A 55124-nucleotide genomic window follows, 5' to 3' on the forward strand; every position below is an offset into this window, starting at 1 on the left:
GGCCAGTTGACCTTGAAAGACGGCTACCTGGTCGTGCACGGCGGCCGTGATGGCAACGCCACTGCGACCAACCTCGAAGGTATCTTCGCCGCCGGTGACGTGGCTGACCACGTCTACCGCCAGGCGATCACCTCCGCTGGCGCCGGTTGCATGGCGGCACTGGATGCCGAGCGTTACCTGGACAATCTGCAGAACGCTTGATTCTGCGTCCAAAAAAAACCGGCTTCGGCCGGTTTTTTTGTACCTTCGCAAAATGCACACTCCTGTGTAGGAGCGGTGGATCAGGTTAATTTCTGCAGGCACGCTTCAAGGATGTCGAGACCTTCCTCCAGCACCGTCGTCTGGGTCGTCAACGGCGCCAACAGCCGAATGATGTGGCGCGATTTGCCGCTGGGCATCAGCAACAACCCGGCGTCCCGGGCCAGGGCCAGCAGTTGCGTCAACTGCGCCGAAGCCGGTGTGCCGTCGGCCTTGATCAACTCGATACCGCGCATCGCACCCACGCCCGTCAAGCGACCCAGGTACGGCGACAGGCTGTTCGCGCGCCAGGTTTCGTAGCGACTGACAATCGCTTCCTCCTGTTGCGAACCCCAGGCTTGCAGATTGGCGTCGGTCATTTCGTCCAGGGTCGCGAGCGCGGCGGCGCAGGCGATCGGGTTGCCGGAGTAAGTGCCGCCGAGCCCACCCTTGGGCAAGTTGTCCAACAACGACTTGCGCCCGACCACCGCGCCCAGTGGAACGCCGCCAGCGATGCTTTTGCCCAGCAGGATCAGGTCCGGTTCGATGCCCAGTCGCGAGAACGCAAACCGCTGGCCAGTGCGGCCGAAGCCAGACTGGATTTCATCGGCGATCAGCACAATGCCTTTTTCGTCGCAAAACGTGCGCAGCGCCTGGGCGAACTCGACATCCATGGCCAGGAAACCCGCTTCGCCCTGCACCGGTTCGACGATAAAGCAGGCCACGTCCTCGACGTCGATCTCGACGCTGAATAGACGCTCCATGGCTTTAAGGGCCTCGACACAGGTCACGCCGTTGTCCCGGCTGGGGAACGGCAGGTGATACACCGGCCCTGGCAGTACACCGATTTTCTGTTTGTATGGCGCAACCTTGCCATTGAGGTTGAGGGTGGCCAGCGTTCGACCGTGGAAGGCGCCATCGAAGGCGATGACGGCTGTGCGGCCTGTAGCGCCACGGACGATCTTCAGCGCATTCTCCGCCGCTTCTGCGCCGCTGTTGGTGAGCATGCCGCTGACCGGGTAATCCACCGGAATGAATGCCGTCAGGCGATCCATGAGATCAAGATAGGGGGTATGGGGCGCGGCATTGAAGGCGTAGTGGGTCAGCCGGGTGGCTTGTTCGCGGATGGCGTCGACGATGCGTGGATGGCAATGGCCGAGGTTCAATACACCGATACCGCCGACAAAGTCGATGTAACGTTTGCCATCGGTGTCCCAGACCTCGGCGTTTCTGCCGTGGCTGAGGGTGACAGGGTGAACGATATTGATCGACTGACTGATGGTTTCGCTGCGCATGGCTGACCGGCTCGGAAGAAGGAAGGCTTCTTTTTATCTAAGCCGGGAGCAGCGGTGCCCGGCAAACGAAATAAAGTCGCCGGGTTAATCTTTAAAGTCGGGAAGTGGTTTCAAGCACGGTTGAATCTGTAGGAGCTGGCTTGCCAGCGAAGGCGTCCGCAAGAATGACGCAAGACTCAATGGACCTTTCGCCGGCAAGCCGGCTCCTACAGGATCTCGGTTATCGGCGGGTCAGGGGTTGCTGGGTGAACTTTACGCCCGCCAGGCCATGGGCGATCAACGCACGGATATTGCCGTGATCGCTGCCTTCAGGCGTGGCCAGCACCGAACGGTAATGCTCGCCGAATGCCAGCAGCGCTTCTTCATCGCTCAGGCCTTCCAGCAGGGCCAGGCCCAGGGTCTTGCACGAACCTTCGTTCTGCCCGGCGGCGTTTTCCACGCCGCCATTGTTGAAGGCCTGAGGCTGGTAGTCATAACCGGCGGCGATGAACGCCAGGGTATCGGCGAAGGCGTGTTCGCCGCTCTTGAGGCTGGCGCGCAGGGTGTTCAAATCACTCATTGGGTTTTCCTTTGGCGAACGCCGCTTGTTGTTCGGCGCTGGCTTCTTGCTGAAATTGGGCTTTCCACTCGGCATAGGGCATGCCGTAGACCACTTCGCGGGCTTCATCGAGGCTGACCTCGATCTGGCGTTCATCGGCTGCTGCCTTGTACCACTTGGACAGGCAGTTGCGACAGAAACCGGAGAGGTTCATCAGGTCGATGTTCTGTACATCCTTGCGGCTGTCCAGGTGGGCCACCAGCCGGCGGAAGGCGGCGGCTTCGAGCTCAAGGCGTTCTTGATCGGTCATGGGGGTCTCTGCAAGACAGCTTCAAGCGGCAAGCTTCAAGCTGCAAGATGGTTGGCGGTGCGGTGAAGTTTACAGCTTGGCGCTTGAAGCTTGTAGCTGTTACGCAGTAGCCCGACTCGCTGCAAGCGTTATCGACACCGACTCGGCGAATCGCAGGGCGTGGGGCTTGTCGACTTCGACTTCGGCGTACAGCACCGAATCGTTGGCCATGACCAGGTCCAGCAGCTCCTGGGTCAGGCGTTCGAGCAGGGCGAAGCGATTGCCTTCCACGTGCGCGATGATCGCCTTGGTGATGGTGCGGTAGTTCAGCGCGTGATCGATATCGTTGTCGCGCACCGCTTCCTGGGCGGCATAGAGGATGGTCAGGTTGATCAACACATCCTGCTTGTTGAGGATCTCGTCTTCGTTGATGCCAATGTAGGTGCGCAGGCACAGGTCCTTGACCCGGATGCGCGCCATGCCTGGTTGAAGTTGTGGCATTGCTACTTGCTCCGTCCAATCAATTGCAGGAACTCCTGGCGGGTGTTGCTCGAATCGCGGAAGGCGCCGAGCATCACCGAGGTGTTCATGGTCGAATTCTGTTTCTCGACGCCGCGCATCATCATGCACATGTGCTGCGCTTCGATGACCACGGCGACGCCTGCCGCGCCGGTCACCTCTTGCACGGCGTCGGCGATTTGCCGGGTGAGGTTTTCCTGGATCTGCAGGCGACGGGCGAACATGTCCACCAGCCGCGCAATCTTCGACAGGCCCAGCACCTTGCCCGTTGGAATATAAGCCACATGCGCCTTGCCGATGAAGGGCAGCAGGTGATGTTCGCAAAGTGAATAGAGTTCGATGTTGTCGACGATCACCATTTCATCGTTGTCGGAAGCGAACAAGGCGCCGTTGATGATTTCCTCGACACTCTGCTCGTAACCGTGACACAGGTACTGCATGGCCTTTGCCGCGCGCAGCGGCGTGTCACGCAGGCCTTCGCGGTCGGGGTTTTCACCGAGACCGATGAGGATCTCGCGATAGTTCTGTGACAGGCGGTTCTGGGGTAGGGAAAGCGTCATGGAAGATCCTCAGGGACACTTATTTGATGTGCCTTCCGCCGTTGACGGTCAGGGTCGTGCCGGTGACATAAGGGTTATCGAGCAAATAACGCAGGCTCTGGTAGATCACTTCGCTGCCGGGTTCGATGCCTAGCGCGGATTTGGCCAGTACCTTGGCGCGATAGGCGGCATCGTCGTCGGCATTGAACAGTAGCAGGGCGGGCGCGATTCCGTTGACCTTGATGCCGGGTGCGTATCGGGCGGCGAAGGACAGGGTCAGGCTGTCGAGCCCGGCTTTGCTGGCACAGTAGCCGATGTGCCGGCTGCTGCCCTTGCGGGTCACGTCATCGCTGATGTGCACGATGTCGGCGGGGCTCGAGCGTTCGAGCAGGTCGGCGCAATGCAGGTTGATCAGGTAGGGCGCCAGCATGTGCACGTTGAACATGCGGGTGAAAGCCGTGGCGTCGGTGCCTGGGGTTTCGGCCAGCCATTCGGAGGCGTTATGGATAATCGCCCGCAGGCTGTCGGTGTGTGTTTTCAGTTCACTGATGAAGGTGAGGATCCCGGCTTCGCTGGAGAAGTCCGCGAACAGCCCAATGGCCCCCAGGTCGCGCAGGGTTTGTACGCCTGGACGTTCGCTGCGGTAACTGAAAATCACGCGATGGCCGTCTTCGAGCAATCGCTGCGCGCAATGCAGGCCGACACGCTGGCCGGCACCGGTGATCAGAATGGGGGCTGCGGAAGAGGTCATGAACGGCTCGCGTCGCGGTAAGAGCAAAACTATACCAGCGACGAGCCGTGAGCCTACAGGTTTTGGGTAGTCGGTTGCGCGGGCACTGGCCGTGCGGGCGCACTGTTCAGCCAGCTTGCAAGCAGGTATGTCGACAGCGGTATGAAGAAGTAGACCATCAACGGTGTCAGGCACAGGGTGCTGATCAGCACGCGAGGCAATAACGTCATCTCGCCAAGCAATGGCCCAAGCACAAAATTGAACAGCAGGGACACCGGAAAGAACGCGAGCCAGATCGCAACGGCCTGTTTCCAGCGTGGTGGGCGCTGTCCCGCCGCGCCGAACCAGCCTTCGATGCCGCTGACCCGATGTTCCGTCGGGTGGGCGAACAAATCGCTGCCACGGGCCAGCCAGGCAGTACGCGAAGCGGAATGTTCCCAGGCGTGCAGTGTCGGCTCGTCGGCAAAGCGGAAAATGATCTGGAATTCGTTATCATCTGGCGGCGGAGCGAGCACGCCGGAGCCCAGGTAACCGGGGAAGTCGGTGGCCAGTTGTTCGCCTTCGCGCAGCCAGACCATCAGGTCCTGATAGCGCCCATCGGCGACGCGACGCGCAACCATCAGCGTGACGGGGGAGGTAGACATCATGTATCTCCGTAAACAAATGCGTCGCTCCGGGTAGGAGTTTCGCCAGGCGCAGCGCCGGGGTGGTGGGCTGCATCTTGGGACAAGCAAGTATTATTCCTGATTCTACCTGCGACGTTAGTGACCTTGGTAACAATCAATGTCTTGAATCATCGAGGTGTAGCGGAGGTACAATAGGATTTGAACACAACACATGGATGTAGGTTTATCAATGCCTGTCTTGACTGACGTGGGCCCGAGTGTCTCACCAGCGCTTTCCCTGGAACGGGAAGAGCTTTTTCCGATACGCGAAGTGGCGCGCCTGACCGGTGTGAACCCGGTCACGCTTCGCGCGTGGGAGCGACGTTATGGCTTGATCGTGCCCACTCGCACCGAAAGTGGGCATCGCCTGTATTCGTTGACCGACATCGAGCGGGTCCGCAGCATCCTCAACTGGATCGAACGCGGTGTAGCGGTCAGCAAGATCGCCAAGATCCTGGCCAAGGCAGCGCCGTTACAGGCACTGGCGCACATCATCCCCAGCGATCTGGTGCAGGCCGATTATGCACAGTGGCAGCAACAGCTTGCGGCCGCGGTCAGTGCGTTTGACGACATCCGGCTGGAGCAGATCTACGGGCAGATTTTTTCCAGCTACTCCCAGTCGGTGGTTTTCCAGGACATCCTGCTTCCGCTGTGGAGGCAATTGCTGCAGCGCCAGGATACGTTTGGCCGGGCCAGCGAATGGTTGTTCCTCGATGGTTTCCTGCGTTCGCGGGTGGTGCAGCGCCTGCTGCTGATCCGTGACCGACACCCCAGACGAGTCATCGTCAGCGCCTTGGCAGGCCAGTGTCGCGAACTTGAGTTGTTGATCGCCGCCCTGTTCCTGGCCAATGATCAAATGGGGGTGCGGGTGCTGACCACCGGGCAACCGTTCGACGAACTGACTCTGGTCTGCGAGCGGATCAAGCCCCGGGCGCTGGTGCTGTTTTCCAACCACGTCCCTGCCCCTGACTTGCCCCGGCGCCTGAATCGCTTGGCGATGAGCCTGGATTGCCCCTTGTTGCTGGCCGGTGAGGCTTGTGACTTGGCGCAGGAAAGCCTTGCCGGGTCCCCGATCGGCTGCCTGGGCAACGAGGGTGTGGTGATGCGTCAGCGCCTGAATCAGTTTCTGGCCGGCAGCCTGGATACCTGATGTTCAGGGGGTTCAGAGGTGCAGGTGGGGATGGGTCAAGCGATGCTGTTGCAGGATGAACTGACGCAGGCGCTCGGTTTCGTCCAGGTCGTTCTGGCTCAACTGATAGGCATAGAAACCCTGTTCGGTTTCTTTTTCGAGGGTCCCGCGCAAGGCGATTCGCTCATAGCCTGAGGGGCTGAACCACAAGGCGAAATGCTTGGGCGCCTTGGTCTTGTTGCGAATCTCCAACAAAACCCCTTTGAACGATACCTCGTGCACCCACAGGGTGCCGGGTTGGCCCTTGGCGTTTTCCAGCGCCACTGGCTCGTCGAGCACCAACCGCCATGGCCGTACCGATGGCCCGCCCTCATAAATGCTGGGCACGCCCAGGCGCAGGTGCATGGCATGAAACTCGTCTTCCACCAGGTGCAGGGGGAAAGTCATTTGCTGGTTTTCGAAGTTGGCTTGAAGGGTCACTTGCTCATGCGCGGCCAGGCGCGTAAGCAGGTCACGGATCTGCGATCCACCATTGACGAGCAGGCTCGACGTCGCATCCCGCACATTCAGCTGCGGGTTGTGTTGCATGGTCTGGATGAAATCCAGCTCATCCTGGGTCAGGAGCGCGTCGCGTTGCATGGTGAGCTCGAAAGATTTAGTTACAGAGGCACTGGTGATTGTAGTTAATGACAATTAATTCGCGGTTTTGTTTTTGCCGTTCGTCGCTTTGAGCGCATCGAGTTCTGCCTGGACCTCGGCCAATTGCGCTTCGAGCTGCACCACTCGCAGTTGCGCTTTGACCTGGATAGTCACGTCCTTCTGCACGCCGATGAAATAAACCTGCCCGTCACTCGGACTTTTCACCGTCGAAAGCGACAGTTCGTTCCAGAACGGTGTGCCATCCTTGCGATAATTGCGCAAGATTTCCCGGCAGGCGCCTTCACTGTTCAGTGCGTCGCGAATCTTCGACAAGGCATCCTGGTCGCGGTCGCCTGACTGCAGGAAGCGGCAGTCCTGGTAGAGAATTTCTTCGCTGGTGTAACCGGTCAGGCGTTCGAACGCGGGGTTGACGTAAATCAGGATCTTGTCTTGATCGCCTTCCTTTTCGGCAATCACGATACCGTCGTTGGAGGCATTGATCGCCAGCTGCAGCAGTTTCGCGTTGATCATCGGTGAAACCCTTCCTTGTTGGTTGTCTGTGGGATTCTAAAAGAACAATGCAGACCGTGCTGTTAATATCCTGGTCTTTTACTCAGCTTCAGGATCAGATTGATGAAAGTCGCCATCATTTCCGGCTCGGTGTACGGTACGGCTGAAGAAGTTGCCCGCCACGCCGCCAGTATTTTGAAAAACGCCGGTTTCGAAACCTTCCACAACCCCCGGGCAAGCCTTGCCGATCTTCAGGCCTTCGGTCCCGGGGCCTTGCTGGCGGTCACCTCGACCACCGGCATGGGCGAGCTACCGGACAACCTGCAACCCCTGTACTCGACGATTCGCGACCTGTTGCCCGCTGCCTGGCGAGGCTTGCCGGGGGCCGTGATCGGCCTGGGCGATGCGAGCTATGGCGATACCTTTTGCGGCGGTGGCGAACTGATGCGGGAGTTGTTCGGTGAGCTGGGTGTTCGCGAAGTCCTGCCGATGCTGCGCCTGGATGCCAGTGAAAGCGTGACCCCGGAAACGGATGCCGAGCCCTGGCTGACAGAACTGGTCGACGCTCTGCGAGGCTGATCGACAACGCTGGTGCGACTGGCAGCCAGGCCATGGATCCCGACTCTTCGAGCCGCTGACTCGCTCGGCCATCAAGCTGGCTGCCAATGCAACTACGCGAACCTCGGAGGGTGACTAGACTCGGTAGTCATTGGAAACACTCCATAATAAAAACCGAGGTTCCTTGCCGTGAGCGTAGCCCCCGTCCAGTCCTCCTCCAGTGTCAAAGACCAGGTCAGCGCTGCCGAGTGGCAGACCCGCGTCGACCTGGCTGCCTGCTACCGCCTGGTCGCCCAGCATGGCTGGGATGATCTGATATTCACCCACATCTCCGCCAAGGTGCCGGGCACCGAAGACTTTCTGATCAACCCCTACGGCTTGATGTTTGACGAAATAACCGCGTCGAGCCTGGTCAAGGTCGATCAGACGGGCAACAAGTTGATGGACAGTCCCTACGAGATCAACCCGGCGGGATACACCATCCATAGTGCGGTGCATGAGGTTCGCCACGATGTCGTGTGCGTGCTGCACACCCATACGGCTTCGGGCGTGGCGGTGTCGGCGCAGCGACAAGGCATCTTACCGATCAGCCAGCAGTCGCTGTTTGTCCTGTCGAGCCTGGCGTATCACGCCTACGAAGGTGTTGCGCTCAATCACGAGGAAAAGGCACGACTGCAAGCCGACCTCGGCGCCAACAATTTCCTGATGCTGCACAACCACGGTCTGCTGACCTGCGGTGGCAGCATCGCCGACACCTTCCTGATGATGTTTATCTTTCAACGCGCCTGCGACATCCAGGTCATGGCGCAGAACGGTGGCGCCGAACTGATTGCCATCGAACCGCAGATTCTGGCGGGGGCCAAGGCGATGATCGCCGGCGTCACCAAAAGTGCTCAAGGAATGGGCGGAGCGCTGGCCTGGCCAGCGCTGCTGCGCAAGCTCGATAAACTGGACCCGGGGTATAAACTCTAATGCAGCTCGCCGAGATTCCCCTGAGTGTCTGGCGCAAGCGCAGCCAGACTTTCATGTTCCGTGGCCAAGCCATCCGTTACTGGACGGCGGGGCAGGGTGAGCCGTTGTTGCTCATCCATGGCTTCCCGAGCGCCAGTTGGGACTGGCATTACCTTTGGCAACCGTTGGCCCAGCGCTATCGGGTGATTGCCTGCGACATGCTCGGCTTCGGCGACTCGGCCAAACCGGTGGATCACGAGTACAGCCTGCTGGAGCAGGCCGATCTGCAACAGGAGTTGTTGGCACACCTGAAGGTCGAGCAGCCATTGCACCTGCTTGCCCATGACTACGGCGACAGCGTGGCCCAGGAACTGCTGGCCCGGCATTACGAAGCGCGCATCGACCTCGCCAGTTGCGTGTTCCTCAATGGCGGGCTGTTCCCCGAAACCCATCGCGCGGTGCTGATGCAAAAACTCCTGCTCAGCCCGCTGGGGTGGATGATTGGCCGTGCTTTCAGTCGCGATGGCCTGGTGAAGAGTTTCCGCCAGATCTTCGGCCCGCAGACTCGTCCCAGCGAGAGCCAGATGGATGATTTCTGGAGCCTGGTCGAAAGCAATCACGGGCCACGGGTCATGCATAAATTGATTGCCTACATCCCCGAGCGGCGAACCCAGCGCGAGCGTTGGGTTGGCGCGATGCAGCGTGGCGAAGTGCCGCTGCGGGTGATCGATGGCGAGGTTGACCCGGTCTCCGGTGCCCACATGGTCGCGCGTTACCGTGAGCTCATACCCAACCCGGACGCGATCCTGCTCAGCGACATCGGCCATTACCCACAGATCGAAGCGCCGTGCCAGGTGCTTAAGCACTACCTGGCATTCCGCGACCGAACGACCTCACCGCCGCTCAAGGTGGCTTGTTCGTAGGAGCCGGGCATGCCGGCGAAGGCGTCCTTGAGCATGGCGCCGCCCTTCCGGGTGCTATCGCTGGCAAGCCAGCTCCCACAGGGGGATCGCTTTCACCTGAGATCAGGCCGGCCGGCAGGCCGCCTCGCTTTGGCCCCCTCGAGAGGCCGAACGCCAGGGGCAAGAGCCCTTGGTTACTTGGGGCTTTTCCAAGTGACTCGCTGTAAGAGCGAAACCATAGGTGGCCGTTACCGCAGCAATGGATATGCACGCGGTAAACAAACAACAGGCCGCCTCGTGCTCATCATCCCCCAGCCTTATCGCACACCATTCAGCCTCCCCCCTGTTCATTGTGACCCGTAGCGCTGTGCCTGAAACTCCAAGGCAATGTCCCTGGCCTGCTGGAGTTCCCCATGAATGAGTCTGTGCGTTTCGAAGATAAAGTCGTGATCATCACCGGTGCGGGTGGCGGCCTGGGACGGGCGCACGCACTGCTGTTCGCCAAGCAGGGCGCCAAGGTTCTGGTCAACGACCTCGGTGGCTCGACCCAGGGCGAAGGCGCCAATGCCTCGGCGGCAGACCGCGTGGTCAACGAAATTCGCGACGCGGGCGGCACCGCCGTGGCCAACCATGACTCGGTCACCGACGGCGACAAGATCGTCCAACACGCCCTCGACGCCTTCGGCCGCGTCGATGTGGTGGTCAATAATGCCGGCATCCTGCGCGACAAGACCTTCCACAAAATGGAAGACGCCGACTGGGACCTGGTTTACCGCGTCCACGTCGAAGGCGCCTACAAAGTCACCCGCGCCGCCTGGCCGCACCTGCGCGAGCAAAACTACGGGCGGGTGATCTTCACCGCGTCCACCTCCGGCATCTACGGCAACTTCGGCCAGTCCAACTACGGCATGGCCAAGCTCGGCCTCTACGGCCTGACCCGCACCCTGGCCATCGAAGGCCGCAAGAACAACATCCTGGTCAACGCAATCGCCCCCACCGGCGGCACCCGCATGACCGAAGGCCTGATCCCGCCGCAAGTGTTCGAACAACTCAAACCGGAACTGGTCAGCCCACTGGTGGTGTACCTGGCGAGCGAAAACTGCCAGGAAACCTCCGGGCTGTTCGAAGTGGGCGGCGGCTGGATGGGCAAGGTGCGCTGGGAACGCAGCCTCGGCGCCGGGTTCGATCCACGGGTGGGGTTCTCGCCGGAAGATGTGGCGGCGCATTGGCAGCAGATTTGTGATTTCGAGGACGCGGCGCATCCGAAGGACAACATTGAGGCGCTGAAGGAGATGATGGGGAATTTGCAGAAATATTCGTTGTAAGAAATTGAAAAAGGGAGGCAAGTTTGAGTGCTTGCTCCCTTTTTTTACGTGTGTTATCCGGCTTTGAATCCGGTTTTTCCGTTATCTAGTCGCCACTGCTTTATTGCATTTATCACACCTTTCGGGCTGTCCTCAATGCCCTCTCTAGGGTCATACAAAATTCCTGTGCCATCGGGATGCTCTGAGGTGGTAACAATATTCTCAACAATTGCATCGTGTTCTTCTTCAGAAGCGTAATTACCTTCGAACAAACGTTCGACCAGAGCCATGTATTCGGCTTCTGTGTATTCTTCCAGTTTGCTCTTAAGAGTCATTCTTTCACTCCTTTTGCCTTTGTGTGAGTTTGGATGTGCGATTTGGGTGTCATTATTTGAAGGTTGTCCATGTCGTAGACTTCGCCGCCTTCCGCGATTGGGATGATATGGTGGATTTCGTACTTGATTCTCTTACCCACTTGATCTTGAGGAGAGGCGGCTGGGGCGAGACCCTGTTTCATGTCCATTTGCCTCAGTTTTGTAAACTGGCCGTTCAATAGCTCATCGTTACTCACAGCTTTCCAAAATTCGCTGCGGAAATTGTTAAATGTCGAAAATCTCCGTCCTCGGAGCTTATCTGCAATCTGCGCGGGAATCGGCGCACCTTCGGGCATTGAGGCAGTCCCCATCCAATTTCCAGATACTAACTGTCCTGAACCGTTAGATACACCAGGCTCGCTCCGCCGATCCCTGAGCATCACAAACTGAGGCGGAATACCCGAGTCAATCGGAAATACATAGACGAAGCCACCGAAGCTATAGAGATCCAGCTCCGGGTTTTCGTCGATCCTTCCTTCGAGGGCGGTTGCGGTAGCGCCGGTGTAGGGCGCGACGTCCGGTTGTGCCGCAGGAAGAGCTGTTGATGCATCGCCCGGGCTGACAATTGGCGTCCATGTCATGCCGGGCGACTGGGCGGTCGGGCTCTCGCTCCTGTAAACATTCAGAGCCGGATCGTAGGTCGCGAAACGCACCGGTACTTTGCGCGACACCGAGGTGCCATTGGTGGCTGCGACGGAAAACTCTGTGGTGTTATCCACAGACCGGGAGCCGATCGCGACCGGCAGTTCGATCTCCCCATTGGCCTGGGCGATGGCATGCAGTGCATCGACGTCGTAGGTCGTTAGATCCGAGAGCGGCACGCTCAAGACGGAAGGCGCTTTGTTGTCGCGTAGCGCGTAATAAACAAGCGCTGCGACGCCAACGACTATCACGACGCCTGACGCTGTCCCGACGGCTGCTGCCAACGCCGTGATTGCAGTGGCTGCGGCCGAACGCAGAGCAGTCCTGATCGCGAGGTTGGTGACCGCATCGACTGCCAGGGTTCCTGCTGCAACGGTGAACACCGGACCGCTTGCCGCCGCCGCGCCCGATACTCGAAACGCACGACTGCCCTTAGCGGCGTCAAGAGCCGCCATTGCATCTCGGAGCGCTTGCTCCTCCGCTTTCCGTTGATTTTCGAGCCGCAACTGCTCGGCTTGCCGTTGAACCTCGGCCTCGGCTTCCAGACGAGCCTGTTCAGCTGCGATGTAGCGTGTGGCAGCCTCAGCGGCAATCCGCGCCTGCTCGGCGGCCACTCGCTCGGCTTCTGCCAGTGCCGCTAACCGCGCCTGCTCTTGCGCATGGGCCAGTGCTTCAGCTTGTGCCCTGATGCGTGCCTGTTCCGCCGCTACACGTTGTGCTGCCTGTTCCGCGGCAACCCGGCGTTCTTCTGCTTGCGCACCAGCAAGTAGATTCTGTACGTGTACCTGCTGACTATTCAAAAGTTGAATGTGCTCTGTCAGCAGCTTTGCGGAGTAGCCAGCTTTAAAAGATGCAACCCATTTTGAATAGGCAGGGCCATAGGGCGTTACTGCCCCATCCAAAGCTTGAGCTCTGGCAAGGTAATCACCAATGGTTGTATTGAGTGGGCTGAGCCCGTAAAAGGAGTCGGCAAGTGACGTCTGCGTGTGCAGTTCAGTCGTCTTCTGCTGGGTTAGAATGTTTCTGATGTTCAGTTCGTGCTGGTATGCCTGTGCGGTTGTCGATACTGCGGCCGGGAACTGGGCTCTCAGGTTCGCCAGGTCAGCCTCGATTGCTACTCCTGAATTTGCGGAATTAACCGTATAGGCAGCTTTAACGGCGTTTTCCGTAGCTTTAATATTGTCCCGGGTTTCGCGCCTTAGTCCTTCTGTATTTGTAATCCCAGAGCCCATTCCTCCAGCTCGTGTTGGTGGAATGCGAAAACCACCACTTTGAGGATTTTTCCCTGGCATTGGTCGTGCTTCTATATAAGTTGTTGCTTCTATAATTCTGCCATCTTCATCTACTCGGATGTCAATTGGCGGCAGGGGCAACGGTGGTCCTTGTTTCTCTGACATTGGTTGATCTTCCTTGTGCGTGATTAATAGATGCTGCCGAATAATGCTACGTCAGGAATGTTTGGGACGGGTCTGAGGTGGTTGTGAGCTGTTACATATGAAGTTGAAAGGGGTTTCGCTGTATTAGGTGCGCAAGCAGGAAATTCCCTCGCATTAAAAGAAATTTCTTATGCAGTTATAGGGAGTATTTTGTAGGACGTGTTTTCAACTATAAGTGGATTGGTCGCTACCGCAAAAACCACCGCCCATAAAAAAGGCCGCTGCAAACGCAGCGGCCAAAGAAGACGTTGGATCCAGGAGCTACAAATCAACGTCGATGTACACGGGGTGATGACTCGATACGTTCAAATCATCTGAAATCTGTCGCGAACGGCGAAGGCGCAAAGCCTTTCGTTGCCTGGCGCTTTGCGGCTGTTTTCCCCAAAGCGCAAGGCAAGAATAAGACTTTGCCGGCAAAGGAAAAATAGCGATCACTGAGATGCACCGTTACCTCTGGCGCAACAGTCCTGCCTGGCAGCAGCGTAGACCATGTTTGCAATTGATGCCGCCACATCCAGTGCATCTATGCCCCCGCGTAATCCCCCGTTCCACGCAGGCAGTCATCCTTTGGAGCGACACCACGAATACCTCCTTGGTGCGCTTATCGACCCCGGCGTGCGGCAGTAGGGTGTGGCCTTCTGTCACTCACCGGGGAAGACGCATGACAAAAACAACAATGCGCGCCATCTTCACACCGCAGGCGTTGGCCGTTGCGGTGGCCTTGGGGTGCTGTGCCCAGGCGCAGGCGCTTTCATTCAACATTGGGGAAATCGAGGGCACGTTCGACTCTTCGTTGTCGGTCGGTGCGAGCTGGGGCATGCGTGATGCCGATGATGCCTTGGTCGGCATCGTCAACGGTGGCAGCGGGCAGGCGTCGACCGGTGACGACGGGCGGCAGAATTTCGGCAAGGGTGAAACCTTCTCGAAGATCTTCAAGGGCATTCACGACCTCGAGCTGAAGTACGGCGACACCGGTATGTTCGTCCGTGGCAAGTACTGGTACGACTTCGAATTGAAGGACGAAGACCGGCCTTTCAAGCCCATCAGCGATCACAATCGTAAGGAGGGAGCGAAGTCGTCGGGTGGGCAAATCCTCGACGCCTTCGTCTATCACAACTACTCCATCGCCGACCTGCCGGGCACGGTGCGCGCCGGCAAGCAGGTGGTCAGTTGGGGTGAAAGCACTTTCATCGGCAACTCGATCAACAGCATCAACCCGGTCGACGTGTCCGCCTTCCGCCGTCCCGGTGCGGAGATCAAGGAGGGCCTGATTCCGGTCAACATGCTGTTCGCCTCCCAGGGCCTGACGGACAAGTTGACGGTGGAAGGCTTCTACCAACTGGAGTGGGACCAGACCGTCGTCGACAACTGCGGCACCTTCTTCGGCGTCGACGTGGTGGCCGATGGTTGTAACAAGGGCTACACCGTGGCCAGCCCGGCCATTGCGCCATTGCAGCCGATCGCCGCTGCCTTTGGCCAGGGCTTCGAGGTCACCCGTGAAGGCGTGGTCGTTCCTCGCGGTCAAGACCGCGATGCCCGGGATTCCGGGCAGTGGGGGACCGCGCTGCGCTGGCTGGGGGATGACACCGAGTACGGTCTGTATTTCATGAACTACCACAGTCGTACGCCCAACGTCGGCACCACGACGGCCGGCCTGTCCACGCTGGCGAGCATTCCCGCAATTGTCGCGGCCGCCAACCGGATCGCTCCCGGTAGCGGCTCAGGCCTGGCGCAAAGCGTGATGCTCGGTCGCGGCCAGTATTACCTTGAATACCCGGAAGATATTCGCCTGTATGGCGCGAGTTTCTCCACCACCTTGTCCACCGGCACGGCGTGGACCGGCGAGATCAGCTATCGCCCCAACGCGCCTGTGCAGATCAATACCAACGACCTGACCCTGGCGATGCTCAACCCGATCGCCGGTGGCGCGGCATCGCCGATTGCGACTTCGCCTGGCGCCGACAACACAGGCTACCGCCGCAAGGAAGTGACCCAGGTCCAGAGCACCCTGACGCACTTCGTCGATCAGGTCGCGGGCGCAGATCGCCTGACCCTGGTGGGTGAAGCCGCAGTGGTTCACGTCGGCGGCCTGGAGTCGCGCAGCAAGTTGCACTACGGCCGGGACTCGGTGTACGGGCAATACGGTTTCGGCGGCGATACCGATGGTTTTGTGACCTCGACTTCCTGGGGTTATCGCGCCCGCGCCATCCTCGATTACAACAACGTCATCGCCGGGATCAATTTCCGTCCCAACCTGTCGTGGTCCCACGACGTCGCCGGCTATGGCCCCAACGGGCTGTTCAACGAAGGTGCCAAGGCCGTCAGCCTCGGCGTCGATGCGGACTACCGCAACACCTATACCGCAAGCCTCAGTTACACCGACTTCTTCGGGGGTGACTACAACGTGCTCGAAGACCGCGATTTCGTGGCGTTGAGCTTTGGCGTGAACTTCTGACCTGGCTGAAAGAGGATGAATTCGATGCGCAAGATGATTCTGCAAATGGGCACCGCCCTGGCCTTGAGTCTGTTGGCCGTCAACGTGATGGCGGCGGTATCGGCCGATGAAGCGAACAAGCTCGGTACCAGCCTTACACCGCTGGGCGCCGAGAAGGCCGGCAATGCCGCGGGCTCGATTCCGCCGTGGACCGGCGGCATTGCAAAAAATGCGGGTGCGGTGGACAGCAAAGGCTTTTTGGCCGACCCGTTCGCCAATGAAAAACCCTTGTTCATCATCACCGCGGCGACGGTGGATCAGTACAAGGACAAGCTGTCCGATGGCCAGGTCGCGATGTTCAAGCGCTACCCCGAGACTTACAAGATTCCGGTCTATCCAAGCCATCGCACAGCGGCGCTGCCCCCGGACGTTTATGAAGCGGCCAAGCGCAGCGCACTGAATGTAACACCCACCAACGACGGTAACGGCCTGGCCAATTTCACCGGCAATCGCTACTACGCCTTTCCGATTCCAAAGAACGGCGTCGAGGTGATCTGGAACCACATCACCCGTTATCACGGCGGCAACCTGCGCCGCACCATTACCCAGGCCACGCCGCAGTCCAACGGTGATTTCACCGTCATCCGCTTCAAGGACGAAGTGGCGGTGCCGTCGCTGCTAGGTGACCTGAAGCCCGGCAGCGATGAAAACGTCCTCAACTATTTCAAGCAGGAAGTGACCGCGCCGGCTCGCCTGGCGGGCAATGTGCTGCTGGTTCACGAAACCCTTGACCAGGTCCAGGAACCACGCAAGGCCTGGATCTACAACGCCGGTCAGCGCCGGGTTCGACGGGCGCCTCAAGTGGCCTATGACGGCGTCGGTACTTCCTCCGACGGGCTGCGGACCACCGACAACTTCGACATGTTTTCTGGCGCGCCGGATCGCTATGACTGGAAACTGATCGGCAAGAAAGAAATGTACATCCCCTATAACAGCTACAAACTTGACTCGCCCGACCTCAAGTACACGGATGTGATCAAGGCCGGGCACATCAATCAGGACCTGACCCGTTATGAGCTGCATCGGGTTTGGGAGGTCGTTGCCACGGTCAAGCCCAATGAGCGGCATGTGTATGCCAAGCGTCATATGTACATTGACGAAGACACCTGGCAAGTAGCCCTGGCCGACCACTACGACGGTCGTGGCCAGCTCTGGCGGGTGGCCGAAGGACACGCGCAGTTCTATTACGATCATCAGGTCCCGGCCTACACCGTCGAAGCGCTGTATGACCTGATCGCCGGTCGTTACATCGCCTTGGGGATGAAGAATGAGGAGAAGCGCAGTTTCGAATTCAACATCGCTGCCAAGGCTGGGGACTACACGCCAGCGGCGCTACGGAGTACAGGTGTGAGGTAGGTTTCCTACAGCGGATACACAAAAAGGTGACCTCGCGGTCACCTTTTTTATAGGGTTCGATAAGTGTGTTGAATACTTCTTCAACAAGCGCACGACAGGGGGCTAGGGTGGCGCCACAACAATAACGAAGGCTCACCACTATGACTGCCATGACGACGTGTCTGGACCGTCCTGGACTCCTGCCCCGGTTGTCTCCCCATCACCTGTACCGCGAGCGTCTGGTCGAGCCGCTGCTGACTTCGACGGCGCGGGTGAAATTGCTCTGTGCACCGGCCGGCAGTGGCAAGAGTGCGCTGCTCGCAGAATGCATGTTGAATGCGCCGGCAAACTGTGAGGTCCGCTGGCTGCCCTTGGCGGGGGAAGCGATGAGTGTGGGTGGCTTTTGCCAGCGCCTGGCGCAAACGCTGGGACTTAAAACGTCGGATGAGTCCGAATTGTTGGAGCATCTGGCGCGTTTACCGACAGCCATCTGGTTGTTTATCGATGACTATTGCCGTGTCCCTGACCCGGAGCTGGACCTGTTGCTCGACCGGTTGCTGGCCGGCAGCAGCCCGATGGTCAGCTGGTGGCTGAGTGGGCGGCGGCGTCCGCAGTGCAACTGGCCACGGTTACTGCTCGATGATGAACTGTATGATTGCGAGTGCGCTGCGCTGGCGTTCGATCAAGGTGAAATCGAAAGGCTGTTGCATCACCTGGAACCGGCCCAGGCCGCGAAAAGTGCCGAGAGGATTTTGCGCCACAGTGGTGGCTGGTGCGCCGGGGTGCGGATTGCGCTGCTGCAAAAATGCGACTGGACACGTCAAGACACGCTCAACGGTCGACCGGATACCCTGCACGACTACCTCGAGCATGAACTCTTCGCCAACCTGACACCGGAACTCGCCGAAGCCTGGCGGGTGCTGGCGCTGTTGCCGCGATTCAATGCCCGGCTCAGCGATCACCTGTTCGGCGCCGGCGAGGGCGCGCAATACTTGAGTGCATTGCAGACGCTGGGCTGTTTCATCGAACCCTGGCAAGACTCGACAGACTGGTTGCAGATTTTCGCTCCACTGGCCCTGTTGATGCGCGATGAACAATGGCCGGCCGCACGCTCCTGGCATCGTCGTGCCTGTCAGTGGTTCGTCGCTGAACAGGACTGGAAGGCCGCGTTCGAACAGGCTTTGCTGGCGCAAGAGTTCGAGGTCGCGGTCAGCCTGTTGCAGCATTTCAGTTTCGAGCAGTTGTTCGAAGAGCAGACCGTGGTACTGCTGCTGCGTTTGCACGAACAACGCGGCGAGGAACTGCTGTTCGGCTCGCCGCAACTGGTCGGGCTGATCACCGCGGCCCTGTTATTTGCCGGGCGCTTCGAGCAGGCGGACGAATGCATCGAACAGTTGTCACGCTTCACACCCCAGCCGTCGGCAACCCTCCAACGGCAATTGATCGCACGTTGGCAGGCTCAACAAGGTTGGCTGCTGCATTTGCAGGGGCGCATGGACGCGTCACGGGCGCACTTTCTCGAGGCGCTGGGCGAACTCGACCCCGAGTGCTGGACTGCCCGGCTGATGTGCCTGTCCGGTTTGACGCAACAGGCCTTGCTGCGGGGCGAACTTGACGTCGCACAGGCGCTTAACCGCGAAGCGTTGTGCCTCGCCCGGGCGCAAGGGTCACTGGTATTCGAGGGCTTGCTGGAACTCGATCACGCCCAGTTGCTCGAGCAGCGCGGAGCCTCCTGCAGGGCCGAAGACCTGCTCGCCAACATGCACAGTCTGCTCTGCCGGCAGCATTCGAATGCCGAACCCCTGTTGGGACGGATCGCCCTGCGTCGTGGCCGATTGAACTTGAGTCTGGGGCGCGAGCAGCAGGCGGCCCTGCACTTCGAGAGCGGCCTGCAGATCTGCTTGCGCAGCCACGACAAGCGAGCGCTGTATGGTTTTCTGGGGTTGGCACAACTGGCGGCCAATCGTCTGGATTACGCCCAGGCTTTCGACCGGCTGCGTGACGCCGAACGATTGATGCAACAACGGTGGATACCCGAGACGGTCTATCGCGGTGTTTTGCTGCACACCAGTATCCATTTCTGGCTGCAACAAAGGCGACCGGAACTGGCTCACCAGGCCCTGACACGGGTGCTGCGTCACTATCACGGCCCAGCTGCACGACAGGCCCCACCGGCAACGCTGGAGATGATCGACGGCCTGGAGTATCTGCTGGTCCTGACCGAGGTTTACCTGGGGCAGGCGCAAACGCCTCTGGAGCGGCTTGAAGCCCAACTGCAACGGGCCAGTCGGCGGGGGATGGCGGCACTGCAAGCGCAATTGCATCTTGCCTTGGCTGAGGTCGCCTGGCTTAAAGGCGACCCGGACCTTGCCCGGCAATCACTGGCGCAAGGATTGACACTGGTTGAGCGGTGCAACCTGCAACAGGCCTTGCGCGATTTGCAGTTGCGCCAGCCGCAGCTGCCGCAAGCCATTGGCCTGGCCGAATCGCGCGATGATCACCAGGCGCCAGGTGCAGCCCAAAACCGCTTGAGCCAGCGTGAAATACAGGTGCTGCAGTTAGTGGCGCAGGGCAACTCCAATCAACAGATTGCCGATCTTTTGTTCATTTCCTTGCATACGGTCAAGACCCACGCGCGACGTATCAACGGGAAGTTGGGCGTGGAGCGCAGAACGCAAGCCGTGGCCAAGGCGAAAGTGTTGGGTATTGTTACTTGATGGGCGAATTGTAAGGCGTTTTGTTTGTTCATGAATGCACACAAGTTTCGGGGTGTACTTCTATGGCTGTAGTGCTTATATGTTTGGAGTCGCCCCGATAGTTTCAGTCGTTCAGTGTGGTTTTTTCTACCCATTGATATTGGGGGCTCAAAGTAAACGACCCGCATAATAATTTATGCAAAAAGGACAGTGCATGGAACTTAATGGATTAACCAATGAATCCGCGTATAAGCTTCAAGAAGAAGTTTTACGCCCCTCCAGGCAAGCACCACAACTGCCGGATTGGCTGCAACGTGCAAGTGAGGAGGATCGCCAGTACTACTTTGATACCGAGCAGTCCGTCACAGAAAGCGAACAGGCGCTGGATGAACTGCTTGGAGAAGTAAAATCCCTCAAGGCGTTCGCCAGATTTCAAGCGCGGGAAGTTGTTCGAATCCTCTGCGGTGAGGTTGTTGACCCGGACCATATTTTCGTCAGCACTCACTACACATTCTTCGTCGGCAAGCAAAAGGTTGTGCAAAGCAATCGCTTGACGCTTCCCGAGTTCATGCTCAACGATTTGCACGGCTCCACCACCCTTCCATTGGAGATCAAACTGGAAGGGCAAGCGTTGCCGTCCGGTGTGACCGCAGAGGATCTTCTGGAGGTGATGGTCGACGCGAGCATGCGCAAATTCTATGCGGAACAATTCGAAAAGAAATACACGGACGAAGCGGTGATTCAAGCGCAACAGATTCTGTTGAGTCGTCGTATACGGCTGAGTTCATTCAGCGCGAAGCTACAAAGGCATATCAGTGACGAGAGCCTGCAGATCGTCGCCATCTCCTCGCAAGGTGATGAGCGTTGTTCCATGGGAGCGCTCTCGTTCGGTGATGCGAAAGGCGCTTTCGAGGGGATGATTGTCTGTTGCGGGCCGCAGGGTGAAGAAGGCCCTTGTGTGCTTTATGCACCGCAGGCCCCGGGTGGCAGGAGCTGGTATGAGTTCGCGAGCTTCAGGCAGTTGAATTTCCATTTGTTCGATTGGACCGCTCAACCCGAAGGGCGCAGTTATCTGAGCCGCCAGGCGCTGGCCAGTGAACGCGCCAGCTTCGACGCGTACATGAGACGTCTCCAGGACCTGCCGAGTCAGTGGTGTGGTATCCAGCGCAGCCCTTGGCCAAACAGCGCAGAGGGTGCATTGCGCCAGGGGGTTATGCTGCATGTCGATTGGTTGCGGGGGGAAATGCAAGCGGTTGTTCCTGCCGGGTATCGTTCGGCCACCGCCACCCAGCGACAATGTTTTGCCCGGCTGAACACCGAGCTCAAAGGTTTGACCCGACTTGCAAGCCGCGAGGCGGCGCTGATCAGTTACGAGGATTTCGCCACTAAGCTGATCAAGAAGCGTGCAGAGGAAGTCCTGGCGCAACACGGCGAAACAGTCGACATAGATCCTGACCTGATTGTGGTGAGGCTTGATGATTCCAGCGAGATGACCTTGTCCCGGATGATCATCGATGAACATCACATTACCGAAGAGAGTGGCCCGGCCCATAACCCCGGAATTTACCCGTCCATTCGTCTATCACCCGGTCATCCACCCGTATCCAGCCTGCTGATCAAGTATTTGCCTGGTTGGTCTAGAACGTTGCGCCCAGGTGAACAGTACATCGCCATGTTGAGGGCTGATTACCTGGATCAGAACGCCCCGGGTTATGCCTTGAAGCGCGACGTCTACGCGGATCTGCGGCGCAATGAAATGCATCGTTCAGCGCTGGAAGCGCTGTTCAATGGTCATCTTGAACGCAAGCAATTTGAGCAGATCGAAGGGCTGATTGATCAGTCGCACGAAGTGGAACCTGACCCAATCTCGCATGTTGAAGATCCCGAGTCCCCTCAACGCGAGGGCCTCTACAGGTTTTATCTGCAAGGTTGCCAGGTCGAGGGCCTTTATATTTTCCGCCTCATGCACAATGGCGTCGCGGATGATCTGCTGTATACCCCCTCTGCACCGGATTGCAGATCGTTCAGGCCCTTGGCCGAGTTTGCCAGATCGGTGAAAACGGCAGGGCTTGGCAGTTATTACAGCAAGCGAGCCAAGTTGACGCAGCAGAAAGTCGTCAGTGCATACCTCGAGAAAGTGAAGCTGCGCAGCATCGAGGACATCCCGCATTTGCAACTCGATAGTCGAGTCCGGGATTTCTCCCGTTGTTACACCGATGCAATGGCTCAGATCATTGACGACGTTGATGCCAAGACGACCAGTCTCGCGGAGATTGTCGGCAAGCTGATATACGACACCGCAGTCGCGGCGGTTACCATTGTCAGTATCCCTTTTGCACCCATCGGGCTCGCGTTAAGTGCTGTCGTGATGACGAAGGCGGTGTTTGAGGGGGCGAAGGCGTTTCAGGAAGGAAGCTACGAGAAGCTGTTCTCAACTTACCTCGATTGCATGATGGAGCTGGCCACGATGCGCATTGGCAAGTTAGGTTTTTCGATGGTGCAGAAGGCCATTGCCAAACAACTCGGCAATGTTAATACCTGCATGGGCGTCATCTCTGCGTGCACCGGCAAAACGGTGGACCTGGCCGTTGTCAGCCAACTGATGAAGGAGTCGCTCGCCGAGCCTGATTCCAGCGAGCAAACGATTTTGATGTAATCCGGCTAGCCGATGACGGTGGGCGGTTCATACCCCATCCGCCAACTCACGGCCCGCGTCGCCGCCAGCAAACGCTGCGCCGCCGGGCCGTTTTCGTCGGCATGAAACAACGAGGCCGGGCCGACAATGGTGACGACTGCCACCACGTGCCCGACGGCGTTGAACACCGGTGCCGACAATGCATCGACACCAGGCATCAACAAACCATGTACATGATGCAAGCCACGGCTGCGGATCTGCCCACATAGCGATTCATAGACCTGGTCATCACCCAGGGGATGAGCGCTGGCCGACAGCAGTTCCTGTTCACGCAACTCCACGGTTTCACGCTTGGGCAGGTACGCGCCAAACACCAGGCCCGTGGAGGAACTGAGCAATGGCAGCACCGACCCCAACTGCGTCACCACCGTCACTGCCCGCACCGCCGGTTCGATATGCACCACGGTAGCGCCCTGATTGCCCCACACCGCCACAAAGCAGGTTTCGTTCAGGTCGTCGCGCAACTCAGCCAACGGCAGGGCGGCGACTTTCAGCACATCCATACTGTTGAGTGCCGCCAATCCGACGCGCAAGGCTTCGCGGCCCAGGCCGTAATGGTTGGTCGCCGCATTCTGTTCGGCAAAGCCACTGGCAATCAGCGCCTGCAAATAGCGGTGAACCTTGCTTGCCGGCATTTGCACGTGTTCGGCCAGGCGCGAGAGTGAAGTCGAGGGTGACAACTCGGCCAAGGCCTTGAGGATGTCGGTACCCACCTCGGCCGAGCGGACTTTCTGTTTACCGTTGCTGTCAGGCTTTTCCATGGAGGCGTTGTGATCCCGGGACGAATGGGCGTCTTTATAGCTTGACGGTCAACGCCAATCAAATTACGTTATGCGTAATTGGATTACGATAAAAATAACCTCGGCGTGCCACGAACTCTGCAGCAGAGCGACCGGCCACTGTCGACTCTCTGTTCAGGAGGCTCCATGAACTCCGATTCAACGACGCCAGCACTGGCTTATCAGTCAGGCTTCGGCAACGAATTCAGCAGTGAAGCATTGCCTGGCGCACTGCCCGTCGGCCAGAACTCCCCGCAAAAAGCCCCTTACGGTCTCTACACCGAACTATTCTCCGGCACCGCGTTCACCATGGCTCGCAGCGAAGCGCGGCGGACGTGGATGTACCGGATTCAGCCTTCGGCCAATCACCCGGCATTCGTCAAGCTCGATCGGCAACTGGCCGGCGGTCCATTGGGCGAAGTGACCCCCAATCGCCTGCGCTGGAACGCGCTGGACATTCCCGCCGAACCGACCGATTTCATCGACGGCCTGGTGAGCATGGCGGCCAACTCCGGCGCGGATAAACCGGCAGGGATCAGCATCTACCAGTACTGCGCTAACCGTTCCATGGAGCGCGTATTCTTCAATGCCGACGGCGAGATGCTGCTGGTGCCGCAACAGGGCCGTCTGCGCATCGCCACCGAACTGGGCGTGCTGGAAGTCGAGCCGCTGGAAATTGCCGTATTGCCTCGCGGGTTGAAATTCCGCGTTGAACTGCTCGATCCGCAAGCGCGCGGTTACATCGCCGAGAACCACGGCGCACCAATGCGCCTGCCGGACCTGGGACCGATCGGCAGCAACGGCCTGGCGAATCCACGTGATTTCCTGACCCCGGTGGCTTGCTACGAAAACCTTCAGCAGCCCACGACCCTGGTACAGAAATTCCTCGGCCAGTTGTGGGGTTGCGAGCTCGATCACTCACCGTTGAACGTGGTCGCCTGGCACGGTAACAACGTGCCGTACAAATATGACCTGCGCCGTTTCAACACCATCGGCTCGGTCAGCTTCGATCACCCGGACCCGTCGATCTTCACGGTGCTGACCTCGCCGACCAGCGTCCACGGCCTGGCCAACCTCGACTTCGTGATCTTTCCGCCACGCTGGATGGTGGCCGAGAACACCTTCCGTCCACCGTGGTTCCACCGCAACCTGATGAACGAATTCATGGGCCTGATCCAGGGCGAGTACGATGCCAAGGCCGAGGGGTTTGTGCCCGGCGGCGCGTCGCTGCACAGCTGCATGAGCGCTCACGGGCCAGACGGCGAGACCTGCACCAAGGCGATCAACGCTGACCTGAAACCTTCGAAAATCGACAACACCATGGCCTTCATGTTCGAGACCAGCCAGGTGCTGCGCCCGAGCCGGTTCGCCCTCGATTGCCCGCAACTGCAAGACAACTACGATGCTTGCTGGGCCACCTTTCCCGCCACTTTCGACCCGACCCGGAGATAACCCATGACGCAAACTTCCATAACTCGCAGCTGGGTTGCCTCGGCCAACGGTCATGCGGATTTCCCGCTGCAAAACCTGCCGCTGGGCGTGTTCAGCGTGAAGGGGGCGGCACCGCGCAGTGGCGTGGCCATCGGCGACCATATCTTCGATCTGGAAGCGGCACTCGATGCCGGCCTGTTCGATGGTGCTGCTAAAGCCGCGGTCGAAGCCACCTGTGGCGGTCAGTTGAACGCATTCTTCGAGCTGGGCCGCGAAGCTCGCGTAGCCTTGCGTGAACGTTTGATCGAGTTGCTCAAGGACGGCAGCACCCTGCACGGCAAGATCGAGGCCCAGGGCGCAAAACTGCTGCCTCTGGCAGCCGATTGCCAGATGCACGTGCCCGCGAAGATCAACGACTACACCGACTTCTACGTCGGCATCGAGCACGCACAGAACGTCGGCAAACTGTTCCGCCCGGACAACCCGTTGCTGCCTAACTACAAGTACGTACCGATCGGCTATCACGGTCGCGCCTCGACCATACGCCCGTCGGGCACCGACGTGCGCCGTCCGAAAGGCCAGACGCTGCCGGCCGGTCAGACCGAGCCGACGTTCGGGCCCTGTGCACGCCTGGACTACGAGTTGGAACTGGGCATTTGGATCGGCCAGGGCAACGACATGGGCGACTCCATAGCCATTGGTGACGCTGCTGACCACATCGCCGGTTTCTGCTTGCTCAATGACTGGTCGGCGCGTGACATCCAGGCATGGGAATACCAGCCGCTGGGTCCATTCCTGTCGAAGAGTTTCATCACCAGCATTTCACCGTGGGTCGTGACCGCCGAAGCGCTGGAACCGTTCCGCCTCGCCCAGCCGGCACGTCCGGAAGGCGATCCGCAGCCGCTGCCGTACCTGTTCGATAAACGCGATCAAGCTGCTGGCGCGTTCAACATCGAGCTGGAAGTGCTGTTGCTCACCGAAGCCATGCGCGAGCAGAACCTGCCGGCCCATCGCCTGGCCCTGAGCAACTCGAAACACATGTATTGGACCGTGGCGCAGCTGGTTGCGCATCACAGTGTCAATGGCTGCCAGTTGCAGGCCGGCGACCTTTTCGGTTCGGGCACCTTGTCGGGGCCGCAAAACGACCAGCTCGGCAGCCTCCTGGAAATCACCGAGGGCGGTAAAAAGCCGATCGAACTGGCCTCGGGCGAAGTGCGTAAATTCCTCGAGGACGGCGATGAAATCATCCTGCGTGGCCGTTGCAGCCGCGAAGGGTTTGCGTCCATCGGTTTCGGCGAATGCCGCGGCAAAGTGTTGCCGGCTCGCTAAGGGGATCGGTTCATGGAACTCCATACCTACTACCGCTCGACATCGTCGTATCGGGTACGGATTGCGCTGGCGTTGAAGGGCCTGGATTACCAGGCGCTGCCAGTCAATCTGATCGCGCCATCTGGTGGCGAGCATCGCCAGCCAGCGTACCTGGGCATTAACCCGCAAGGCCGCGTGCCGGCGTTGCGCACCGATGAAGGCGAGCTGCTGATTCAGTCACCGGCGATCATCGAGTACCTTGAGGAACGTTATCCACAGGTGCCGCTGCTGTCCAAAGATCTTGTTGCCCGCGCACGTGAGCGTGGCGTGGCGGCGCTGATCGGCTGCGATGTGCATCCGCTGCACAATGTCAGCGTGCTCAATCGGCTGCGCCAGTTGGGCATTGATGAACCGCAGGTTGTCGAGTGGATCGGGCACTGGATAAGCCAGGGGCTGGCAACCGTGGAGCAGTTGATTGGCGATGAGGGGTACTGCTTTGGTTCGCAGCCCGGGTTGGCGGATGTGTACTTGATTCCACAGTTGTACGCCGCCGAGCGCTTCAACATTTCCCTTGAGGCTTATCCGCGAATCCGCCGGGTAGCGGCGCTGGTGGCCAGCCACCCGGCGTTCATCAAGGCGCATCCGGCTAACCAGCCCGACACTCCCTGATAGAAGCAGGATCAAAAGATCGCAGCCTGCGGCAGCTCCTATAGGGATCTCATGTAGGGGCTGCCGTAGGCTGCGATCTTTTTTGCTTTTAATGAACGATGGAGTTGGGTGGCAAATGCCCCAGTCGCTCAGTCAGGCGAATCCGCTGGATCGGATCGTCGCTGAGCAGCAGCGCATGTTCCAGGTCGAAGCGCTCGGCATTCGGGCAGTCCAGGCGTTGGTAGAGGCTGGCCCGGGCCAGGTAGTCGGAGGCACTGGCGTTGCCGAGCTCCAGCACGCGTTCGGCGTCGATCAACGCGCCAATGTAATCGTCGTGGGAAAGATGCAGCTGGCGCAAATTGCGTGACAGTCTTTGGAGCATTTGCGCGGGGTCGGCGGTGACCATGTGCTCAGCGTTAAGCTGCATGTTCGGGCCGTACTGGCGGTGCAGCAGTTCCCGGCAATCGTTGGGATACAGGCGCCGGCCGCCGCAGGGGTCAAGCAGATGATCGGCGCCTGGCACCCGCAGCAGCAAATGCCCCGGGAAGTTGACGCCGACCAGCGGAATCTCGAGGCCTCTGGCCAGTTCCAGGGCTATAAGCCCCAGGGCCAGCGGTTGTCCGCGGCGGCGCTCCAGGACTTTATCGAGTAATGCCACTTGCGGTCGCAAGGGGGCGAAGTCGTCCTGAGCGAACCCCAACTCAACCATGCGCCTGAGCAACGGTTGCGCCAACTCGCTCACGGGCAGCATCGGCAAGCCGCCACTGATCCGCAGCTGCAGCTCTTTGAAGTGCGCCAACACAGCCTCGGGATTAACCTGATTGTCATGTTCGACGGCAATCCATAGCGCCGCCTCGAACAGCGCAGGCGGTGATCGTTGCAGGCAGGCGAAAAACGATTGGCGCGGCGTCATGAAAATCTCCGGGCTATGCCTCGTTTTAGACCGGTCTTTGCCATTCGTCCAGTACCGCACAGAGCCCAGTTTCGGTTATTTCCTAAAGCTTGCATGGCGCCTTTGCTTATGCCGGTGCGCTTCTGCAATTTTTGTGCGCAAGCCTATACTGGCGACTACAAGAAGTGATTCGGGAGCCTTACGATGTTCGCTCTCATGCAAAGCACTCGCCTTGAATCGCTACATCTTAGCGTCGACCCGGCCACCGGGTTGAAGGCGGTGATTGCCATTCATAACAGCCGTTTGGGGCCTGCTCTGGGCGGTTGCCGTTATCTTGCCTATCCCAGCGACGAGTCTGCAGTCGAGGATGCGGTGCGCCTTGCCCAAGGCATGAGTTACAAGGCGGCCCTGGCCGGCCTGGCCCAGGGCGGCGGCGTGGCGGTGATCATTCGCCCCGTTCACGTGGCCGATCGTGCTGCGCTGTTTGAAGCGTTCGGGCGCTGCATCAATCAGCTCGACGGGCGCTACATCACCGCCATCGACAGTGGCACCTCGGTGGCGGACATGGATTGCATCGCCCAGCAGACCCAGCACGTCACCAGCACCACCTCGGCGGGCGACCCCGCGCCGCACGCGGCGATGGGTGTGTTCACCGGCATACGCGCCACGGCGATGGCCCGGTTGGGCAGCGATAACCTCGAAGGCCTGCGCGTCGCCATCCAGGGCCTGGGCAACGTCGGATTTGCCCTGGCAGAGCAGTTGCACGCCGCCGGGGCCGAATTGCTGGTCAGCGACATTGACCATGGCAAGGTACAACTGGCGATGGAACAACTCGGCGCGCACCCGATTGCCAATGACGCATTACTCAGTACGCCTTGCGACATTCTTGCTCCCTGCGGTCTGGGCGGGGTGCTGAACAGCCACAGCGTGACGCAACTACGCTGTTCGGCAGTGGCCGGTTCGGCGAATAACCAACTGACCCATCTGGACGTCGCCGATCAACTGGAGCGGCGGGGCATCCTGTATGCGCCGGATTATGTGATCAACGCCGGTGGATTGATCTATGTCTCGCTCAAGCATCGTGGCGAAGAGCTGGGCACTATCACCGCGCACCTGTCGAAAATCAGTTCGCGACTCACCGAAGTCTTCGCCCACGCCCAGGCGGAAAAACGCTCACCGGCCCGAGTGGCGGACGAGTTGGCGGAGAAAGTGCTGTATCGATAAAAAAGATCAAAAGATCGCAGTCTGCGGCAGCTCCTACACAACGGACGTCGCTTACTTGGCTGTTTTCGCAGCCTTGGCAGGCTTGGCCGGAGCAACGGGCGCAGCAACGCTTGTCTCTTCAACAGCAACAGGTGCTTCAACAGGAGCCACTGCCACCGGCTGCGCAACTTCTGCTGGCGCTGTGAGCAGTTCGGACAAGGCGTCCGGCTGGCTCTTGAACGCCTTGGCGAACACGTCGCGGTTCTTCGCCATGTAGATCCCGACTTCTTCCACTTGCTGTTCGGTCAGGGACGGAACGGCTTTTTGCAACACGTCAGCCAGCAACTCGGCCAGTTCGAGCATTTTGTCATGACGGTCAGCTTCGGCTTTATCCATGAACAAGCGCTCCAGATCTCGGCTGCTGCGGTATACCACTTCGACGGCCATTCACCACCTCACATGCCTTCAAATTTGTTTGTCTGATTCGACTACTGTATCTATATACAGCAAAGGATAAGCGAATCCTTGGGGTTTGGGTAGTGGCTTTTTAATGTAGGCCGGTTTCGAGGTTTTTCAGGCCTCGGGCATTGGTAGCTTGGTAAAGAAAGGTTAGCTGCGACCAAACGCCACGGAGCAGAATCCGAGGCGGCTCGCCATCATGGTACTGGCCTTGTTTCTGCATGCAGAACAACCGTCACGTCCAACCTGCATTATCCGGTCGAGCCGACCTAAGGAAGCATCATCGTGAAAATCAACTGGGCCGAAAAACTGCGGCAGAACGTGCATGAACTGGCCGAGTCACTGGGCAACCTGTTCGTCGAAACCTTCCACTACCTGGCGCTGTTCGCTATTGGTGCGGTGACCGCGTGGGCTGCGGTGATGGAGTTTCTCGGGATGCTCGAGCAGGGGCATATCAAGATCGACGACATCCTGCTGCTGTTCATTTACCTGGAACTGGGTGCGATGGTCGGGATTTACTTCAAGACCAATCACATGCCGGTGCGTTTCCTGATCTACGTGGCGATCACGGCACTTACGCGGCTACTGATTTCCAACGTGTCCCATCACAATCCACCGGACCTGGGGATCATCTACCTGTGCGGCGGGATCCTGCTGCTGGCGTTTGCAATTCTGGTGGTGCGCTACGCCTCCTCGCAATTTCCCTCGGTGAAGATCGAGCACCCGCACCGTAAGACCGGTGCGGGCTCGGGTGAACATCCGGAAGTGGAGAAGGGCGAGCTTTAAAGCCTGACGGCCGGGCGCGGCCGGTTTTTCAGCGGCGGTGGCGGCAGGCTGTGCGTGCCGCCATCGGTCATGGCTTCGAGGATGGCCACCGCGCTGTGGCCCTGTTCGATGGCAATGCCGAACTGAATGCTTTGCACCAGGCGTTTGAGGCGTTGCGGGTCGTTGCGTTGCTCGGCGCTGATCATGCGCTTTGCGACTACGCGGCCATTGTTGGACAGGGTCAGCATGATGCTGCCATCCAGACCCTGAATGCTCAGGTTGATCTGATAGTCCGCTGCAAAAGCATCGGTAATGAGCTGAAAAGGGTTGTCCATGATGCGTCACCGCTTGATTGAACGTGCAGTTGTTGACCGACCGTGATCGGGTTGGTTCGCAACGCCAGATCACCGGCCATTTTCTCGTCAATATCGCCATCAATGTTCCAAGGGGGATATAGCAAGGGGCATGCCGGAAAGATTGTCAGATAAGAAACGCGCGTAAAAACAACGCGGGCACGATGGCCCACGTTGTTTTTTCTAGCCCGTTTCAGGGCACTGACCGTCCGCGTGCCACCAATCCGGTCAACATTCCACCCAACTCACCGCCAGACCACCGCGTGATGTCTCTTTGTACTTGTCGTGCATGTCGGCACCGGTATCGCGCATGGTGCGGATCACCCGGTCCAGGGAGATGAAGTGTTTGCCGTCGCCGCGCAGGGCCATTTGCGTGGCGTTGATCGCCTTTACCGCAGCAATTGCGTTGCGCTCGATGCACGGCACTTGCACCAGCCCGCCGACCGGGTCGCAGGTGAGGCCGAGGTTGTGTTCAAGGCCAATCTCGGCGGCGTTTTCCAATTGCTCCGGTGTGGCACCGAGCACGTCTGCCAGGCCGGCGGCGGCCATGGCGCAGGCAGAGCCGACTTCCCCCTGACAGCCGACTTCGGCGCCGGAGATCGAGGCGTTTTTCTTGCACAGAATGCCGACGGCAGCCGCGCCCAAGAAGAACGCCACGACGTCGTCGTCCGACGCGTCGGGGTTGAATTTCATGTAGTAATGCAACACCGCCGGAATGATCCCCGCAGCGCCGTTGGTCGGTGCGGTCACCATGCGACCACCGGCGGCGTTTTCTTCGTTCACGGCGAGGGCGTACAGGTTCACCCACTCCATGGCCGACAGGGTCGAAGTGATGACGTTCGGCTTGCCGATTTCCAACAAGCTGCGGTGCAATTTCGCCGCACGTCGCGGCACATTCAGGCCGCCAGGAAGAATGCCTTCGTGCTCCAGCCCCTGCTCCACGCACTCGCGCATCACCGACCAGATATGCAGCAAGCCATGGCGTATTTCCTCGTCACTGCGCCAGGCCCGTTCGTTGGCCATCATCAACTGGCTAACGCGCAGGCCGTGCTGGTTGCAGAGCTTGAGCAGTTCGGCGGCGCTGGAAAAGTCGTAGGGTAAATCGACGTCGCGAGCCGGTGAAATCCCCGACTCGGCTTCTGCCGCCTCGATGATGAAACCACCACCGACCGAGTAGTAGGTCTGCTCGAACAGCTCGCCGGTTTCACCGAAGGCTGTCAGGGACATGGCGTTGGGGTGGTAGGGCAAACTCTCGTCGAGCAGCAGGAGATCGCGTGACCAGTTGAAGGCAATGCTCGCTTGGCCTGCCAGCAATAACTCGCCAGTTTCACGCAAGGCATGGATCCGGCTGTCGATGGTGGAGGGATCGATACGGTCCGGCCATTCGCCCATCAGCCCCATGACGCAGGCCCGGTCGGTGGCGTGACCGACACCGGTTGCCGACAGGGAGCCGTACAGGCGGATTTCCACTCGCCGTACGTCCGTCACGCAACCCTGGTCCACCAACGCCTGGGCGAAGGTCGCGGCAGCACGCATGGGACCGACGGTATGGGAGCTGGACGGGCCGATGCCGACTTTGAAGAGATCGAAAACACTGATAGCCATGCTAAAGCCTATTCCTGCAATGGAAGATGAATCGCCGCCATTTCTGTAGGACAAGCGCAATTTAAGCGATACTGCCTCTCTCAGTCCTACGTGACCAACGAAACTTCCTAAGACAGCCTTTAGCAGGACTAAACGATGAGCCGTCAATTACACGCCCAGACTTACGTCTGGCTGCAGGTGTTTTCCTGTGCCGCGCGGCACTTGTCGTTCACCCGTTGCGCCGAAGAACTGCACATCACGCCGGGGGCGGTCAGCCAGCAGATTCGGCAACTGGAAGAGCGCCTGGGGTTTCGCCTGTTTCATCGGCGTGCCCGGGGTGTGGAGCTGAGCGCCGAGGGCCAGCGACTGGCCATTACGGTCAACGAGGCCTACGGCAGCATCGACGCGGAATTGCGCCGGCTGGACGCAGGCATGATCAGCGGCACGCTGCGCGTGCGGTCGATTCCGTCGTTTCTGAGCAAGTGGCTGACACCACGCCTGCCGCGCTTGCAGCAGCGCTTCCCGGACATCCAGCTGCGCCTGGTCGCCGAAGACAGCAGCGTGCCGTTGCACGAAGGCGATTTCGACCTGGCCATCGATCTGAATGACGGCAGCTACCCCGGTTTGTTATCCACAGCCTTGCTCGACGAGCAGATTTTCCCGGTGTGTGCCCCAGGCCTGTTGCGTGGTCGTCCGCCGTTGCATGGTCCGGCGGACCTGCTGCATTTTCCGTTGCTGCATGACATCACTGCCTGGCGCGGCAGTTACGAATACGCGGAATGGGAGTTCTATCTCGATGCCATCGGCTTCGAAGGTGCTGACGTGCGGCGCGGGCATACCTTCAACCGCAATCACTTGACCATCGAGGCGGCCATCGCCGGGATGGGCGTGGCGATCGCACGGCGTACGCTGCTCAATGACGAGCTGGAGCGGGGCGCATTGATCGTACCGTTCGGTTTGGCGGTGCCCAATCACAAGCGCTACATGGTGCTCTACGCGCCGGGGGCGTTGAGCCATCCAGGCGTGCGTGCGGTGCATGACTGGCTGGTGGAGGAGGCGGGGATCTTTCGTGGCCTGCACCCGCTGGGGGAGCGGCAGATGTGAGCAATTATTTCGTAAGAGCGGGGCGACCCAATTCCCGACCTTAACAGTGCTTTTGCCAGTTGTCCGGCTTTTTTTGCGATTAGATATTTATCTTTTTTTAGGGGTTGAATTGTTCATCGTACAGACCGATTGTGTAAGTAAGAGGTCACGGTGATGACGCCCAAGGGCTTAGCTGACCGGCCTCTCGCGAGCTAGCTGAAATAAGGGATGAACTATGCAAATCCAAGTCAATAGCGATAACCATATTCAAAGCAGCATCCGACTGGAGGAGTGGGTACGAACCACCATTGAGAGCACGCTCGAACGTTATGAGGAGGACCTGACCCGCGTCGAGGTTCACCTGCGGGACGAAAACGGCGACAAGCCTGGTCCCCATGATTTGCGCTGTCAGCTGGAAGCGCGGCCAAAAGGCCACCAACCGATTTCTGTCACCCATAAAGCCGCCAGCCTGGAACTGGCGATCGACGGAGCCGCCGAGAAACTCGAACACGCCCTTGAACACCTGTTCGGCAAACTGCGCGGCAAACCACGCGCTGCCGTGGTGCCTTTCGAGCGCAGGCCTCACGCCGACAAGCTGCTGGAAGAAGAGTTTCTTGAAAACGAACAGGCTGCGCAAAACGCTTGATGCCTGATTCACCTTCCCAATGAAAACGGGCCTGCCATGCAGGCCCGTTTTGTTTTTGATCGTTCCCACGCGCAGCAAAGGAATGCAGTCCGGGACGCTCCGCGTCCCTTCAAAGCCGAACGCTGAGCGTCCGTAGATGCATTTCCACGCAGAGCGTGGGAACGATCCATACGCCCGTCTCCCCCAGTCGATTTCGCCCTACAGCTTTGCGTATGAGAATATTTATCATTAGTATTGCGCCTTGCTGGCCCCGTGACGTTCATGCGGCCTCACCCGCTTTCAAGGTCGCGACATGAAAACCACAAGCCCCACGCTCCCCATTTCCTATCGACTGGCGGTCACCTCGCGGGTGCTGGCGGCTGTGTTCGGCGGGTACCTCGTGACGGCGTTGGCCAGTGTTTGCCTCACGCTTTGGGCGCCAATGGCCCGTACCGACGCGGTAGTGACCGGGATGATGAGCTCATTTGTGGTCTATCTGCTGGCGGTGATCTGGTGCTTTGCCTGCCGCACGGCATGGCGGGCGTGGTTCGGATTGATCGTGCCATCTGTGATGCTGGCGGCGGCAGCGGGCCTGGCGTACTGGATGGAGCGGTCATGAAAGAGGGCTTTCGCCAGGCGATGGCCTGGCTGCACACCTGGGCCGGCTTGATCTTCGGCTGGCTGCTGTTTGCGATTTTCCTGACCGGTACGCTGGCTTATTTCAAGGACGAAACCAATCACTGGATGCAGCCGGAAATCCCTGCCCGGTCAGTGTCCACCGAAGCCAGCCTGGCCCTGGCCCAGGCCTGGCTTGTGCAACACGCCCCGGGCGCTGCGCGCTGGATCATTGATTTGCCGGGAGCCCGTGATCCACGCCTGTCAGTGCGCTGGCAACCGACGCCGGCCAAGCCCGGTACGCGCGGCCAGCTCACGGAAAAGTTCCTCGACCCGCAAACCGGAAATGAAGTGCAGGGCCGCGATACCCGGGGCGGCGAGTTCTTCTATCGCTTCCACTTTCAACTGCAAATGCCTTATCCGTGGGGCCGCTGGTTGTCGACCCTCGCGGCCATGGTGATGTTTGTCGCGCTGATCAGCGGCATCATCACCCACAAGAAAATCTTCAAGGACTTCTTTACCTTCCGTCCGCGCAAGGGCCAGCGTTCCTGGCTCGACGGGCATAACGCGGTGGGTGTGCTGGTGTTGCCCTTCCACCTGATGATTACCTACAGCAGCCTGGTGATCTTCATGGCGATGGTGATGCCGGCGAGCATGCTGGCGGCGTACAAGGGCGATGCCCAAGGCTTTTACAGCGAAGTGTTTCCGGCTGCCGATACGCCGCCACCGGCTGGCCAACCCGCTCCGTTGGTGGCGTTGGCGCCTTTGCTGGAGCAGGCGCGCGAGCAGTGGGCAGGCGGGAGGGCCGCACGCTTGACGGTGAGCAATCCTGGCGATGCGAATGCGTCGGTGGTTCTGGCCCGGGAAAGCGCGGACCGGGTGGTCTACGACTATGGCAGCGCCGTGACCTTCAATGGCGTGTCCGGGCAACTGCTCGACTCGACACCGCCACGAACGCTGCCCATGGCGATTGCGGGCGGGTTCTATGGCTTGCACATGGGGCATTTTGCCGGCCCGGTGTTGCGCTGGCTGTATTTCATCTGCGGCCTGGCGGGCACGGCGATGATCGGCACGGGGCTGGTGATCTGGCTCGGCAAACGCCAGCTCAAGCATGCCAAGTGCGGTGTGATGCCGTTCGAATTGCGCCTGGTGGAGGTCCTTAACATTGCCAGCATGGCGGGGTTGCTGGTCGCCGTCGCCGTGTTCTTCTGGGCCAACCGATTGCTGCCGGTCGAGATGGCCGGTCGGGCGGATTGGGAAGTCAACAGCTTCTTTGTGGTGTGGGGCCTGAGCCTTCTGCATGCCATGGTTCGCCCAGGCCGCGCCGCCTGGGTGGAGCAATTGACGCTGGCGGCGACGCTGTTCGGCGCAGTGCCGTTGCTCAACGCCTTGACCACGCCCTACCCCCTTGGCGTCACGCTCGCAGAGGGGGATTGGGCCATGGCCGGTTTTGATCTGGCGTGCCTGGCCAGCGGTCTGTTGCTCGGTTGGGCCGCCTGGAAAATGCAACGTGCAGGGCGGGCTGAAGTCCGTGGGCAGCAACGGGCCCGATCGACCCACCTTGAGCACGAGGCAAACTGAATGTTGCTGACCTCACTGCTCTGCTACGCCGGTTTCACGGCACTGTGTTTATCGATGGATCGGCATCATGCCGACTTGCTGGGGCGCAAACCGCCGCGCCGCTTACGCCAGGGATTGAAGCTGGCTGGCGGGATATTGTTGACCTTGTCACTCTGGGCTGCGGTGTCGGTCACAGGCGGGGGGCTGGGCCTGGTGGAGTGGTGCGCGGTGCTGATGCTCAGTGCCTTGCTGCTGGTGTTGTTGCTGCCGTATCGCCCGCGCCTGGCGTTGGCGCTGGCCGGGGCGAGCCTGTTGGCCAGCCCGATTGCCGCCATGGCGCAGTACTGAATCGATGACGCCTCCCGAATCTCCCGAGATCGAGCACGCCGAACCACGCGGCGACCGTGCGCATTTTCTAAAGGTGTTTCTCTCCCAGCGTTCGCAAATGGAAGCGCTGGTGAGTCGTCGCGTCGGTTGCCGGGCGACGGCGGCGGACCTGGTGCAAGACTTGTTCGTGCGGTTTTGGCGACGACCCCTGGTGCAAGTTGAAGAACTCAGCACCTATCTGTTGCGCTGCGCCGGCAACATCGCCATCGACCACTTGCGCAGCGAAGGCACGCGGGTGCGGGCCAACGAAGGTTTGATGGCTGAACCGGCAGACAGAATGGGCTGCGAGCCGCAAGCAGCGCTGGAGGCAGGCAACGATCTACGCCACGTCGAAGCGGCGTTGCGCGCGTTACCTGCGCGCACGCGGCAGATCTTTTTGCTCAACCGCATCCATGGCCGCAAGTACGCCGAGATCGCCAAGGCCATGGGCCTGTCCCAGAGTGCCGTGGAAAAACATATGATGCGCGCGCTCGAGGCCTGCAAGGCCAGCCTGCGCGAATCCGCGCCGCGCACGCCAGGGAAAGCACAGTGAATAGCATCGAACGCGTCATGCCGACGCCCGCTCAGGAGCAACAAGCGCTGGCCTGGCTGAGTCTGTTGCACGACCAGCCCACCAGCGGCGATCAAGCCAACTTCAGTCAGTGGTTGCAGGCCGACCCCGCTCATGCCGAGGCGTATGCCCGTGCGCAAGTGCTGTGGGAGTTGAGCGAAGTGCCGGCGCGCGCGCTCGCCGATGAGGACGCGCTGGCCTTGCAGGGTTACCTCAACGCCATGAATCGCTCACGGCGCAGCAACGTTCGGCGTTGGTCGGGTGCGCTGGCCATGGCGGCTTGCCTGCTGCTGATGATCAGCCTCGGCAGCGGTCGGCAGCCGGTGCGTTGGGTCGACGACTTGGGCGCCGATTATGTCTCGGCGCCGGGGGAAATCCGCACCGTCACCCTGGCCGATCAATCGCAGGTCACCCTGGATGCCGACAGTGCGATTGCCGTGGATTTCAGTGCTGGTGAGCGGCATGTACAGGTGCGCCGCGGTGCCGGATTTTTCAATGTGACCCATACCGGGGAGCCGTTTGTGGTCGACGCCGAGAAGGGCCAGGCGCGGGTGCTCGGCACCCAGTTCGAAGTGCGACTGCAGCCCCGTGGGGCGCAGGTAACGGTGCTGTCGGGTCGGGTTGGCGTAACGGCCGACAAGAACGCGGAGCAGCAGATCCTGACGGCCGGCCAGCAAGTGGCTTACGGCGAAGGCTCAGCGGAAAATCTCCACGCGGTGGACAGCGAAGCGCAGTTGGGCTGGCGCCAGGGATGGCTCACTTACTACAAGGCGACGCTGGCCGATGTAGTTGAGGATCTGCGGCGTTATTACCCGGGGCGAATCGTGTTGCTTAATGATGAGCTGGCCAAGCGCAAGGTCAGTGGCAGCTTTCCGAGCAAGGACCCGCAGGCGGTGCTGAGTTCGTTACAGGGTGTGTTGGGGTTTGAGCAGCACCAGGTTCTGGGGCATCTGATTATTTTGCGCTGACATGAGTCAAAAGATTTTCAACTTTCTACTGAGGTAAAACCGAACGCCATCCGTGTAGTGACTGAAACTGCGAGTCATTCGCATCCGTTGCGGTTCTACACAGGTCATGAGTCATGAAGTCCAGGGCATTATCGGGTTCGGTCAAACAATGGTTGGGTGTGTCTGCGTTGAGCTTCGCGGCGTTGGCGCTGCTGCCGCTGAATGGGGCGATGGCCGCGCAGGCCAGCACCCCGCAAGGTACGTTGTTCAGCTTTTCGATGGTCGCCAAACCACTGCCCCAGGCTTTGAGTGACTTCAGTCACGTCACCGGCATCAGCGTGGTCTACACCGATGAAGCGCCTTACGGCCTCACTGCCCCGGCGCTCAACGGACAGTTGAGTGCCGAACAGGCCCTGCAGCGTTTGCTCAGCGGTTCCGGCTTGACCTCGCGCCGTATCGATGGGCACACCATGGTCCTGGAACCGCAACCGACCGAGGGCGCGTTGAATCTGAGCGCCACCACCATCACCTCGGTGATGGAACAGTCCACCAGCTATCAGCCGCCACCCACCAGCTCGGTGATGCGCGCCTCGACGCCGTTGCAGGAAATTCCCCAGACGGTCAACGTGGTCCCGGCCCAGGTCATTCGCGACCAGGCCCCGCGCAACTTGGATGACGCGCTGGCGAACGTCAGCGGCATCACCCAGGGCAACACGCTGGGCAGCACTCAGGATTCGGTGATGACCCGCGGGTTCGGCGATAACCGCAACGGCTCGATCATGCGCGACGGCATGCCGGTGGTACAGGGGCGGGGCATGAACGCTACCGTGGACCGGGTCGAAGTGCTCAAGGGCCCGGCTTCTTTGCTCTATGGCATTCAGGATCCCGGCGGCGTGGTCAACATGGTCAGCAAGCAGCCGGAGCTTGATCCATACAACGCCCTGACCCTGCGTGGCTCGACCTATGGCGAGGGCAAGAACGGCAGCGGCGGCACCTTTGACAGCACGGGCGCCTTGGGCGACTCAGGGTTCGCCTACCGCATGGTGCTGGACCACGAAGACGAAGATTACTGGCGCAATTACGGTGTGCACCGCGAGACGCTGGTGGCGCCGTCGCTGGCCTGGTTCGGTGAAAGCACCCAGCTGACGTTCGCCTATGAACACCGGGAGTTCCTGACCCCGTTCGACCGCGGCACGGTGATCGATCCGCGTGATAATCATCCGCTGGACATCCCCCGTGATCGCCGGCTCGACGAACCGTTCAACAACATGGAAGGGCGCTCCGACCTGTACCACTTCCAGGCCGATCACGACCTCAACGACAACTGGAAAGCCCATTTCGGCTACAGCTGGAATCGCGAGACCTATGACGCCAGCCAAGTGCGCGTGACCGCCATCGACACCAGCAAAGGCACGCTGACACGCAGCATGGATGGTACGCAGAATGCGATCAGCACCGACCGTTTCACCACCGCCAGCCTTGAAGGCAAGGTCGATGTCGCCGGCATGCAACATGACCTGGTGCTCGGGGTCGATGACGAATACCGCAAGATTTACCGCGCCGACCTGATCCGCCAGAAAAGCCTGACCACCTTCAGCTACCTCGACCCGGTGTACGGCCGCGAAGTCCCAGGCACCACGGTCAGTCCGGCCGACAGTGCGCAGACCGATATCCTGCGCAGCGATTCGGTGTTTTTGCAGGACTCGATCCACCTCACCGACCAATGGATCCTGGTGGCGGGCGGGCGTTTCCAGGAGTATGACCAGTACGCTGGCAAGGGCGTGCCGTTCAAGGCCAACACCGACAGCAACGGGCAGAAATGGGTGCCGCGCGCCGGTCTGGTCTATCGCTACACCAATGAACTGTCGTTCTATGGCAGCTACACCGAATCGTTCAAACCCAACTCGACCATTGCGCCATTGAGCGGCAGCAGCACCGTGCTCGATGGCAGCATTGCGCCGGAAGAAGCCAAGTCGTGGGAGGTGGGCGCCAGGCTGGAAATGCCGGGCCGCGTAACGGGCAACATTGCGCTGTTCGACATCAAGAAACGCAACGTTTTGGTGGCTAACGCCGAAGGCCCGGTGACCCTCTACAGTGCGGCCGGCGAAGTGCGTTCCCGTGGCCTGGAAGTGGACTTGAGCGGACAGCTCACGGACCACTGGAGCATGATCGGCAGCTATGCCTATACCGATGCCGAAGTCACCGAAGACCCGGTCTATAAAGGCAAACAGCTGCAGAATGTGGCCAAGAACAGCGGCTCGCTGTCGGCGGTGTACGACTTCGGCAGCGTCATCGGTGGCGACCAGTTGCGGGTTGGCGCCGGGGCGCGCTATGTCGGGGAGCGAGCGGGCAATGCCGTGAATGATTTCAACCTGCCGAGCTACACCGTCGCCGATGCGTTTGCCACCTACGACACCCAACTCGACGGGCAGCGGGTCAAGTTTCAGCTCAACGTGAAGAACCTGTTTGACCGCACGTACTACACCTCGGCGGCGAGCCGGTTCTTTGTGTCGATGGGGGATTCTCGGCAGGTAACGTTGTCGAGCACCCTGGAGTTCTGATCAGAAACCGCATCATCGTTCATCCATGTAGGAGCCAGCGGTGCGGCGATCCGACTAGCCGGCGAACCAGGCGCCGCGATGTATCTGTTACACCGCGTTATCGTTCTTCGCGGGCAAGCCTCGCTCCTACATCTAGCGCAAAAACGCCTGCCGATACTCCCCCGGCGTCCCCCCCAGTGCCTGCCTGAAACGGTTGGTAAAGTGACTGGCACTGGCAAACCCGCACGCCAATGCAATCTCCCCCAGCGGCTGCGAGGTGGTGCGCAGCAAATCCCGCGCCCGGCTCAAGCGCCGCGCCAGCACATATTGATGGGGCGGCAAACCGAAACTCTCACGAAACATCCGTGCAAAGTGGTATTCGGATAATGCACACAACGCAGCCAACTGCCCCAGGCTGATGGCTTCGGCCAACTGACTGTCGATGAACTCCACCAGATGCCGCCGCTGATGCGCAGCCAGGCCACCCTTGAGGCGCAAGCCGGGACGCATGCTGACCTGGCTGAGCAGGGCGTGGGCGAGCATTTCATGGGCCAGGCTGCTGGTAAGCAAGCGTTCTGCGGGTTCGTCCCAGTTGAGGCTGATCAAGTGCCGAAAGCGCAACGCCTGTTGTGGGTCATCCAGAAAAGTTTGCTCACGCAACTGCAGTTGCCGTGGTTCGCGATCGAGCAGGGTGACGCAGCCAAGGGCAAATTGTTCAGGGCTGAAATACAGGTGGGCCAGGCGAATGTCGCCATTGATCACCCAGCCTGACTGATGGTCGGCCGGCAGGATGCACAGCTTGTCCGGAGCACCCTTGGTGCCGGGCTGGTCACGCCGGAAGGTCCCGGTACCGCCAGCGATGTAGCAGGACAGCGTGTGGTGGCTCGGCGCTTCGTAGTCCTGGGCATCGTGGTGGTTGTTCCACAAGGCTGCTGCCAATCCGTCACCGAGCTCGGCGCTGTGCTCGAGGCGAGCATTGGGCGAGCGGTTGAGGGCTTGAAACACTTGCAGGGATTCCAGTGCGGGCATGATCGTTTCTCTCCAACGCCTTGCATCCTACTCCGTAGACACCTGCCTGCCAGCCCGTCGCCTGACAAAAGCGCAAGATTATGCAAGTGCCGCGCAACGCGGCGCATGACACTGGGCGCCTATCGAGGAGCCTTTGCCATGAACCTTTCGTTGTATTTGCTGACCGTGCTGATCTGGGGCACCACCTGGATTGCCCTGAAATGGCAACTGGGCGTGGTGGCGATTCCCGTGTCCATTGTCTATCGCTTTGGTTTGGCAGCGTTGGTGCTGTTCGTGATCTTGCTGCTCAGCCGCCGCCTGCAAGTGATGAACCGCCGTGGGCATCTGATTTGCCTGGCGCAGGGGTTGTGCCTGTTCTGCGTCAACTTCATGTGTTTCCTGACCGCCAGTCAGTGGATCCCCAGCGGTCTGGTCGCCGTGGTGTTTTCCACCGCCACGCTGTGGAATGCGCTGAACGCACGGGTGTTCTTCGCTCAGAAAATCGCCCGCAATGTGCTGATGGGCGGCGCGCTGGGCTTGCTCGGCCTGGGCCTGTTGTTCTGGCCCGAACTGGCGGGTCACACCGCCAGCCCGCAAACCTTGCTCGGCCTTGGCTTGGCCCTGTGTGGCACCTTGTGTTTCTCGGCGGGGAACATGCTGTCGAGCCTGCAACAAAAGGCCGGGCTCAAGCCACTGACGACCAATGCCTGGGGCATGGCCTACGGCGCTGCAATGTTGTCGGTGTGGTGCCTGGTCAAGGGAACTCCGTTCGACATGGAATGGAACACCCGCTACATCGGCTCGCTGCTGTACCTGGTGATTCCCGGTTCGGTCATCGGTTTCACTGCCTACCTGACCCTTGTCGGGCGCATGGGGCCCGAGCGTGCGGCCTATTGCACTGTGCTGTTTCCGGTGGTGGCGCTGAATGTCTCGGCATTTGCCGAAGGCTATCAATGGACGCCCCCGGCGCTCGTGGGCCTGGTGATGGTCATGCTGGGCAACGTGTTGGTGTTTCGCAAACCCGGGACGAGTGCCAGGCCTGTGGCGGGGAAGCTGGCCTGAGCCGCAGTTTGTTCAGCGGTCTTTCACTGCGGTGAGATAGATCAGGCCGAGAAACATGTATTGAATGTTGTTTTCTGCCCACATATAGGTGTTGCGATGAGCAGAGTAATCCAGGTCAAACCATTCATTGAGTATGATGACGTATAAAGCCTGATAAACAAAAATACCGGTGGCAAGACCAGCGATCGCGAATTTTTTTGCTTCGTGAAATTCGTTGCGTGGTGCATCGACTTTTCGGCAGAGCTGATAGGTACCTACCAGGCAACTAAAAGTGTAAATGATCTCGAGCGAAATGATTGCCCAGTAAAAGCGATGATGGAACATGGTGGAGGTGATTGCCCTGTAGCGCCGGGAGTCGTTACCCTCGGTGTCAGTCATGCTGATGATGCGCCCGATGTAGTCGGCATATGCCGTATAGTCGGAGATATTGTTAGCGATGGTCATAAGTCCGAATAATGCTGCTGTAAAAACAATAATTATTTTGCTCCGCCTTGTCACGGAGGCGGTAGTAAGTTTATTCATTTTGGTATGTTCTCCGAGTGCACGTCTGGTGCTTTCTTTAATGGCTCGAAGTTTATAGCTGTTCAGGAAAGTTCAGTCGGAGACTGCGTTGCAAGTTATGTCGCCTGTTTTATTCAAGTAGAAAAGCCGTTTGATATTATGGAAAGTGGCACGTCCAGCCAGACGTGCCATCATTCATTCAGCCTTTCCAGACCTGCGGGTTGACCAGGTCTTGTGGGCGCTCACCCAGCAAGGCACTGCGCAGGTTCGCCAGAGCGCGGTTGGCCATGGCGTCGCGGGTTTCATGGGTGGCCGAACCGATATGTGGCAAGGTCACGGCGTTTTTCAATTGAAACAGCGGCGACTCGGCCAGCGGTTCTTTTTCATACACATCCAGCCCGGCGCCGCGGATGCGGTTGTTTTGCAGTGCATCGATCAATGCCGGCTCGTCCACCACCGGACCTCGGGCAATGTTCACCAGGATCGCGCTCGGCTTCATCAGGGCCAGTTCGCGATGGCTGATAAGGTGTCTGGTTTTCTCGCTGAGCGGAACCACCAGGCAAACGAAATCGGCCTCAGCCAGCAGCTCGTCCAGGCTGCGCATCTGCGCGCCGAGCTCCTGTTCCAGCGTGGTCTTGCGGCTGTTGCCGCTGTAGATGATCGGCATGTTGAAGCCCAGGCGTCCACGGCGCGCGATGGCCGCACCGATGTTGCCCATGCCAACGATGCCCAGGGTCTTGCCGTGGACATCGCAGCCGAACAGCGGTGCGCCGACGGTGGCTTGCCATTGACCCGCCTTGGTCCAGGCGTCGAGCTCGGCGACGCGGCGAGCACTGCTCATCAACAAGGCGAAGGCCAGGTCCGCGGTGCTTTCGGTGAGCACGTCCGGGGTGTTGGTGAGCATGATCCCGCGTTCGTTGAAATAGGCCACGTCATAGTTGTCATAGCCCACCGAGACGCTGGACACGACTTCCAGGCTGGCGGCGTTTTCCAGTTGTGCGCGACCGAGCTTGCGGCCGACCCCGATCAATCCGTGGGCATGGGGCAGGGCTTCGTTGAACTGGGCGCTGATGTCACCCTTTTTCGGGTTCGGCACGATGACGTCGAAGTCTTGTTGCAGGCGTTCAACCATCTCTGGCGTGACGCGGCTGAAGGCGAGGACAGTCTTTTTCATGGGTACAGGGCTCGTCGGGCGGAGGAGGATGTGGGGAAAGCTACAAGCTTCAAGCAACAGGCCGCAAGCTAAAAGCTATCCGCAGCGCTTTTAACTTGAAGCGTGCAGCTTGAAGCTTATGGCCGCCGTTCCGTTATACTGTCGCCTTTCGCGGCTCGCTGACCGGGCCCGACACAGTGTGCATCACCCGGAGCTTTTCATGACTTCCCCGAAACAACCGCCGGTAGCCGACGCCTTGAGCGACGAACAGGCAGAGCTGCCAGACAGCGTCGACTCCAGCGCTGACAGCGAGACCAAAAGCGCGATCCCGGCGTTCAAGTTCCCGTTCAAGCCGGGTGAGCTGCAGGCCACCAAGGACGCCAGCCAGCCTTGGTACAAGAACGGCGCCAAGAATGGCCACACCAAGACCCCGGGAATGGCGCCTCCGGGGACACGCCGTTCGATGGGCAAGCGTTAGGTTTCAGGTTTTTTCCAGCGCTTGGGCCTGGGTCTTCGCCAGCGAAATAAACGCATAGTCAGCGGGTGGCTCGCTCACCACCTGCGCACCCGCTGCCAAGACCTGTCCGGCGACATCGTCTCCCGACACATGAAACTGCCATTCGCTTTCCCATGCCGGTAACGTCTGCCCGACCAGTTCGTCGATGATTTTGGCGAACTCGGTCATGTCCGGCAGGTAAGCGGTAAATCCGTCGCCCTTGAGGGCGGTGGTCCGAATCCCCAGTAACGCACATACCGCATCCTTGATGTGGATGTCTTCGCGATCGGCCTGGCGAGAACGCTGGATCAGCTGCGCCAGTTCCGGGTCCGCCAGTTGGCCGCCCACTATCAGTTGCGGTCCCTGTTCCCAGGATTGCGGCGGGCACTCCTTGACGGCGATGTTCAGGGCAATGTGCGGATTGATCTCCATCGGGTAGATGCGGCATACCAGTGGCCGGCGTTCGTAGATGCGACACAGGTTGTCCTGGTCAAGATGGCGGCAGGCGCCGGGGTTATAGGCGGCAAAGGTGATGGCCACATAAGCCTCGCAGGCGCCGCTGCGCACCACCGCCGAGCGACGTTCGGCGTGCTCGCGTTGCTGCGCCGGCAGGCCCAGGCCATTACTGAGGAAGGCTTCCACCAGCACGATCACCTGGCCGCCGTCGGCCGCCCACATCCGGGCTTCGGCCAGGGTCAGGGGCACGTGGTGGTCATTGCAGCATTTACCACAGCCTACACAGGAAAACGTCGTATTCATTGAGCAGCCAGTCGCATCCGAGGGCAAAAAACGGCGACAGAATGCCGCCGCAAAGGTTGCTCCCGAAGCAAGTTATGCGCCATTCACAGCGATCACCGCCCGGTGCCTATTTCATCCCCAGTCGTTTGGCCATCCGCCCGAGATTGGCCCGGTCCAGGCCCAGTTCGCGGGCCGCGCTCGCCCAGTTGTGGTGGTGGCGTTCCAGGCAGGCGCCGATCAATTGGCGCTGATACCGTTCGGTGGCTTCACGCAAATCGCCTGTCACTGCTTCCGCGGCCGCTTCGGCGGGGCGCTCAGCGCTGACTTCGACGCTGGCCTCGATGCTGGCATAGGGCAGGTCGAGGTCGGCGGCACTCAAGCTGAGGATCTTCGGCCGTTCCTTGCAGTTACCTAAGGCCTTCAACGCACTGCGGCCGATCAGGTGTTCCAGTTCGCGCACGTTGCCGGGCCAACCGTAGGCCAGCAATGCAGCCTGGGCATCGGTGCTCAGGCGCAGGCTGTTGAGGCCCATGCGCGAGCGGTTCTGTTCGAGGAAGTAACCGCTGAGCAGCAACACATCTCGCCCACGGTCACGTAGCGCCGGGACCAGCAAGGGGTAAACACTGAGCCGGTGATAGAAGTCGGCGCGGTAGCGGCCACTGCGCACTTCCTCGGCCAAGTCGCGATTGGTCGCTGCGATCAGTCGTACATCGACCTGATGCTCTTGGTCCGAACCCAGTCGCTGCAGCTGACCGCTTTGCAGCACGCGCAGCAATTTGGCCTGCACCGTCAGTGACAGTTCGCCCACCTCATCCAGAAACAGCGTACCGCCATTGGCCAGTTCGAACTTTCCGCGTCGGTCATTCATTGCCCCGGTGAACGCCCCGCGAACATGCCCGAACAGCTCGCTCTCCACCAGCGTGTCCGGTAAGGCGGCGCAGTTGAGGCTGATGATCGGTTTGTCGGCGCGAGGCGAGGCGGCATGGATGGCCTGGGCCACCAACTCCTTGCCCACCCCGGTTTCGCCGGTGATCAGCACCGTCAGATCGCTGCCGCCCACCAGGTTGATTTCTTCCATCAGGCGTTTGTGCGCTTTGCTTTGGCCAATCATTTCGCGGTTTTGCTGGCCGCTGGCCTGGCGGTACACCTCGGCGCGCTGGTGTTCGTCTTCGACCCTGTTGTTCAATCGCTCGATGCGTTCGGCCGCGTTGACGGTTGCCGCCGCGAGGCTGGCGAAGGCCTCAAGGGCATCCAGTTCGATCGGTTCGAACTGTTCCGGGTTGAGGGCGTCGAGTGTCAACAGGCCCCACGGCCGTTCATCGATGAACAGTGGGCAACCCATGCAATCGTGGACTTCCAGATGATCGTCCAGGCCATCGACCAGGCCGTCATACGGGTCGGGCATTTCGCTGTCAGCGGCAAACCGCGTGGGGCCGGTACTGCTGAGCAGGGCCTGGAAGCGCGGGTGTTCGCTGACCTTGAAGCGCCGGCCGAGGGTGTCGGTGCTCAAGCCGTCGACAGCCAGCGGCACCAGCCATTCGCCATCAAGGCGCAGCAAGGCGGCGGCATCACAGGGGAGCAGGGCGCGCATGGCTTCCAGCAAGCGCCGATAACGTTCGCCCTCGGGGAGTTCGCGGGACAGGTCCGCCACCAGTGGCAACAGCGCAGTGAGCAGGGATTTTGCAGTCATAGTGACTCCGTGTAGTCGATAAGACTATAAGTTGCTGTGTGTCGTTATGACTATTGCCTTTTTAAGTAGTTGATTTATAACGATTTAATAGTTGGCATGGAAACTGATAAGACTAAGGCAACTGTTAAGAAACCCCGTTGCCCAGGAGTCACCTTATGCTGAGCGTTCAAGACCGTGCCATCGTCAAGTCCACTGTGCCATTGCTGGAAAGCGGTGGCGAAGCGCTGATCACTCACTTCTACCGGATGATGTTGTCCGAGTACCCAGAAGTCCGTCCGCTGTTCAACCAGGCTCATCAGGCCAGCGGTGACCAGCCACGCGCCCTGGCGAACGGTGTATTGATGTACGCCCGCCACATCGACCAGCTCGATCAGTTGGGCGACCTGGTGGCCAAGATCATCAACAAGCACGTGGCCCTGCAGATTCTGCCGGAACACTACCCGATCGTCGGCAGCTGCCTGCTGCGTGCCATTGCCGAGGTGCTGGGCGAAGAAATCGCTACCCCTGAAGTGATTGCGGCATGGGGGGCGGCGTACGGCCAACTGGCGGACATTCTGATCGGTGCCGAATCCAGCATCTACGACCAGAAAGAGCAGGCACCGGGTGGCTGGCGCGGGGCCCGGGATTTCATCGTGGTGGCCAAGGTCGAGGAAAGCGCGGAAATCACCTCTTTCTATTTCGAGCCGGCTGACAAGGGCGCGATCCTGGCTGCCGAGCCTGGCCAGTACATCGGCATGAAACTGATCCTCGATGGCGAAGAAATTCGTCGTAACTATTCGCTGTCCGCCTTGGCGAACAAGGGCCAGTACCGCATCAGCGTCAAGCGCGAAGACGGCGGGCGAGCCTCCAATCACTTGCACGATCAATTGCATGTAGGGGCGAGCATCCAGCTGTTCCCGCCATCGGGCGAGTTCACCCTGAGCGCCAGCGACAAACCGTTGGTGCTGATCAGCGGCGGCGTCGGCATCACCCCGACCCTGGCCATGCTGGAAGCGGCGCTGGAAACCGAGCGGCCTGTGCACTTTATCCACTGCGCGCGCAACGGCAGCGTCCACGCCTTCCGCGACTGGATCGACGGGCTGGCCGAGCGTCACCCGCAACTCAAGCGTTTCTACTGCTACGCCGAAGATGACGGTGTCAGCCCGCCAGCGCACAAGGTCGGGCTGTTGAGCCAGGAACAACTGGCCGCCTGGTTGCCCGAAGAGCGTGACCTGGATGCTTACTTCCTGGGGCCAAAAGGCTTCATGGCGGCGGTCAAGCGTCACCTCAAGGCGCTCGGCGTACCCGAGAAGCAGAGCCGTTACGAGTTCTTCGGGCCGGCGGCGGCGCTTGAATAAACGCTAAACGCACGTCCGCACACACGTACACCCGCAGGAGCCAGGCTTGCCGGCGAAGGCGTCCATGAGATCGCCTTCGCCGACAAGCCCGGCTCCTACAGGTGCATAGGGTTCCCAGTCATGTATCAGCCTTTGAGTTCCTTCAAATGCTTGTACACCGTCGCCCGGCCCATGTTCAGTACATTGGCCACATAATTGGATGCACTCTTGCCCTTGAAGGCGCCTTCGGCGTGCAGGGCCAGCACCAGTTCGCGTTTGTGGTCGCGGGTCAGCAGGTTCAGGCTCAGCTGGCGTTCGCGCAGCCAGGCGTGGAGGAAGGTGTTGATCCGCTCCTGCCAGTCATCGCGAAACAGTGAATCGGGCTGCGGAATCAGCTTGGTCGGCGAGAGGAACAAGTCCAGCGCGGCCTTGGCATTCTCGAACAGCGAAATATTCAGGTTGATGCACAGCACCGCCAGCGGGTGTCCCTCGCGGTCGCGCAGCACGGTGCTGAGGCTGCGAATCTTCTGACCATCCCAATTGAGCTTTTCGTACGGGCCGATGTTGCGTTCGCTGACATCGTCGCTGAGCATGTCCTCCAATGCCGAATCATCGCCGATTTCCCGTTTCGACAGGTTGTTGGCGATGTAGTCGACCTTTTGCGTGCGCAAATCGTGCAGCACCACCTCGGCGTGGGGGAAAAACAGCGTGGCGATGGCGTCGGCGATAGCCCGGAAGTTATCCAGGGACGTCTCGTTCAGGGCCGGGTCTTGTTCAGGTGCGTTCATACAATGGGGCTCCGGGCAGCTTCAGCGCCCCGTAAACAGGACGCTGAAAGTGTGCCGCAATCGAGTCGGCGCGTCACCTGAGGACAACAGTCAACCCAGGCGTGCAGGGGACAGCATCCCGGCATTCAGGCCGAAACGGGTGAGGGGTTCGGGCAGGGGTTCACCGCGCACCAGCGCGGCACTGGCCTGGCCCATGGCCGGAGAGGTCTGGATGCCGTAGCCGCCTTGTGCCGCCACCCAGAACAACCCCGGCACCTGCGAATCGAAACCGGACAGCAAGTCGCCATCGCTGACGAAGCTGCGCAGGCCGGCCCAGGTTCGGGTCGGGCGGCGGATGGTCAGCGTGGTGGCTTCCTCGATCTGGTAGATGCCCATGGCAATGTCCAGTTCTTCGGGTTGCACGTCGTGGGGTTCGACCGGGTCGGCGTTGGCCGGCGAACCGAGGAACATCCCGGCGTCGGGTTTCATATAGAAGGATTCGTCGAGGCTGACCAGCATCGGCCAATGATGGATGTCCACACCCTCGGGGCCGGCGAAGATGAACGCGGCGCGACGCTTGGGTTGCAGGCCCAGTGGCCGGGCACCGGCCATTTCACCGATCTTGTCGGCCCAGGCGCCAGCGGCGTTGATGATCACCGGTGCGCTGAAGGTCTGACCCTGGGTTTGTACCTGCCACAGGCCTGCGGCATCACGGGTCAGGCTCAGGACTTCGGCGTCGGTATGAACTTCACCTTGATTGCGCCGGATACCACGCAGGTAGCCCTGGTGCAGGGCATCGGTGTCGATGTCGCTGGCAGTCGGATCGTAGATCGCACCGTGGACTTTTTCCCGGCGCAGGATCGGCAGGCGCACACAGGCCTCTTCGGCGCTGAGCAATTGCATTTCAGGCACCGTGGCCTTGGCGCTCAGGTACTGGTTGTTCAGTTCGGCCGGATCGCCGGTGAAGTCCACGGTCATTTCGCCGCGCGGGGTCAGCAACGGGTGTTCGCAGAAACCGGCGGGTGGGGCGTCGAAAAAATCCCGGCTGGCCTGGGTCAGCGCCCGAACTTGCGGCGTGCCATAGGCGGCGGTGTACAGCGCCGCGGAACGACCGGTGGAGTGATAGGCCGGATGGGACTCGCGTTCGAGCACGATCACGCGGCCATGCTGCGACAGCCAGAAACCGGTGGAAGCGCCGGCAATCCCGCCGCCGATGATGATGAAGTCTGCCTGGCTCATGAACGTCTCCTGATGGGGCGCAAATGACAATGTTGTGAGGATTCTCTGTGGGCTTAGTGCTGCAGGCGGTAGATGGCATTGGCCAGCGCAATGTCTTCCAGGCCCAGCCCGATGGAGCGGAAGAACACATGGCGGTCGTAGTCGGGGCGCTGCACCTTCTCGCTGAGCAGGTCGGCCAGGTCGCCGACAATCGCATTTTTATCCCAGCCATGCTGTTCAGCGGCAATCAGCATCTCGCCGGCCGAACCCGGGGTGGTCACACGGTAGTCGCAGAATACCTGCATGGCATTGAGGTTCTGCGGCGGCACCTCGTGGGCGCGCGGCGCGTTGGTGCTGATGGAGGTGATCAGCGCCGGTTTGCCCAGGGTCGACGGGTCGATCACCGGACCTGCGGACGAAGTGCAGAGCATGATGACATCGGCGTCGGTGATGGCGGCTTCGCGACTTTGCGCAATGCTCAAGCGTGGCTCGATACTTTTGAGCAGGCTCACCGTTTCAGGGTCTTCGCTCAGGCTTGGCGAGTACAGGCTGATGCTTTGCCAGTCGCGCAGGCCTTTCACGTAATGCAGGTGCGCCTGGGCCACTTTGCCGCTGCCGATGATTGCCAGGCGGCTCGCATTGAGCGGCGCGAGGGCGTCGACCGCCACCGCCGTCGTCGCCGCAGTCCGGGCAGTGGTCAGTTCGCCGGCATCGCACAGCAACAGCGGCTGGCCGGTCTGCATCGACATCAGCAAGGTCCATGCGGTCACCAGGGGGCCTTGTTCGCGCACGATGTAGGGCGAAGTCTTGACCCCGTAAACGCCGTCTTCGGCCAGCACACCCAGGTAGTTGATGAAGTCGCCGGCACCCTGGGGAAATTCCACCAGTTGCTGTGCCGGCTGCACCGCTTGCCCGGCGGCCAGGTCGCAGAACAGTTTGCGCAGGATTTGCGGCACGTCGACCTGCGCCAGCAACTCGCGGGCCTGGGTTTGATTGATCACGTAGGGGGTGCTGGGCATGGTCGGCTCCGGGAGCTGGATGTAAACTAATTTGTCCATTATGGACTTTTAGTTATCGCTGGCAATCTCCGGGCGAAAAAAAAGCGCAGTCCGTTTCCGGCTGCGCTTGTTCCTGCAACGGTACTCAGTGCGGCCGCTTGCGCTCAATCGGCCGCAGTAGATGGGTCGGTGGTGTTTCACAGCTGATCTTGCGCCCCAGCTTTTCTTCGATGGCCGGTAGCTGGTAGGAGTCGTCTTCACCGGCAAAGCTGATGGACACACCGTCGGCGCCGGCACGACCGGTACGACCGATGCGATGCACGTAGTCGTCCGGGACTTCCGGCAGGGTGAAGTTGATCACGTGGCTGATGCCGTCGATGTGGATGCCGCGACCGGCCACGTCGGTGGCGACCAGCACGCGAATGTGGCCTTCGCGGAAACCTTCCAGGGTCTTGATACGTTTGTGTTGCGGCACATCACCCGATAGCTGCGCGGCGTTGACGCCGTCGCGCACCAGGCGTTCTTCGATGCGTCGCACTTCATCCTTGCGGTTGGCGAAGACGATGACCCGCTCCCAGCCGTTGTCGGTGACCAAGTTGTAGAGCAGCTTGTATTTGTCGGCACCGGCCACCGCGTAGATGTGTTGCTCAACGTTTTCGTTGGCCACGTTCTGCGATTCGATCTCGACGATTGCCGGGTCGGTGGTCCATTGCTTGGCCAGGTTCATCACGTCTTCGGTGAAGGTCGCGGAGAACAGCAGCGTCTGGCGCTCGGACTTCGGCGGGGTCTGGCGAATGATCTGGCGTACTTGCGGGATGAAGCCCATGTCGAGCATGCGGTCGGCTTCGTCCAGCACCATCACTTCGACCATGTCCAGGTGCACGTCGCCGCGCTGATTGAAGTCCAGCAGGCGGCCCGGCGTGGCCACGAGGATGTCGCAGTGGCGGGCCTCGAGGTGCTTGAGCTGCTTGTCGAAGTCCATGCCACCCACGAACGTCATGACGTTCAGGCCGGTGTATTTGGTCAGGTCGGCCGCGTCCTTGGCGATCTGCACCACCAGTTCGCGAGTCGGGGCGATGATCAGCGCGCGCGGTTCACCCATGTAGCGCTCTTTCGGCGGCGGGGTCTGCAGCAGCTGGGTGATGATCGAGATCAGGAAGGCCGCGGTCTTGCCGGTACCGGTCTGCGCGCGGCCGATGGCGTCTTTGCCGGCGAGGGTGAAGCCCAGCACCTGGGCCTGGATCGGCGTGCAGTACGGGAAGCCCAGGTCCTGGATGGCGTGCATCAGTTCGGGGGCGAGCTTGAAATCGTGGAAACGGGTCTTGCCTTCCTGGGGTTCGACGACGAAGTCTTCGAGTTTCCACGGGATGACCGGCGCTTTTGGCTTGGGTTCGCGGCGGCGGCTGGCGGGTTTTGGTGTTTCGCTGCGTGGCTGCTCGGGGGCAGTGACCACCGCAGGCTGGTCGGCCGGCATGCTCGCAGGCTCATGTTTCGGTGCCGCTACGGCGGCGGTCCGGCCAGGCTGACTACCGTCGGTGCGGTGGCTGGGGGCGTGAGAAGGAGCGCTGGGGACTGGCGCGAGTTGCTCAGTCTCGCTTTTACCGAACATTTTCTTGAGTGCTTTGAGCACGGTCATCTCATCAATTGGTTAAGGAATGTACGCCGGCCAGTGTAATGCAAGAATCGGGCGCGGCGTAGAGGGATGGATCAAAGGGCGTTTTTAAACATGATTGTTTAGCGCAGGCGCTCGGCGAGCCACACGCCGATGTCGCGAATCTCCTCGGGTAACACTTCATGGCCCATTGGGTATTCCTGCCATGCCACGGTGACACCACGCTGTTTCAAATGCTCGTAGGCGCTACGTCCCATCGAGTTCTGCACCACGTCATCGTATTGACCATGCAACGACAGCACCGGAATGCGCTGCTGGCTGGCGGACAGTTCCAGCGTATCGCTGAAGGTCGGTGCATAAGTAGAGAGGGCAAGTACGCCACCCAACGGTCCCTGCCATTTCACAAACGCGGTGTGTAGAACCACGGCGCCGCCCTGGGAAAAACCTGCCAGGAAAATTCGCGAGGCGTCTATTCCGCTGCTGCGCTGTTGTTCGATCAATTCGATTATCCAGTTGGCCGACTCTTCCAGTTGCTCTGGGTTGATCGCGCGGGCCGGGCTCATGGCCAATATGTCGTACCAGCTTGGCATCTCGTAACCGCCGTTGATGGTGACGGCGCGGGTCGGTGCCTGGGGTAGGACGAAGCGTGTGCCCAGCAAAGTTTCCTGCAGCGCTTCGGCCACCGGCAGGAAGTCGTAGCGATCGGCGCCCAGGCCGTGCAGCCAGATCACGCAGGCATCTGCGGTCTTGACGGGTTCAAGAATCAAGGGATTGGTCATGGCTGCTCCAAATATGTGCGTGCGCGCTGATTGAGTGCGAGGTGCGAGTGCGCGCCTGGTTGATCAGTTACGAAGATGTCGCAAGGTTACAAGTTTTGCTATTGACCTGTCGCTTAACCGCTTAAGCGGTCGGTGTGGTACGGGCTTTGCTATAGGGATGTTGGTACGAAAATCCCACATCTGTCGGTAACACTATCAGGCCATTGTTGGCAGTGGGATAGCAAAAGAATCCGGTAATGGATGTTCGCCAGTGGCCGCTACGGGCTTCGCGAACGTAAAAGGGCTACAGCCCGTTCGGCCGATTGGTGAGAAGTGAGTTGTCCTTTATGTGGATTTTCTCCTACTAGACTCATGGCTACGGTCCTACGTCGGTTGACCCTCAAAAAAGCCAACACGGGTCACCACCGCCTCAAAAGGGTGCGACTGGACTCACGCTCCGACACAACAAGAGCAAAACTGGAGGTTTGAATGAAGATGTTGAAATCCACCCTGGCAGTCGTGACTGCAGCCGCGGTACTCGGCGTCAGTGGGTTCGCTCAGGCGGGCGCGACCCTGGATGCAGTGCAGAAGAAAGGTTTCGTACAGTGCGGCGTCAGCGATGGCCTGCCTGGTTTCTCGGTTCCGGATTCCACCGGCAAGATCGTCGGTATCGATGCCGACTACTGCCGTGCCGTGGCCGCTGCCGTGTTCGGCGACGCGACCAAGGTCAAGTTCAGCCAGTTGAACGCCAAGGAGCGCTTCACCGCGCTGCAGTCGGGCGAAATCGACATCCTGTCGCGCAACACCACCATGACCAGCTCCCGTGATGCGGGCATGGGTCTGAAATTCCCTGGCTTCATCACTTACTACGATGGCATCGGCTTCCTGGTCAACAACAAGCTGGGCGTCAAGAGCGCTAAAGAGCTGGACGGCGCGACCATCTGCATCCAGGCCGGTACCACCACCGAATTGAACGTTTCCGACTACTTCCGTGGCAACGGTCTGAAATACACCCCGATCACTTTCGACACCTCCGACGAGAGCGCCAAGTCGCTGGAATCCGGTCGTTGCGACGTACTGACCTCCGACAAGTCCCAGCTGTTCGCCCAGCGCAGCAAGCTGGCCTCGCCGAAGGATTACGTGGTGCTGCCGGAAACCATTTCCAAGGAGCCACTGGGCCCGGTCGTGCGTAACGGCGACGACGAGTGGCTGGCCATCGTGCGCTGGGTTGGCTACGCCATGCTCAACGCTGAAGAAGCAGGCATCACTTCGAAGAACGTCGAAGCCGAAGCCAAGGCCACCAAGAACCCGGACGTCGCTCGTCTGCTGGGCACCGACGGTGAATACGGCAAAGACCTGAAAGTGAAGAAAGACTGGGTCGTGCAGGTCGTCAAGCAAGTCGGCAACTACGGCGAAGTGTTCGAGAAAAACCTCGGCAAGAGCACTCCGCTGGAAATCGACCGCGGGCTGAACGCCTTGTGGAACGCTGGCGGCATTCAATACGCACCACCAGTGCGCTGATGGTTCTATCACCCGGTGGGCCAACCACCGGGTGATGTTCTGTTCCATTCTTTGCGGGGCACTTCATGCAAAATTCAATC

53 protein-coding genes and 1 pseudogene (2 of these 54 cut by a window edge) are annotated in these 55124 nt (G+C 59.9%); 28 read left to right on the plus strand and 26 right to left on the minus strand.

The genetic code is table 11. The features are described 5' to 3' along the window. A protein-coding gene (gene trxB, locus ACIO0C_RS16230; RefSeq protein WP_033042914.1) for a thioredoxin-disulfide reductase crosses the window boundary here: on the plus strand, positions 1 to 201 show its 3' end. Its footprint begins 756 nt before the window's first position; only the last 201 of its 957 coding nucleotides appear in the window; its start codon lies beyond the left edge, outside the window; the stop codon is at positions 199 to 201. 80 nt (positions 202 to 281) lie between these two features. Here trxB and ACIO0C_RS16235 read toward each other — a convergent pair whose 3' ends face one another. From ACIO0C_RS16235 to ACIO0C_RS16265, 7 genes are all read right to left on the minus strand, one after another. Further along, positions 282 to 1532, minus strand: coding sequence for an aspartate aminotransferase family protein (locus ACIO0C_RS16235; RefSeq protein WP_401313703.1), 1251 nt, complete (start codon positions 1530 to 1532; stop codon positions 282 to 284). 220 nt (positions 1533 to 1752) lie between these two features. Beyond that, entirely contained in the window at positions 1753 to 2091 is a 339-nt protein-coding gene (locus tag ACIO0C_RS16240; protein ID WP_401313704.1) for a HopJ type III effector protein, read from the minus strand. Continuing rightward, a complete protein-coding gene (locus ACIO0C_RS16245) occupies positions 2084 to 2380 on the minus strand; it encodes a DUF1244 domain-containing protein (protein WP_046820524.1) in 297 nt (98 codons plus the stop codon). Before ACIO0C_RS16245 ends, ACIO0C_RS16240 begins: the two co-directional genes overlap by 8 nt. Positions 2381 to 2479: 99 nt before the next feature. Next, a complete protein-coding gene (gene folX / locus ACIO0C_RS16250) occupies positions 2480 to 2860 on the minus strand; it encodes a dihydroneopterin triphosphate 2'-epimerase (protein WP_401313706.1) in 381 nt (126 codons plus the stop codon). Positions 2861 to 2862: 2 nt separating this feature from the next. Beyond that, the gene (folE, locus tag ACIO0C_RS16255) at positions 2863 to 3438 is read right to left on the minus strand and encodes a GTP cyclohydrolase I FolE (protein ID WP_401313707.1); all 576 of its coding nucleotides are present in this window, start codon (positions 3436 to 3438) and stop codon (positions 2863 to 2865) included. Positions 3439 to 3457: 19 nt separating this feature from the next. Beyond that, positions 3458 to 4168 (minus strand): dihydromonapterin reductase, encoded by a 711-nt coding sequence (folM, locus tag ACIO0C_RS16260; RefSeq protein WP_401313709.1) that lies wholly within the window; start codon positions 4166 to 4168, stop codon positions 3458 to 3460. Positions 4169 to 4221: 53 nt separating this feature from the next. Continuing rightward, positions 4222 to 4791: an antibiotic biosynthesis monooxygenase gene (locus tag ACIO0C_RS16265; RefSeq protein ID WP_401313711.1), complete on the minus strand. Its 570-nt coding sequence runs from the start codon at positions 4789 to 4791 to the stop codon at positions 4222 to 4224. Positions 4792 to 5002: 211 nt separating this feature from the next. Here ACIO0C_RS16265 and ACIO0C_RS16270 point away from each other — a divergent pair, with 211 nt between their 5' ends. Next, positions 5003 to 5962: a MerR family transcriptional regulator gene (locus ACIO0C_RS16270; RefSeq protein ID WP_401313713.1), complete on the plus strand. Its 960-nt coding sequence runs from the start codon at positions 5003 to 5005 to the stop codon at positions 5960 to 5962. A gap of 12 nt (positions 5963 to 5974) precedes the next feature. On the opposite strand, the gene ACIO0C_RS16275 is transcribed toward ACIO0C_RS16270, so the two are convergent. Both ACIO0C_RS16275 and ACIO0C_RS16280 read right to left on the minus strand, forming a co-directional pair. Beyond that, the gene (locus ACIO0C_RS16275; protein WP_401313714.1) at positions 5975 to 6580 is read right to left on the minus strand and encodes a hypothetical protein; all 606 of its coding nucleotides are present in this window, start codon (positions 6578 to 6580) and stop codon (positions 5975 to 5977) included. Between the two features lie 54 nt (positions 6581 to 6634). Continuing rightward, positions 6635 to 7111 carry a PAS domain-containing protein gene (locus ACIO0C_RS16280; RefSeq protein ID WP_401313716.1) on the minus strand — a complete coding sequence of 159 codons (477 nt, stop codon included), beginning with the start codon at positions 7109 to 7111 and terminating at the stop codon, positions 6635 to 6637. A 102-nt stretch (positions 7112 to 7213) separates the two neighbouring features. Here ACIO0C_RS16280 and ACIO0C_RS16285 point away from each other — a divergent pair, with 102 nt between their 5' ends. From ACIO0C_RS16285 to ACIO0C_RS16300, 4 genes are all read left to right on the plus strand, one after another. Continuing rightward, on the plus strand, positions 7214 to 7669 hold the full coding sequence (locus tag ACIO0C_RS16285; protein WP_401313718.1) for a flavodoxin: 456 nt from the start codon (positions 7214 to 7216) through the stop codon (positions 7667 to 7669). A gap of 168 nt (positions 7670 to 7837) precedes the next feature. Further along, a complete protein-coding gene (locus tag ACIO0C_RS16290; protein ID WP_401313719.1) occupies positions 7838 to 8620 on the plus strand; it encodes a class II aldolase/adducin family protein in 783 nt (260 codons plus the stop codon). Continuing rightward, positions 8620 to 9522, plus strand: coding sequence for an alpha/beta fold hydrolase (locus ACIO0C_RS16295; protein ID WP_401313721.1), 903 nt, complete (start codon positions 8620 to 8622; stop codon positions 9520 to 9522). The genes ACIO0C_RS16290 and ACIO0C_RS16295 overlap by 1 nt, the downstream gene beginning before the upstream one ends. Before the next feature lie 392 nt (positions 9523 to 9914). Continuing rightward, a complete protein-coding gene (locus ACIO0C_RS16300) occupies positions 9915 to 10826 on the plus strand; it encodes an SDR family oxidoreductase (protein WP_401313722.1) in 912 nt (303 codons plus the stop codon). A gap of 53 nt (positions 10827 to 10879) precedes the next feature. Here the strand turns inward: ACIO0C_RS16300 and ACIO0C_RS16305 are convergent, their stop codons facing one another. Together ACIO0C_RS16305 and ACIO0C_RS16310 are read right to left on the minus strand one after the other, a co-directional pair. Beyond that, entirely contained in the window at positions 10880 to 11140 is a 261-nt protein-coding gene (locus tag ACIO0C_RS16305) for a bacteriocin immunity protein (protein ID WP_401313724.1), read from the minus strand. Further along, the gene (locus tag ACIO0C_RS16310) at positions 11137 to 13218 is read right to left on the minus strand and encodes an S-type pyocin domain-containing protein (protein ID WP_401313725.1); all 2082 of its coding nucleotides are present in this window, start codon (positions 13216 to 13218) and stop codon (positions 11137 to 11139) included. Before ACIO0C_RS16310 ends, ACIO0C_RS16305 begins: the two co-directional genes overlap by 4 nt. 700 nt (positions 13219 to 13918) lie before the next feature. Here ACIO0C_RS16310 and ACIO0C_RS16315 point away from each other — a divergent pair. From ACIO0C_RS16315 to ACIO0C_RS16330, 4 genes are all read left to right on the plus strand, one after another. Then, positions 13919 to 15712, plus strand: coding sequence for a DUF1302 domain-containing protein (locus ACIO0C_RS16315; RefSeq protein WP_401313727.1), 1794 nt, complete (start codon positions 13919 to 13921; stop codon positions 15710 to 15712). A gap of 24 nt (positions 15713 to 15736) precedes the next feature. Next, a complete protein-coding gene (locus ACIO0C_RS16320; protein WP_401313729.1) occupies positions 15737 to 17107 on the plus strand; it encodes a DUF1329 domain-containing protein in 1371 nt (456 codons plus the stop codon). Between the two features lie 140 nt (positions 17108 to 17247). Beyond that, positions 17248 to 19803 carry a LuxR C-terminal-related transcriptional regulator gene (locus tag ACIO0C_RS16325; protein WP_401313731.1) on the plus strand — a complete coding sequence of 852 codons (2556 nt, stop codon included), beginning with the start codon at positions 17248 to 17250 and terminating at the stop codon, positions 19801 to 19803. Positions 19804 to 19996: 193 nt separating this feature from the next. Further along, the gene (locus tag ACIO0C_RS16330) at positions 19997 to 22438 is read left to right on the plus strand and encodes a dermonecrotic toxin domain-containing protein (protein ID WP_401313733.1); all 2442 of its coding nucleotides are present in this window, start codon (positions 19997 to 19999) and stop codon (positions 22436 to 22438) included. A gap of 5 nt (positions 22439 to 22443) precedes the next feature. On the opposite strand, the gene ACIO0C_RS16335 is transcribed toward ACIO0C_RS16330, so the two are convergent. After that, complete coding sequence (locus ACIO0C_RS16335) at positions 22444 to 23238, minus strand: IclR family transcriptional regulator (protein WP_401313734.1); 795 nt, start codon at positions 23236 to 23238, stop codon at positions 22444 to 22446. Between the two features lie 165 nt (positions 23239 to 23403). On the opposite strand from ACIO0C_RS16335, the gene hmgA reads away from it, so the two are divergent. Genes hmgA through maiA form a run of 3 tightly spaced genes read left to right on the plus strand, consistent with a single transcriptional unit; the run spans position 23404 to position 26664 of the window. Beyond that, complete coding sequence (gene hmgA, locus ACIO0C_RS16340; RefSeq protein WP_401313735.1) at positions 23404 to 24708, plus strand: homogentisate 1,2-dioxygenase; 1305 nt, start codon at positions 23404 to 23406, stop codon at positions 24706 to 24708. A 3-nt stretch (positions 24709 to 24711) separates the two neighbouring features. Next, on the plus strand, positions 24712 to 26016 hold the full coding sequence (fahA, locus tag ACIO0C_RS16345; protein ID WP_401313737.1) for a fumarylacetoacetase: 1305 nt from the start codon (positions 24712 to 24714) through the stop codon (positions 26014 to 26016). Between the two features lie 12 nt (positions 26017 to 26028). Beyond that, on the plus strand, positions 26029 to 26664 hold the full coding sequence (gene maiA / locus ACIO0C_RS16350) for a maleylacetoacetate isomerase (protein WP_401313739.1): 636 nt from the start codon (positions 26029 to 26031) through the stop codon (positions 26662 to 26664). A gap of 88 nt (positions 26665 to 26752) precedes the next feature. Here maiA and ACIO0C_RS16355 read toward each other — a convergent pair whose 3' ends face one another. Then, positions 26753 to 27556 carry a SirB1 family protein gene (locus tag ACIO0C_RS16355; RefSeq protein WP_401313741.1) on the minus strand — a complete coding sequence of 268 codons (804 nt, stop codon included), beginning with the start codon at positions 27554 to 27556 and terminating at the stop codon, positions 26753 to 26755. A 183-nt stretch (positions 27557 to 27739) separates the two neighbouring features. Between ACIO0C_RS16355 and ACIO0C_RS16360 the strand changes: the two genes are divergently transcribed. Next, positions 27740 to 28759: a Glu/Leu/Phe/Val dehydrogenase dimerization domain-containing protein gene (locus ACIO0C_RS16360; protein ID WP_272604677.1), complete on the plus strand. Its 1020-nt coding sequence runs from the start codon at positions 27740 to 27742 to the stop codon at positions 28757 to 28759. Positions 28760 to 28945: 186 nt separating this feature from the next. Here the strand turns inward: ACIO0C_RS16360 and ACIO0C_RS16365 are convergent. After that, a pseudogene (locus ACIO0C_RS16365) lies at positions 28946 to 29185 on the minus strand (YebG family protein); the annotation flags it as partial. A gap of 297 nt (positions 29186 to 29482) precedes the next feature. On the opposite strand from ACIO0C_RS16365, the gene ACIO0C_RS16370 reads away from it, so the two are divergent. Beyond that, complete coding sequence (locus ACIO0C_RS16370; RefSeq protein ID WP_008054441.1) at positions 29483 to 29983, plus strand: phosphate-starvation-inducible protein PsiE; 501 nt, start codon at positions 29483 to 29485, stop codon at positions 29981 to 29983. On the opposite strand, the gene ACIO0C_RS16375 is transcribed toward ACIO0C_RS16370, so the two are convergent. Together ACIO0C_RS16375 and ACIO0C_RS16380 are read right to left on the minus strand one after the other, a co-directional pair. Continuing rightward, positions 29980 to 30297, minus strand: a complete 318-nt coding sequence (locus ACIO0C_RS16375; RefSeq protein ID WP_401313743.1) for a DUF3509 domain-containing protein — start codon at positions 30295 to 30297, stop codon at positions 29980 to 29982. The two genes, ACIO0C_RS16370 and ACIO0C_RS16375, sit on opposite strands and share 4 nt — an antisense overlap. 246 nt (positions 30298 to 30543) lie before the next feature. After that, positions 30544 to 31920: an L-serine ammonia-lyase gene (locus ACIO0C_RS16380; protein WP_401313745.1), complete on the minus strand. Its 1377-nt coding sequence runs from the start codon at positions 31918 to 31920 to the stop codon at positions 30544 to 30546. 135 nt (positions 31921 to 32055) lie between these two features. Here ACIO0C_RS16380 and ACIO0C_RS16385 point away from each other — a divergent pair, with 135 nt between their 5' ends. From ACIO0C_RS16385 to ACIO0C_RS16420, 8 genes are all read left to right on the plus strand, one after another. Then, complete coding sequence (locus ACIO0C_RS16385; protein ID WP_401313747.1) at positions 32056 to 33003, plus strand: LysR substrate-binding domain-containing protein; 948 nt, start codon at positions 32056 to 32058, stop codon at positions 33001 to 33003. 214 nt (positions 33004 to 33217) lie between these two features. Beyond that, entirely contained in the window at positions 33218 to 33628 is a 411-nt protein-coding gene (locus ACIO0C_RS16390) for an HPF/RaiA family ribosome-associated protein (RefSeq protein WP_008054445.1), read from the plus strand. Positions 33629 to 33920: 292 nt separating this feature from the next. Beyond that, on the plus strand, positions 33921 to 34226 hold the full coding sequence (locus tag ACIO0C_RS16395) for a DUF3649 domain-containing protein (protein ID WP_401313749.1): 306 nt from the start codon (positions 33921 to 33923) through the stop codon (positions 34224 to 34226). Beyond that, positions 34223 to 35803, plus strand: coding sequence for a PepSY-associated TM helix domain-containing protein (locus tag ACIO0C_RS16400; protein ID WP_401313751.1), 1581 nt, complete (start codon positions 34223 to 34225; stop codon positions 35801 to 35803). Before ACIO0C_RS16395 ends, ACIO0C_RS16400 begins: the two co-directional genes overlap by 4 nt. After that, complete coding sequence (locus ACIO0C_RS16405) at positions 35804 to 36130, plus strand: DUF3325 domain-containing protein (protein WP_401313753.1); 327 nt, start codon at positions 35804 to 35806, stop codon at positions 36128 to 36130. Between the two features lie 4 nt (positions 36131 to 36134). Further along, positions 36135 to 36701, plus strand: coding sequence for an RNA polymerase sigma factor (locus ACIO0C_RS16410; protein ID WP_401313755.1), 567 nt, complete (start codon positions 36135 to 36137; stop codon positions 36699 to 36701). Beyond that, entirely contained in the window at positions 36698 to 37687 is a 990-nt protein-coding gene (locus tag ACIO0C_RS16415) for a FecR family protein (protein WP_401313756.1), read from the plus strand. Before ACIO0C_RS16410 ends, ACIO0C_RS16415 begins: the two co-directional genes overlap by 4 nt. Before the next feature lie 113 nt (positions 37688 to 37800). Then, the gene (locus ACIO0C_RS16420) at positions 37801 to 40227 is read left to right on the plus strand and encodes a TonB-dependent siderophore receptor (RefSeq protein ID WP_401313758.1); all 2427 of its coding nucleotides are present in this window, start codon (positions 37801 to 37803) and stop codon (positions 40225 to 40227) included. A gap of 132 nt (positions 40228 to 40359) precedes the next feature. On the opposite strand, the gene ACIO0C_RS16425 is transcribed toward ACIO0C_RS16420, so the two are convergent. Continuing rightward, a complete protein-coding gene (locus ACIO0C_RS16425) occupies positions 40360 to 41235 on the minus strand; it encodes a helix-turn-helix domain-containing protein (RefSeq protein WP_401313760.1) in 876 nt (291 codons plus the stop codon). 138 nt (positions 41236 to 41373) lie between these two features. On the opposite strand from ACIO0C_RS16425, the gene ACIO0C_RS16430 reads away from it, so the two are divergent. Then, positions 41374 to 42276, plus strand: coding sequence for a DMT family transporter (locus ACIO0C_RS16430; RefSeq protein ID WP_401313762.1), 903 nt, complete (start codon positions 41374 to 41376; stop codon positions 42274 to 42276). A 12-nt stretch (positions 42277 to 42288) separates the two neighbouring features. Here ACIO0C_RS16430 and ACIO0C_RS16435 read toward each other — a convergent pair whose 3' ends face one another. Then, a complete protein-coding gene (locus ACIO0C_RS16435) occupies positions 42289 to 42798 on the minus strand; it encodes a DUF2165 family protein (protein WP_401313764.1) in 510 nt (169 codons plus the stop codon). Between the two features lie 178 nt (positions 42799 to 42976). Next, positions 42977 to 43951 (minus strand): 2-hydroxyacid dehydrogenase, encoded by a 975-nt coding sequence (locus tag ACIO0C_RS16440; protein ID WP_401313766.1) that lies wholly within the window; start codon positions 43949 to 43951, stop codon positions 42977 to 42979. Between the two features lie 199 nt (positions 43952 to 44150). Between ACIO0C_RS16440 and ACIO0C_RS16445 the strand changes: the two genes are divergently transcribed. Then, positions 44151 to 44408 carry a hypothetical protein gene (locus ACIO0C_RS16445; protein WP_110746903.1) on the plus strand — a complete coding sequence of 86 codons (258 nt, stop codon included), beginning with the start codon at positions 44151 to 44153 and terminating at the stop codon, positions 44406 to 44408. Between the two features lie 3 nt (positions 44409 to 44411). Here ACIO0C_RS16445 and ACIO0C_RS16450 read toward each other — a convergent pair whose 3' ends face one another. Further along, entirely contained in the window at positions 44412 to 45185 is a 774-nt protein-coding gene (locus ACIO0C_RS16450) for a YkgJ family cysteine cluster protein (RefSeq protein WP_401313769.1), read from the minus strand. A 106-nt stretch (positions 45186 to 45291) separates the two neighbouring features. Continuing rightward, positions 45292 to 46854: a nitric oxide reductase transcriptional regulator NorR gene (gene norR, locus ACIO0C_RS16455; RefSeq protein WP_401313770.1), complete on the minus strand. Its 1563-nt coding sequence runs from the start codon at positions 46852 to 46854 to the stop codon at positions 45292 to 45294. A gap of 155 nt (positions 46855 to 47009) precedes the next feature. On the opposite strand from norR, the gene hmpA reads away from it, so the two are divergent. Next, positions 47010 to 48191, plus strand: coding sequence for an NO-inducible flavohemoprotein (gene hmpA, locus ACIO0C_RS16460; protein WP_401313772.1), 1182 nt, complete (start codon positions 47010 to 47012; stop codon positions 48189 to 48191). A 125-nt stretch (positions 48192 to 48316) separates the two neighbouring features. Here hmpA and ACIO0C_RS16465 read toward each other — a convergent pair whose 3' ends face one another. The 5 genes from ACIO0C_RS16465 to ACIO0C_RS16485 all read right to left on the minus strand — a co-directional run bounded on the left by ACIO0C_RS16465 (position 48317) and on the right by ACIO0C_RS16485 (position 53544). Next, a complete protein-coding gene (locus tag ACIO0C_RS16465; protein ID WP_180205767.1) occupies positions 48317 to 48958 on the minus strand; it encodes a transcriptional regulator in 642 nt (213 codons plus the stop codon). A gap of 90 nt (positions 48959 to 49048) precedes the next feature. After that, on the minus strand, positions 49049 to 50176 hold the full coding sequence (locus ACIO0C_RS16470) for an NAD(P)/FAD-dependent oxidoreductase (protein WP_401313774.1): 1128 nt from the start codon (positions 50174 to 50176) through the stop codon (positions 49049 to 49051). A gap of 53 nt (positions 50177 to 50229) precedes the next feature. After that, positions 50230 to 51174, minus strand: a complete 945-nt coding sequence (locus tag ACIO0C_RS16475) for an ornithine cyclodeaminase family protein (protein ID WP_401313776.1) — start codon at positions 51172 to 51174, stop codon at positions 50230 to 50232. A gap of 124 nt (positions 51175 to 51298) precedes the next feature. After that, positions 51299 to 52789: an ATP-dependent RNA helicase RhlB gene (gene rhlB / locus ACIO0C_RS16480; protein WP_401313778.1), complete on the minus strand. Its 1491-nt coding sequence runs from the start codon at positions 52787 to 52789 to the stop codon at positions 51299 to 51301. A 98-nt stretch (positions 52790 to 52887) separates the two neighbouring features. After that, complete coding sequence (locus ACIO0C_RS16485) at positions 52888 to 53544, minus strand: alpha/beta hydrolase (RefSeq protein ID WP_401313780.1); 657 nt, start codon at positions 53542 to 53544, stop codon at positions 52888 to 52890. A gap of 468 nt (positions 53545 to 54012) precedes the next feature. Here ACIO0C_RS16485 and ACIO0C_RS16490 point away from each other — a divergent pair, with 468 nt between their 5' ends. Next, on the plus strand, positions 54013 to 55044 hold the full coding sequence (locus tag ACIO0C_RS16490) for an amino acid ABC transporter substrate-binding protein (protein WP_401313783.1): 1032 nt from the start codon (positions 54013 to 54015) through the stop codon (positions 55042 to 55044). 65 nt (positions 55045 to 55109) lie between these two features. Then, on the plus strand, positions 55110 to 55124 hold the start of the coding sequence (locus ACIO0C_RS16495; RefSeq protein ID WP_401313785.1) for an amino acid ABC transporter permease. It continues 1167 nt past the right edge of the window; the window shows 15 of its 1182 coding nt (coding positions 1-15); its start codon is at positions 55110 to 55112; its stop codon lies off the right edge, out of view.

Source organism: Pseudomonas sp. NPDC087336 (genome assembly GCF_044744285.1).
In the GTDB taxonomy this organism is placed as follows: domain Bacteria; phylum Pseudomonadota; class Gammaproteobacteria; order Pseudomonadales; family Pseudomonadaceae; genus Aquipseudomonas.

What these genes read in the sequence shown, in the direction of transcription:
- ACIO0C_RS16395 (WP_401313749.1), top strand. Translation starts at nt 33,921, where the DNA reads ATGAAAACCACAAGCCCCACGCTCCCCATTTCCTATCGACTGGCGGTC.
- ACIO0C_RS16450 (WP_401313769.1), bottom strand. Translation starts at nt 45,185, where the DNA reads ATGAATACGACGTTTTCCTGTGTAGGCTGTGGTAAATGCTGCAATGAC.
- ACIO0C_RS16275 (WP_401313714.1), bottom strand. Translation starts at nt 6,580, where the DNA reads ATGCAACGCGACGCGCTCCTGACCCAGGATGAGCTGGATTTCATCCAG.
- rhlB (WP_401313778.1), bottom strand. Translation starts at nt 52,789, where the DNA reads ATGACCGTGCTCAAAGCACTCAAGAAAATGTTCGGTAAAAGCGAGACT.
- ACIO0C_RS16405 (WP_401313753.1), top strand. Translation starts at nt 35,804, where the DNA reads ATGTTGCTGACCTCACTGCTCTGCTACGCCGGTTTCACGGCACTGTGT.
- ACIO0C_RS16435 (WP_401313764.1), bottom strand. Translation starts at nt 42,798, where the DNA reads ATGAATAAACTTACTACCGCCTCCGTGACAAGGCGGAGCAAAATAATT.
- ACIO0C_RS16300 (WP_401313722.1), top strand. Translation starts at nt 9,915, where the DNA reads ATGAATGAGTCTGTGCGTTTCGAAGATAAAGTCGTGATCATCACCGGT.
- ACIO0C_RS16320 (WP_401313729.1), top strand. Translation starts at nt 15,737, where the DNA reads ATGCGCAAGATGATTCTGCAAATGGGCACCGCCCTGGCCTTGAGTCTG.
- ACIO0C_RS16425 (WP_401313760.1), bottom strand. Translation starts at nt 41,235, where the DNA reads ATGCCCGCACTGGAATCCCTGCAAGTGTTTCAAGCCCTCAACCGCTCG.
- ACIO0C_RS16430 (WP_401313762.1), top strand. Translation starts at nt 41,374, where the DNA reads ATGAACCTTTCGTTGTATTTGCTGACCGTGCTGATCTGGGGCACCACC.
- hmpA (WP_401313772.1), top strand. Translation starts at nt 47,010, where the DNA reads ATGCTGAGCGTTCAAGACCGTGCCATCGTCAAGTCCACTGTGCCATTG.
- ACIO0C_RS16465 (WP_180205767.1), bottom strand. Translation starts at nt 48,958, where the DNA reads ATGAACGCACCTGAACAAGACCCGGCCCTGAACGAGACGTCCCTGGAT.
- folM (WP_401313709.1), bottom strand. Translation starts at nt 4,168, where the DNA reads ATGACCTCTTCCGCAGCCCCCATTCTGATCACCGGTGCCGGCCAGCGT.
- ACIO0C_RS16490 (WP_401313783.1), top strand. Translation starts at nt 54,013, where the DNA reads ATGAAGATGTTGAAATCCACCCTGGCAGTCGTGACTGCAGCCGCGGTA.
- ACIO0C_RS16315 (WP_401313727.1), top strand. Translation starts at nt 13,919, where the DNA reads ATGACAAAAACAACAATGCGCGCCATCTTCACACCGCAGGCGTTGGCC.
- ACIO0C_RS16400 (WP_401313751.1), top strand. Translation starts at nt 34,223, where the DNA reads ATGAAAGAGGGCTTTCGCCAGGCGATGGCCTGGCTGCACACCTGGGCC.
- ACIO0C_RS16475 (WP_401313776.1), bottom strand. Translation starts at nt 51,174, where the DNA reads ATGCCCAGCACCCCCTACGTGATCAATCAAACCCAGGCCCGCGAGTTG.
- ACIO0C_RS16385 (WP_401313747.1), top strand. Translation starts at nt 32,056, where the DNA reads ATGAGCCGTCAATTACACGCCCAGACTTACGTCTGGCTGCAGGTGTTT.
- ACIO0C_RS16470 (WP_401313774.1), bottom strand. Translation starts at nt 50,176, where the DNA reads ATGAGCCAGGCAGACTTCATCATCATCGGCGGCGGGATTGCCGGCGCT.
- folX (WP_401313706.1), bottom strand. Translation starts at nt 2,860, where the DNA reads ATGCCACAACTTCAACCAGGCATGGCGCGCATCCGGGTCAAGGACCTG.
- ACIO0C_RS16440 (WP_401313766.1), bottom strand. Translation starts at nt 43,951, where the DNA reads ATGAAAAAGACTGTCCTCGCCTTCAGCCGCGTCACGCCAGAGATGGTT.
- ACIO0C_RS16265 (WP_401313711.1), bottom strand. Translation starts at nt 4,791, where the DNA reads ATGTCTACCTCCCCCGTCACGCTGATGGTTGCGCGTCGCGTCGCCGAT.
- maiA (WP_401313739.1), top strand. Translation starts at nt 26,029, where the DNA reads ATGGAACTCCATACCTACTACCGCTCGACATCGTCGTATCGGGTACGG.
- ACIO0C_RS16235 (WP_401313703.1), bottom strand. Translation starts at nt 1,532, where the DNA reads ATGCGCAGCGAAACCATCAGTCAGTCGATCAATATCGTTCACCCTGTC.
- ACIO0C_RS16335 (WP_401313734.1), bottom strand. Translation starts at nt 23,238, where the DNA reads ATGGAAAAGCCTGACAGCAACGGTAAACAGAAAGTCCGCTCGGCCGAG.
- ACIO0C_RS16330 (WP_401313733.1), top strand. Translation starts at nt 19,997, where the DNA reads ATGGAACTTAATGGATTAACCAATGAATCCGCGTATAAGCTTCAAGAA.
- folE (WP_401313707.1), bottom strand. Translation starts at nt 3,438, where the DNA reads ATGACGCTTTCCCTACCCCAGAACCGCCTGTCACAGAACTATCGCGAG.
- ACIO0C_RS16285 (WP_401313718.1), top strand. Translation starts at nt 7,214, where the DNA reads ATGAAAGTCGCCATCATTTCCGGCTCGGTGTACGGTACGGCTGAAGAA.
- ACIO0C_RS16295 (WP_401313721.1), top strand. Translation starts at nt 8,620, where the DNA reads ATGCAGCTCGCCGAGATTCCCCTGAGTGTCTGGCGCAAGCGCAGCCAG.
- ACIO0C_RS16305 (WP_401313724.1), bottom strand. Translation starts at nt 11,140, where the DNA reads ATGACTCTTAAGAGCAAACTGGAAGAATACACAGAAGCCGAATACATG.
- ACIO0C_RS16325 (WP_401313731.1), top strand. Translation starts at nt 17,248, where the DNA reads ATGACTGCCATGACGACGTGTCTGGACCGTCCTGGACTCCTGCCCCGG.
- ACIO0C_RS16390 (WP_008054445.1), top strand. Translation starts at nt 33,218, where the DNA reads ATGCAAATCCAAGTCAATAGCGATAACCATATTCAAAGCAGCATCCGA.
- ACIO0C_RS16270 (WP_401313713.1), top strand. Translation starts at nt 5,003, where the DNA reads ATGCCTGTCTTGACTGACGTGGGCCCGAGTGTCTCACCAGCGCTTTCC.
- ACIO0C_RS16310 (WP_401313725.1), bottom strand. Translation starts at nt 13,218, where the DNA reads ATGTCAGAGAAACAAGGACCACCGTTGCCCCTGCCGCCAATTGACATC.
- ACIO0C_RS16445 (WP_110746903.1), top strand. Translation starts at nt 44,151, where the DNA reads ATGACTTCCCCGAAACAACCGCCGGTAGCCGACGCCTTGAGCGACGAA.
- ACIO0C_RS16245 (WP_046820524.1), bottom strand. Translation starts at nt 2,380, where the DNA reads ATGACCGATCAAGAACGCCTTGAGCTCGAAGCCGCCGCCTTCCGCCGG.
- fahA (WP_401313737.1), top strand. Translation starts at nt 24,712, where the DNA reads ATGACGCAAACTTCCATAACTCGCAGCTGGGTTGCCTCGGCCAACGGT.
- ACIO0C_RS16485 (WP_401313780.1), bottom strand. Translation starts at nt 53,544, where the DNA reads ATGACCAATCCCTTGATTCTTGAACCCGTCAAGACCGCAGATGCCTGC.
- ACIO0C_RS16380 (WP_401313745.1), bottom strand. Translation starts at nt 31,920, where the DNA reads ATGGCTATCAGTGTTTTCGATCTCTTCAAAGTCGGCATCGGCCCGTCC.
- ACIO0C_RS16375 (WP_401313743.1), bottom strand. Translation starts at nt 30,297, where the DNA reads ATGGACAACCCTTTTCAGCTCATTACCGATGCTTTTGCAGCGGACTAT.
- hmgA (WP_401313735.1), top strand. Translation starts at nt 23,404, where the DNA reads ATGAACTCCGATTCAACGACGCCAGCACTGGCTTATCAGTCAGGCTTC.
- ACIO0C_RS16280 (WP_401313716.1), bottom strand. Translation starts at nt 7,111, where the DNA reads ATGATCAACGCGAAACTGCTGCAGCTGGCGATCAATGCCTCCAACGAC.
- ACIO0C_RS16355 (WP_401313741.1), bottom strand. Translation starts at nt 27,556, where the DNA reads ATGACGCCGCGCCAATCGTTTTTCGCCTGCCTGCAACGATCACCGCCT.
- ACIO0C_RS16240 (WP_401313704.1), bottom strand. Translation starts at nt 2,091, where the DNA reads ATGAGTGATTTGAACACCCTGCGCGCCAGCCTCAAGAGCGGCGAACAC.
- norR (WP_401313770.1), bottom strand. Translation starts at nt 46,854, where the DNA reads ATGACTGCAAAATCCCTGCTCACTGCGCTGTTGCCACTGGTGGCGGAC.
- ACIO0C_RS16410 (WP_401313755.1), top strand. Translation starts at nt 36,135, where the DNA reads ATGACGCCTCCCGAATCTCCCGAGATCGAGCACGCCGAACCACGCGGC.
- ACIO0C_RS16360 (WP_272604677.1), top strand. Translation starts at nt 27,740, where the DNA reads ATGTTCGCTCTCATGCAAAGCACTCGCCTTGAATCGCTACATCTTAGC.
- ACIO0C_RS16420 (WP_401313758.1), top strand. Translation starts at nt 37,801, where the DNA reads ATGAAGTCCAGGGCATTATCGGGTTCGGTCAAACAATGGTTGGGTGTG.